We start from the raw sequence: 55754 nt of genomic DNA on the forward strand, positions 1-55754 counted from the left end.
GTGCGAGCCGGGAAGGTGGGGCTGCGGTGGGGCGGGGGCAGGGGGCGGGGGAGGTTTGGGAGGTGCGGGTGGGGGAGCCGCATTGGTTGGTGGCTTGGGGGAGGCGGTGGTATTTGGTTGCCTGGGACAACGGGCGGGAGGCGTGGCGGACGTTTCGGGTGGATCGGATGCGGTTGAAGACGCCGAACGGGCCGCGGTTCACGCCTCGGGAGTTGCCTGAGGGCGATGCGGCGGAGTTCGTACGGCGAGCTGTCGGTACGGCGTCGTGGCAGTACCGGGCTCGGGTGAAGGTGTTCGCGTCGGCGGAGTACGTCCAGAACCGGATGCCGATTCCGATCGAGCCTGAGGTGGTGGATGAGGCGGCGTGCATCGTGGAGATGGGGTCGGATGATCCGCATCAGTTGGCGTTGTGGCTGGGGTTGCTGGACGCGGAGTTCGAGGTGCTCGACGCGCCCGAGTTGGCGGCCGCGGTGAAAGAGGTCGGAGATCGATACCACCGGGCGGCAGGGAAGCTGAGTTGAGCACAGGGCGGGCCGTTCGACCCTCCCAATGCCCCACGGGGTCAGTTGTGGTGATGGTCGAGCTTCGACCCGGATCTCGCTCCGGAGAAGGCGTTGAAGTAAGTCGTGCCCCGGATCGCCTTCACGAAGTAGTCGAATCGTGCCGGCGGGGTGATTGCCCAGTTGGTGCAGAGGAACGGGCTGATGCCCGGGTGTCCTGCTCCATCCCCTCGGCCCGCGGTCGCGATCTTGGTGGTGCTGAGACTGCCAGCCCGATCGCACAGGCCGCCGCAGTGAGCACGGTTTTCTTGCTGCCGGAAGTGTGCGGGCGGCGGTCGGTTTAGATCGGGGTCAGGGCTCTCGACCGGGTGGAGCGTCGCGCCCTGAGCCGAGGCGTGGCCTTGGGGTGGGTTGACGTGGGTTGACGGCTCCGGACGGGTGCGCGACTCCGGAGGCTGCGGCGATGGCCTGACGGAGATCGTGTGGGAGGGGCTGGCGGATTGGGGCCGCGTCTGAGGTGGCAGCGATGGCGTGGAGGGTCTGGAGCCTCGCACCGCGGCTCCGACCGAGACGTGCTGCCGCGACTTCGAACGGTCGGTCGTTCTTGCGAGGCTCGAAGGCGACGACCTCCCGCCACGGCAGGCCGCCGTCGTCTGCCTCGAACTCGCGGTAGAGCAGGCGGTGTGACGGGCCGAGTTCGTTGTTGCCCCGAGCCTCCGGAATGACCTCGAGCTTGATTTCCGCACAGTCGCTCAGGTCATACTTCGTGCGGCCGAGTCGTTTGCGTCGAACAGCTCTTCCTGGCCGTGCGCGAGTGCACGAAGGCCGATCGTGAGGGCTTGAAGCTCGCGGCGGCGCAGGCCGCCAGGCGCCTGGGTCGCAGCAGCACGCTTGAGTGCGTCCAGTTGTTGTCGAACCTCCTGACGAACCAGGACGCGGTACTGCGTCATTGACGCTTTGGCAGGTCGGAGTCGTCGACCGGTTTGCTGAGGTCCAGGCCGAGCTCGTCGGCCACGTCCTCGAGAGGGACCGACGGCTGCGGGTTCGCGAGACGGTGGCGGAGGACCGAGTAGCTGGAGTCGAAGCCCTGTTCGTCGGTGGCTTCGGCTTCGAGGGCGCGCCAAACCTCGAACGGAATGACGACGCCCTCGGGCTGCCCGGCGTCGCCGAAGATGAGCGGCTCGGTTTCACCGGAGCGGAACAGCTTCAGCAAGTTGGTCAAATGCTTTGAGGCTTCTGCGGTGGTCAGCACCCAGACGCGCTCGCCGGTGGGGAGCAGGTGCTCGGTTTCGGGGTCCATGAGCAACAGCTTAGGAGCGACGAGCGATCGCGATCGGGAGTTATCCACAGGGGAGTCACTGTGATTTGGGGAGTTCGGAGTCGATTGGGTCGTCGAGGTTCCGGCCCAGGTCGCCGGCCTTGTTCGAGCGGGATCCAAGGTCGCGGGTCGGTCAGTTGCCGGCGGCGGTGGTATGTGCTTGGAGGCTTGGAGGTGGGGTACCCGGATGGCTTCGCCCTTGGGGGGTTTCGGGGTCCATGGGTCGAGGTTAGGAGTTGGCGTGTCGGTGCGTGGGGAGTTATCCACAGGGGTTGGCGTGAGTAGCCTGGGGGGATGGGTGAAGGGCGGTGGGTTGAGGTTCGGGTGGTGGGGGATGGGGTTGACCAGGGGAAGGTGCTGAAGGCTGTTCGGCAGTTGCGGAAGGAACTGGCTGAGCAGGAGTTCATGACTCAGGCGGGGATCGGGGACGAGCCGGCGACGGCGGTTGCGCTGACTGGGCGGGTTGAGGCGTTGGTCGCCGTACTGCGGGACTGGATTTGCCGGCGTCATGGGCCGGGGCGGGTGCGGCTGACGTTGGAGGACCAGTCGATCGAGGTGGACAAGCCGTCGTGCGACGAGCAGGCGCTGAAGGCTTTCCTCGACCGCAACCACTAGCTGGGAACGAGCCGGCGGTGCATGCGTTTCCCTCGACGACCGCCGACTAGGTGTTGCTGGCCAAGAGGTTGTTGACGTGTCAGGCGCCCATCGCCGGCGGCGCAGATTCGTATGAGCGTGGGTTGTTGGGTGCTACCGGGGCAGGTCAGCGGTAGCGTTTGGGCGAACGCCCTCCCGCTCGGCGGTCCTTCGGCCGAGGAGGGTGATCGCGTACTCGATGGAGCACCGGATGTCTCTTGGGTCGTGCCCCGCCCGGGCGCGAAGTCTCCACCCGAGCACCAGGGTGAAGAGGAGGTCGGTGAGCTCGTCGAGATCTGCCCCGACCGAGATCTCTCCGCTTTCGCGCATCCGGGTGAGTAGGTCTCGTAGCCCGGTTCGGGTGAGATTGAACGCAGTTTCGGTCCGTCGAGCGATTTCCGGGTCTGTGCCGCCCAGTTCTGCGGCGGTGTTGACAACGAAACACCCTGCTGGATCAGCCGTCTGGGCATCGCTCCCCAGCGCCACCGTTGCGACGGCGTCAGTCAACGCGTCCGTGGTCGGGTCGGCGTCTCGGAACCGCTGACATCCCTCGGCACTTTCCGTTGCCTGATAGTGATCGAGGGCGCGCAGGAAGAGTCGGCGCTTGTCACCGAAAGTGCGGTAGAGGCTGCTCGGGTTGAGTTCGAGCGCCTCACCCAGGTCGCGCGTGCTGGTGGCGTGGAAGCCCTTGCGCCAGAAGACATCGGTTGCCCGGTGGACGGCTGTCTCCTCGTCAAATCCGCGCGGCCTGGCCATTGATCCTCCCTGCATTGTGGAGCGGGTGCTCCCAATGCTAGCGTCTCGTTCGGGAGCGATCGCTCCCGAACGAGAGAGAGGGACACACAGTGGCTGGAGTGCACAGCGACGATGGCTTCGGCGGTGGCGTCGTAGCTGAGAGGCCGACCCAGAGCGCGCGAGGGAGCGGCGGCGAACGCTGGGGCGCGGCCTGGGCGGCGATGTTCGGCGTGTTTGTCCTGGTTGTCGCGGAGCAATTGCCGATCGGGCTGTTGATCCAGATCAGCCCTGACTTGGGTGTCACGGAAGGAACTGCCGGGCTGAGCGTCACCGTCCCCAGCATCGTCGCAGGTATCGCAGCGCTGCTGGTGCCGCTGGTGGTCGGGACGTTGGACCGCCGGGTCCTTCTGGTCGCGTTGATGGTCCTCATGACCGCCGCGAACGCGGCTTCGTGGTTGGCTCCGACGTTCGAGGTTCTCCTGATGTCGCGCGTCTTCGTCGGTGTCGCGATCGGCGGGTTCTGGGCGATCGCGGGCGGCATCGCCGTTCGCCTGGTGTCGGCGGCGAAAGTGCCCAAGGCGACCTCGATCATCTTCGCCGGCGTCGCCGCAGCCAACGTGCTCGGCGTCCCGCTCGGGACGATCCTGGGAACGAACCTCGGGTGGCGGTTGGCGTTCGCCGCGCTCGGGGCGGCCGCGCTCGTCGCTCTGGTGTGGTTGATCGTGTTGGTGCCTCCGTTGTCAGCGCAAGCCCCGGTCCGCCCACAGGTACTGGCCAGTCAGCTCAGGAACCAGGGCGTGGCACTCGGGCTCATCGCGACCTTGCTTTCCGTCACGGGACACTTTGCCGCGTTCACCTTCGTCGGTCCGATCCTTCGCGACATCGCGGGCCTGTCTGCTTCAGCGGTCGGTCCGATTCTCTTGGTCTACGGCCTCCTCGGCCTGGGAGGAAACTTCGCAGCCGGGGCACTGCTGGGGCGCGGCGTTCCTGCAGTGGTGCTTTCCATCCTCGCGGTGATCACCGTCGCACTGGGTCTCCTCCCAGCGGTCGGCCTCCAGCCGGCCTCAGGTGTGCTGCTGCTCCTCCTGTGGGGTCTGTTCTTCGGCGGGCTGTCGGTCAGCATGCAAACCTGGATGATCAAAGCAGCGCCCACAGCCGTCGAAGCCGCAACCTCGCTGTGGGTGGGAGTGTGGAACCTCTCAATTGGACTCGGCGCGCTGGTAGGTGGCGTCGCTATCCACAGATTCTCGTTGGAATCCACCGCCTGGATCGCTGCTGCCCTGGCGTTGGCCGCCGCGCTGTCGGTGGCGACAACCCGCTCGCTGAGGGAGAGCGTGCCGCCTGCAACCGGAGTAGGCGAGGATCTCAAGGCTCGATGACACACGCGAACGCTCCCCTCAGCCTCGAAGGCCGCCGACGACTCATTGTTCGATGTCGCACGCGCCCTATCGCCTATGTCGCAGCCGAGATGGGGACTGGTCCGCACCCGACATCGACCCCAGGCAGGAGGCCGGGCCGATCGCCAGGAGAGCGGGGCGCCCGAGGTGTTCTCGGCGGGGACCGTTGACCGGGGGCAGGTGCCGGAGGGGCCGTTAGCCGGGGACCGGGGTGTCCTCTGGGGATGGGGAGGGCGACGGGGTCGGGCGGGGTTGTTTTCGTTGGGTTAGGCGGGCTAGGGCGTGGCCTAGGGCTGTGGCGGTGGTGTCGAGGCGTTCGGCCAGGAGGGTGGCTGGGCGGGACAGGGTGAGCTGGATCTGGCGGCTGTGGGTTTCGGCCTTGTCGTCGAAGGAGCCGTGGGCGCCGTGGTCGCCGGGGACTGGTTCGTAGAGGTTGTCGGGGCGGTCGGGGCGCTGGTCGTCGAGTTGCTGGCTCTCGTACCCGGTCCGGCCGAGGAAGGCGTCCATGAGGGGGCCGGCCAGCCGGTCGCCGAGGATCGTGTACACGGTCGGGAAGCCGACCCAGACCTGCCGCCGCCGATGGTGGGCCGCGTGCCAGATCGCTTCGGCGGCCAGTTCGGGCTGGTAGATCGGTGGCACCGGTTGCGTCTCGCGACGCAACTTCGACCGCTGGATGCGGAACTGCGGCGTGTTCACCGCCGGCATCTGCACCTCGACCAGCCGGACGGCGCTCCGATCGTGCAGCAACTCGCAGCGGACCGAGTCGGTGAACCCCTGGATCGCGTGCTTGGCGCCGCAGTACGCCGACTGCAGCGGGATCCCGCGGTACGCCAGCGACGACCCGACCTGTACGACGACGCCGCGATCGCGCGGAGTCATCCGGTGCAACGCAGCCCGCGTGCCGTTCACGAACCCGAGGTAGGTCACCTCGGTCACCCGCTTGTACTCCTCGGGGGAGATGTCCAGGAAGGGCCCGTACACGGTCGCCATCGCATTGTTGACCCACACATCGATCGGCCCGAGCTCATCCTCGATCGACTGGGCGGCCTTCTCCAAGGCGTCCGCATCGCTCACATCGACCGGTACGGCGACGGCCCGCGCACCGGCCCGTTCCACGTCGGCAACAGCTCCCGCCAGCCCGTCGGCACCCCGCGCGATCAGGCCGACGTCGTACCCACGCTCCGCGAACAGCTGCGCACAAGCCCGTCCGATGCCGGCGCTGCCACCGGTAATCGCCACAACACTCATGCCCGGCCAGTGCCCAACCAGCGGTGCGCTGACACCCGCCGGGCATGCGCCGGCGCGCAACCGGGCACCGGAACATCAGGCGGTCGGCAGCGCTAGGAAGGTGGTTGCCAAGTGATCAGTACTCATGTGCTGGACGTTGTGACCGGCCGGCCCGCGGAGGGCGTGACCGTCATCCTCGAGGAGATCGATCCGTTCACCGTGCTCGGTTCCGGAAGCACCGACGCGGACGGCCGAGTCGGTGAACTCGGGCCGGCGCTCGGGCGGACCGGCGATCACCGGTTGGTCTTCGAGGCCGCGGCGTACTTCGCGAAGACCGGTCAGACGTGCTTCTTTCCACAGGTCATCATCGCCTTCACCGTGGTCGACCCGGCGGCGCGCCTGCACATCCCGCTGTTGCTCGGCCCGTTCGCCTACTCGACCTACCGCGGAAGCTGAGCGGGCACAACCGCTGAAAAAACGATTTGGCACACGGTCTTGACACCGGATGATGCGCGCGCGACAGTAGTCGCCACAGTTGGAAAAACGATTGGGCAAGACGATGTCGCAGCGCAAGGTCTCGATCAAGGATGTGGCGGCGCACGCGGGGGTGTCGGTCACCACGGTGTCGCACGTCCTGAACGAGGTGCCGGGCAAGCGCATCACCGAAGCGACCCGGGCGCGGGTGAAACAAGCCGCCGAGGAGCTCGGGTACGCGCCGAACAACGTGGCCCGCAACCTGCGCCTCCAGCGGTCGCAGATGCTGGCCCTGATCAGCGACGAGATCGCGACGACGCCGTACGCCGGCCGGATGATCCTCGGGGCACAGGAGGCGGCGTCGAAGGCCGGTTGGCTGTTGATGCTGGTCAACACCGGGTTGGACAGCGAGTTCGAGGCGGCTGAGATCCAGGCGCTGCGGCAGCGGCAGGTCGACGGGTTCTTGTACGCGACCATGTACCACCGTGAGGTCGTGCTGCCCGAGGCGATCGGCGGCATCCCCACGGTTCTGCTGGACGCGCGGTCGAACGACGCATCGGTGCCGTCCGTGGTCCCGGACGAGGTCGGCGGTGGACGTACGGCGACCGAGGAGCTGATCCGCCACGGGCACTCCCGGATCGGCTTCCTCAACAATGTCGACGACATTCCGGCGACGCGCGGCCGCCTGGAGGGTTACCGGGCCGCGTTGCACGACGCGGGCCTGGCCTTCGACCAGCGGTTGGTGGTCGAGGAACGGTCCGACACCGAGGGCGGGCTGCAGGCCGCCCGGAGGTTGCTGTCGGCAACCGACAGGCCGACCGCACTGTTCTGCTTCAACGACCGGATGGCCATGGGGGCGTACCACGCCGCGGCTGAGCTCGGTCTGCGGATCCCGGAGGATCTGTCGGTGGTCGGGTTCGACAACCAGGAACTCATCGCCGAAGGAGTCCGGCCCGGACTCACCACGGTCGCGCTGCCGCACTACGAGATGGGCGCGTGGGCCGTCGAGACACTGATCGCCCAGATCGAAGGACAAGCGCGCACGGACCACGCCGTACTGAGGTGCCCGCTGGTGCCCCGCAACTCGGTCGCCTGACCGCGACTCGCCCAACCCACAACTAGGTCGCCCGGCCGGCGACTACCCCACGACATCCCGCTGCACACCGCAGTACGGGCAGCCGGGCCATGCCCGAAAAGCCCAAGAACGAAGGGAAACTGACCATGTCAACCACACCGAAGCTGGTCGCCCTGCTGACCGCGGCGGCCGTCGCCTTGACCGGGTGCTCGTCGGGCTCCTCGGACAGCGGAGCGACAAACGAGGGTGGCGTCACCACCCTCGAGCTGTGGACCCACAACGGCGGCAACGCGACCGAGCTCGCCGTCAACAAGAAGGTGGTCGACGCCTTCAACGCGAGCCAGAACAAGTACAAGGTGAAGCTGCAGTCGTTCCCGCAGGCGTCGTACAACGACGCGGTCACGGCCGCGGCGTCGGCGAAGAAGTTGCCCTGTGTCATGGACATCGACGGCCCGAACGTCCCGAACTGGGCGTGGGCCGGCTATCTGCAACCGCTCGACATGCCCGCCGGGTTCTTCGACAAGCAGTTGCCGAGCACCTTGGGCAAGGTCGACGACAAGGTGTACTCGTTCGGCCACTACGACGTCGCCATGAGCATGATCGCGCGCAAGTCGGTCCTCACGCAGTACGGCATCCGCATCCCCACGCTCGACCAGCCGTGGACCGGTGACGAGTTCGACGCGGCCGTGGCGAAGATCAAGGCCGGCGGAAAGTTCGCCTACCCGCTCGACATGGGTACGGCGGGTACGGGCGAATGGATTCCGTACGCCTACTCGCCGCTGCTGCAGAGTTTCGGGGGAGACCTGGTGAACCGCGAGACCTACCAGAGCGCGACCGGCGTGCTGAACGGCCCGAAGGCGCTCGAGTGGGCGACCTGGTTCCGCGGTCTCATCACCAAGGGTTATGCCCAGCAGAAGTCGGGCAAGGACTCGACCGTCGACTTCGTGAACGGCAAGTCCGCGATCATGTGGAACGGCAGCTGGGCGGCCGACACGGTGACGAAGAAGTTCGGCGCCGACGTGGTCTTCCTGCCGCCGCCGGACTTCGGCAACGGTCCGAAGATCGGCGGCGCGTCCTGGCAGTGGGGGATGTCGTCGTCCTGCGCGGCCAAGGAGGGAGCGCTGGAGTACCTGAAGTTCTCGGCCAAGCCGGAGTACTACGTCGAGTACGCGAACGCGCTCGGCCTGATCCCGGCCAACACCGACGCCGCGGCCCAGGTGCCGAACTTCGCCCCCGGCGGCAAGTACCGGTTCTTCCTCGAGCTGTCGCAGAAGTACGCCGTCGTCCGCCCGGTGACTCCGGCGTACCCGTACATCTCGTCGACCTTCCAGAAGGCCACGTCGGACATCCTGGCCGGCGGCGACCCGCAGAAGATCCTCGACAAGGCGGCGGCCGACATCGACAACAACATCAAGTCCAACGGCAACTACGAGTTCTGACATGTACGCCACCGCAACCGGACAACTGGTCGCCCGGCGGGTACGGGCCCGTACGGCGCGATCGCGCGAAACGCTGATCGGCGTCGCGATGGCCTCGCCGGCCGTCGTCCTGCTGATCGTCTTCTTCCTCGTCCCCGTCGCCCTGGCGTTCGGGCTCGCCTTCACCAACGCACGGCTCATCTCGCCGCGGCCGGCCCGCTTCGTCGGCGCCGACAACTTCCTCACGCTGTTCGGCGACAGCCTCTTCTGGGCGTCGTTGCGGAACACGGCGTACTTCGCTGTCGTCGTGGTGCCCGTCCAGGCCGGGCTCGCGCTGATCCTGGCGTTGCTGGTCAACGCGAAGGTCCGTGGAACGAACTTCTTCCGCACCGTGTACTTCGCCCCGGTCGTCACCTCGATGGTCGTCATCTCACTGCTCTGGCGGTTCATCTACCAACCGGACGGACTGCTGAACCACCTCCTCTCGGCGGTCTCGTTCGGCCACTGGCAGGGGACCGACTGGCTGAACAACCCGGACACGGCCATGCCGGCGATCATGGTGATGTCGATCTGGCAGGCGGTCGGGTTCCACATGATCGTCTGGCTGGCGGGACTGCAGACGATCCCGCGAGACCTGTACGAGGCGGCGGCGCTGGACGGCGCGTCGGGGTGGAAGACCTTCGCCAACATCACCTGGCCGGGACTGCGGGCGACCCGGACCTTCATCCTGATCACCATCACGATCGCGGCGTTCAGCCTGTTCACGCAGATCAGCGTGATGACGCAGGGCGGACCACTGGACCGTACGACGACAGTCGTCTTCATGGCTGTGCGAACGGGCTACGAGCAACAGTCGACCGGTTACGCGGCGGCGGTCTCACTCGTCTTCTTCGTACTGGTGCTGGCGGTGTCCGGCGTACAGCGCTTCCTGACCCGGGAGAAGGACTGACATGAGGACATCGTTGTTGCAGGTGGGACGGGCACTGCTGGTCGTGGTGTTCGCGTTCCCGATCGTGTTCATGGTGATCTCGTCGTTAAAGCCCGACGCACAGATCTTCGCGGATCTGACCTCGCTGAAAGCGATCCTGCCGGTGGGTTCGCTGTCGCTGGACAACTATCGTGGCGTGTTCGAACGGGTGCCGGCCGGACGGTTCCTGATCAACTCGGTGCTGATCTCGCTGCTGACGGTCGCCCTGGGCATCCTGATCAACAGCATGGCCGCGTTCGCCTTGTCGAGAATGCGCTGGGCCGGGCGTCGCGTCGTACTGGCCGCCATCATCGCGACGTTGATCGTGCCGTTCGAGACCTTCGCGCTGCCGTTGGTGTGGTGGGTCAACAAGCTGCCGTGGCTGGAGCTGCACGGATTCCAGTTGCGGTTGACCGAGGGCTGGCTCGACACGTACCACGTGCAGATCCTGCCGTTCCTGGCCAACGCGTTCTCGATCTACCTGTTCTACCAGTACTTCACCAGCATCCCGGTCGAACTCGACGAGGCGGCCCGGATGGACGGCGCCGGCTGGTTCGGGATCTACCGGCGGGTGGTGATGCCGCTGTCCGGGCCGGCCGTCGCGACCGTCGCGATCCTGACCTTCCTGCCGGCCTGGAACTCCTATCTCTGGCCGTTGATGGTGGTGCAGAGCGAGGACCTGCGCCCGGTGATGGTCGGTATCCAGTACTTCTTCCAGCTCAACGTCTCGTGGGGACAGATCATGGCCTATGCCTCGATGATCACCGTGCCGGTGCTCGTCTTGTTCGTTGCGTTCCAGCGCGCCTTCATCGGCAGCATCGCGGCCTCGGGGGTGAAGGGCTGATGCTCGAACTGCCCGACTCGTGGGTGTGGGACTTCTGGCTGGCGCGCGACGGCGACGAGTACCACCTGTTCTTCCTGTACGCCTCGCGCGCACTGCACGACCCCGCGCGGCGCCACGGCCGCGCGTCGATCGGGCATGCGGTGTCGGACGATCTGCGGAACTGGACGCGACTGCCCGATGCGTTGGTGCGCGGCGAGGCCGGGGACTTCGACGAAACGGCCACCTGGACGGGTTCCGTCGTACGCGGGCCTGACGGCCGGTGGTACATGTTCTACACGGGGGCCAGCGACCAGATCCAGACGATCGGGCTGGCGACCTCCGACGACCTCGTCACCTGGCACAAGTACGACGGCAACCCGATCGTCGCGGCCGATCCGCGCTGGTACGAGAAGTACGACGGGACAACGTGGTTCGACGAGGCGTGGCGGGACCCCTGGGTGTATCCGGACCCGGACGGAGACGGCTGGCACATGCTGATCACCGCGCGGGCCGGCCACGGGCCCGCCGACGACCGCGGCGTGGTCGGTCATGCACGGTCTGCCGACCTGCTGCACTGGGAGGTGCAGCCGCCGCTGAGCGAGCCCGGGGCCGGCTTCGGTCAGCTCGAGGTCTTTCAGGTCGAGGAGATCGACGGCCAGGTCGTGCTGCTGTTCAACTGCCTCCGCGGTGAGCTGGCGTCGTGGCGAAGGGATTCCGCGGTCGGTGGCGGCATCTGGTCGGTCGCCGCGGACAGCCCGACCGGTCCGTTCGACATCAGCAAGGCGACGCCGCTCACCGACGACTCCCTGTACGTCGGCCGCCTGGTCCCGGACGTGGATGGCACCTGGGTGCTGCTCGCCTTTCACAACGAGAGCCCGGACGGCTTCGTGGGTGCCATCAGCGACCCTCTGCCGGTCCAGGTCACCCCCACCGGTCTCACCCTGACGTAGATAGGTCGTCAGCACGCTGTGTCCGAAACGCCGCCCGGGCCGCCGTGGCAGCCCGGGCTCTTCTCCGTTGGGGACCGCAAGGGTTACCTCGAGGTTGCGAAGAACGTGCGGAGGTCGGCGGTCAGGTCGTCCGGGCGTTCGAGGGAGGCGTAGTGACCGCCTTTGTCGAATGTCGACCAGTGGACGATGTTGGTGTTGTCGCGTTCGGCCAGCGGGCGGATCGTCTTGAAGTCGTCGGCGAAGACGGCGACACCCGTCGGGGCGTGGTTCTGCGCGGGCTCGGTGCCGGCGTGGGCTTCCTCGTAGTGGTAGCGGCCGGCCGCGGCGGAGCTGTTCGTGAACCAGTACAGCGACACCTCGGTGAGGATCTGGTCGCGGGTGACCAGGCTGGTGCCGTTGCCGAAGCTGTTGAACAGTTCGTTCCAGGCGAGTTGCCCGACCGGTGAGTCGGAGATGCCGACGGCAACTGTCTGCGGGCGGGTCGCGTTGATCTGGTTGTATCCGCCGACCGACTGGAACCACTGCAGGTGCTCCAGCGCCGCGTAGTCCGCCGGCGTGAACTTCTCGAACTCGGCCGGGTCGCCGGACGGGAACGAGAACAGTTGCAGCACGTGCAGCCCGAGGAACCCTTCGGGGTTCAGCAGGCCGAGTTCCCGGGAGATCATCGCGCCGGCGTCGGAGCCGTGAGCGCCGTACGACGTGTAGCCGAGCCGCCGCATCAACGTGTCGAACGTGCGGGCCACCCGGGCCATGGTCCAGCCGCGGTCGACCAGCGGCGTACTGAACCCGAAGCCGGGGATGGACGGTACGACGACCGAGAAGGCGTCCTCGGCGGAGCCGCCGTACGCGACCGGGTCGGTCAGCGGGCCGATCATGTCGAGGAAGTCGACGAACGACCCCGGGTAGGTGTGGATGAGCAGCAGCGGTGTCGCGTCCTCGACCGCCGACGGCACGTGGAGGAAGTGGACGGTCTGGCCGTCGATCTCGGTCAGGTAGTGCGGGAACTCGTTCATCCGCGCTTCCTGGGCCCGCCAGTCGAAGCCGTTCTGCCAGTGGTCGACCATCTCGCGGAGGTAGTGGTTCGGGGTGCCGTAGTCCCAGTCGTCGCCGGGAGCCGGCTCGGGCAGCCGCGTCCGCGCGAGGCGGGCGAGCAGATCGTCCAGGTCGGCCTGGGCGATGTCGACGGTGAAGGGCCGGATGCTCTCGTTCGTGGTCATGGCTTCACCGTAGAATCCGTATAGGAACATTAAATTCCTATTTAGGAGACGAATGTGCTGGAGACCTCGTCGCGGTTGCTGTCGTTGCTGGCGTTGCTGCAGACCAGGCCGGCCTGGACCGGCGCCGAGTTGGCCGAGCGGCTCGAGGTCACCACCCGGACCATCCGCAACGACATCGACCGGCTGCGCGAGCTCGGCTATCCGGTCGACGCGACGCGTGGGCCGGCCGGGCATTACCAGTTGGGGGTCGGTGCCAAGCTGCCGCCGCTGCTGCTGGACGACGAGGAGGCGGTTGCCGTCGCTGTCGGGCTGCGGACCGGTGCAGGCGTGGCCGGGATGGCGGAGAGCAGTGCGCGGGCATTGACGAAGCTGGAGCAGGTGCTGCCGCATCGGCTCCGGCGGCAGGTGAACGCGATCCACAGCACGATGGAGAAGGGCCCGGACAACACCGGTTCCAACGTGCAGGATCCGGAGATCGATCCCGCCGTACTGACCGCGATCGCGGCCTGTATCCGGGACGAGCACTACCTCCGGTTCGACTACGAGATCCCGACGGATGGGCCGATCCGAGGCCCGGGTTCGGGGACCGGATCGGACCTGCCGAACCTGGTGGAGCCGTACCGGTTGGTGAGCTGGCAGCGGTACTGGTACCTGGTCGCGCGGGACGAGTCCGGCGCCTGGCGCACCTATCGGGTCGACTGGATGTCGTTGCGGATGGCAACGGGCCGTCGCTACCGGCCGCGGCCGATGCCGGGTGACGACTACACGGACTTCGTACTGCGGGACGTCGCGACGACCGGCTGGAAGGTGCATGCCCGCATCACCGTGTTCGCGCCGGCGCAGGAGGTCCTGTCCCGGATCCACGCCGCCGTCGGCGTGGTCGAGTCCGTCGACGACACCACCAGCGTCCTCGTCACCGGCGCGGACTCCCTCGAGGTCGTCGCCGTCTACATCGGCATGCTAGGCCTCGACTTCCACGTCGACGCCCCACCCGAACTCGTCCAACACCTACAAACCCTCGGCAACCGCTACCTCCGCGCGATCACCTGACCGGCGGATGAATCGCCCGAGCCGATGACAGCGCGTCACGCGATAGGGCAGGGTGATATCTGTTGCTCAGGGGTGAGCTGGTGGGGAGTCGCGGACGATGAGCGTCGCCAAGGAATTCGACCGACGGATGCTGCAGATCTATGAGCGCGCCAAGTCTGAGGCCGGCTACAACGCGACCTACTTCTTACGCATGCTGAGCGAACACGGCGGGGTCGAGACGGCGCGTCGGCTGGTCGGAAGCAGGCAGCCTTCGGAGGGGTTCACCCAGCTGTATCTCAAGGGCCGACTCGATCTGACAGTGGAGAGTCTCGTGCTCGAGGAGAAGTTCAGGGAGCTCTTCACCGACGAACTCGTCGAGCACGCCCGCAGCAGACTTCGTGAGTATGGCGTCGAGGCGTAATCCAAGAGATCGGCTTCATCAGTACGCGATCGATCTACGTCTGAGTCGCTCAGGGGTGCTGGATCATCCGGGCTCGGGGTTGCCCAGGCCGGCGTTGCGGGCCTGGATTATGGCGGTGGAGCGGTCGGCGATGCCTAGTTTGGTGAAGATGGTGGAGACGTTGTTCGCGACGGTTTTGGCGGCGAGGTCGAGGCGGTTGGCGATGGCGGCGTTGGGGAGGCCGGCGGCGAGCAGGTCGAGGATTTCGCGTTCCCGGGTGGTGAGTTCGGGGAACGGGTCGGCCGCCCGCGGCGGCGCGGAGAAGAAGCTCAGCATGCGGCGGGCGACGCCGGGGCCGAAGATCGCCTCGCCGGCGGCGACCGCGCGGATGGCTCGGGCGATCTCGTCCTGCTCGGCGCCTTTGACCAAGTAGCCGCGAGCGCCGGCGCGCATCGCCGCGAACACCGAGTCGTCGTCCTCGAACATCGTCAGCACGAGTACGGCGACCTCCGGCGCGGACCGGGCCAGTTCGCGGGTCGCGGCGAACCCGTCGAGGTCCGGCATCTGCAGATCCAGTACGGCGACGTCGGGCCGCGTCGTGATCACTTCACGAACTGCCTCGCGCCCGGTCGCGGCGACCCCCACGACCTCGATACCTGGCAGCGACGCGAGCAGGGCCGACAATCCGGCGCGTACGACGGGATGATCATCGGCCAGCACCACCCGGATCATGTGCGCTCCAAGGGGAACCTCGCCCGTACGACGCCTCCACTCGCCGACGGCCCGGCCTCGAACCGGCCGCCCAGTTCCGCGGCCCGCTCGCGCATCGCGTGCAGCCCGACGCCGGGACGCCACTCGCCGTTCGGCGGTCCGTCGTCGGTCACCTCGATCTCCAGGTCGTCGCCACAGCGCAACGCGAGTACGGCGTTCGTCGCGTGCGAGTGTCTGACGATATTCGTGAGCGCCTCGGTCGCGATCCGGTACGCCGCGACCTCCAACGCCGCCGGCAGCGGCGGCAGCCCGTCCGCCGAGACGTCCACCTGAATCGAGGTCCCGTCCGCGCGGAACGACAGCTGGTCGGCTCGCTGCCGCAGCGCCCCGACCAGGCCGAGTTCGTCCAGTGCGGGCGGTCGCAGGTCGTCGACAAGACGTCGTACATCGGCAATCGCCATCCGGGTGTCGGTGCGGAGCGTGGTGAGGAGTTCGCGCGCTCGCTCGGCATCGGTGGCGATCAGGTTGGCGGCCGCGTCGGCCGTGAACGCAATACCGGTCAGCGTCGGACCGAGACCGTCGTGCATGTCGCGGCGGAGGCGCCGGCGTTCCTCCTCGCGGGTCGACACGAGCTTCTCCCGGGACGACTGCAGTTCGGCCGACAGGCGGGTCGCATGCACAGCGACGGCGAGCGGTACGGCGACCAGCCCGAGCACACCGCGATCCGCCGAAGCCAGCTCGGACTCGCCCGACCGTAGACCGATTCTCAGGGAGCCGACCACGGCACCGCCGTACTCGAGCTCCAGCGGTACGACGTTCGCCGGCGGCGTACCGTCCGAGGCGACGATCGTGTCGCCGACCGTGAGAGCGACGTACGGGAATCGCAGCGCCGAGCGGATGGAGGCGACGACACCGGGCAGACCGGCGGACAGCTGCTCGCCGACGCGCGAGGCGACCCGGGCCGGGTCACGGCGGTCGCCGTACAGGGCGCGGTCGACGAGTCGCTGCAGGCGCGGCAGGATCGGGGCGATGACCAGAGCCACCAGAACCGTGATCGCTGCGGAGCGGCCGACGCGGGACGAGATCACCGAACCCAGGATCGCCGCGAACACCGCATAGGTGCCGACGGCGACCAACGACAGCAGGGCCCAGGTCAGGGCGCGCGACACGACCAACCGGATGTCGAGGAGCTGATGGCGCACGATCGCCACTGCGACGGCGACCGGGATCAACGGAATCGCCAGTAGAACAAGGACCGGTGTGCCGGCGACGAACGACCACGGCGTCACGAACAGGATCACGATGACCGATGCCAGCAGCAACCAGAGCAGTTGCCGCCGGCCCATTTCGTCCGCTCGGCGGTACCTGATCGTCAGGCAGGTGATGGCCAGCAGCAAGGCGACCAGGTTGCGGAGTTCGGTGATCGTCCACAGCGGCTGCAGCGCGTCGTACGACGAAATGGCCAGGTAGCCCGGCGGAAGGTCCTCCCCGGGTGCCGTGCCTTCGCCGGTCATCTCCAGGACGAACAGGGGCGACGTGGCGATGATGCCGATCGCGGCCCAGCGCCAGCGCGGCGACAGCAACCGGCCGGTCGGGAACAGCAGGAGCGCGAGCGGGAGGAACAAGCCGATCGACCACGGCCAGGCGAACATGGCGAGCGTGACGACGAGGCGCTGAACGACCGTCGGAGCGTCTCCGTCGGCCAGCAGTTGGCTGATCGGCGTCGTCACCGCGGTGGTGGCGTGACCGATGCCGTCGGCGATGAACAGCCACCCGATCGGGTTGCCGGGGCGATGCCAGGCGATCACCGCGCCGCACAGGCCGAAGGTCAGGCCCATCAGCCCGTTCGTGAGCACGAACGCCTCGACCAGGATCTCCCAGTTCCAGCCCAGGGCCACGGACAGGACGACCGCCGTGATCACCTCCGCCGCGGCGAACCCGCCGAGCCCGCCCGCCAACCCGCGACGGGTGGGTCCGTGCTCGGCCACGGCTGAGGTCATACCGGAAGTGTGCGCCCGGAAGTGTCCCGGCGTCTCGGGATCGGGTTCCCGGACGGGTCGGGGAATCGCCTGGTCAGCGGGGAATTCACGCCCAGGTGCCGGACAGGACGACCGGCAGACAGTTGAGCCCTGAGAGAGGGGAGACAACATGTCTGGCAAGAACAAGGTGGGGCTGGTCGTCCTCGGCGTGCTGTCGGTGATGGATGTGCTGACGCCCGTGCTGACCGATGGGGAGCACCCGCCGATGGAGATCGCGGCCGGTGCCGCGGTGGTTGGCCTGGTGAGCCTGGTGCTGATCGGGTTCGCGTGGCAGGGCAAGCGGTGGGCACTGGCTCCGCTCATCACGCTGAGACTCGCCTCGGCGTTGCTCGCAGTGCCCGCGTTCTTCGTCTCCGGCGTACCCGCGGCCGCTGTCGCAGCTGCCGGAGTCGGCGTAGCGGCGACCGTCTTCGGAGTCGTCGCGGTCCTGCTCCCGACCCGAGAGCCGGCCGAAGCCGCCTCGGCAGCAGTTCGGGGAGGTGCGCGATGACACAGGTGGTGAGCAGTACGACGCGTGCCGATGTCCGACCGGTGTCGCGATGGTTCGCGGCGCTCGTCCTGCCGATCGGGCCGGCGGCGATCGCGTTGCTGCGGTACTTCCTCCCCTACGACACGGTCGACGACCCGGCGACCATCACCGGAAAGATCGTCGGCAATCTCGATCGGGGCTCGCTGGTGCTCTGGCTCGGATTCGTCGGGATCCTGACCCTCGTCCCCGGCGCGTACTTCGTCGGCCGGCTCACCCGCAGGCGGGCTCCATGGCTGACCGCGATCGCGCTGCTGCTCGTCGTACCCGGGTACCTCGCGCTCCCGTGGATGGCGTCCGCCGACATCTTCGTCTGGTCGGCGGGTACGGCGGGACTGGATCCGGCCGAGATCACCCGGGCCGCCGAGGTCACCCACGGGTCCATGGACATCGCCGGGTTCGTGTTCGTCGCCGGTCATGTGATCGGGACGATCCTGCTCGGTCTGGCGATGTGGCGGTCGCGCCTCGTCCCGCGGTGGGCGGCGGTCGCGACCGCGATCTCACAACCGATCCACGCGATCGCCGCGATCGTGCTGGTCAGTCACACGCTCGACCTCGTCGGCTGGGGTCTGCAGGCAGCCGGGTTCGCCGCGGTGGGGTGGGCGATCCTCCGGATGCGCGACAACGAGTGGGAGCCCTTGCCCTGATGGGCAACGCGGTCTCCCCGGAAACCGGGGTGGCGGCTCAGACGCCGTGCTGTTTGAGGAAGGCGACCGTACGGGCCATCGAGGTCGGCCAGGCGGGACCGAAGGCGTGCTCCTCGCCGGGGTAGCTGTACATCGTCGCGGTCTTGCCGGCTGCCTTGAGGGCGGCCAGGGCCTCCCGCGACCACGCGATCGGGCAGGTCGAATCGGACTCACCGTGGTGGATCAGCACCGGCTCGGTGACCCGGTCGAAGAAGTTGATCGCCGACACGTTGCGCCAGAACGTGGGGTTGCGGGCCGGTTCGCCGTACGTCCGCAGGATGGTCGCGGCGATCGGCCGGTCGTTGCGGATCCAGCGGTTGAAGTTGTCCACCGCATCGGCGCTGACCGGCGCGAACACGACCGCCGCCTTGACCAGCCCCGGTTGCGCGACCAGCGCGTTGTACGTGATCCCGCCGCCCATCGACCGGCCGAGCAGGGCGATCCGGTTCGGGTCGACGGACGGCGAGGTGCGCAGCGCGAGGACGGCGTTGATCACGTCCTCGGTGTACCCGAGTCGCAGGTTCAGGTCGGCGCGCGGGTCGTCGGAGGATTGGGCGTGTCCGCGGTAGTCGGTGTGCAGTACGACGTACCCGCGACGGGCGAGGTAGTCCTGCTCCCGCATCAGCCCGCGGCCGTTGGTGTAGATCGCCGGGTCGATGTAGCCGTGGCCGAGGACGACCGCGGGGTGCCGGCCAGGGGTGCGCGGGACGTTCATGATGCCGGAGATCGTGAGCGAGCCGCTCGAGTACGTCACGTAGTACCGGGTGTAGACGGAGTTGCGCGCGAGCACCCGGCCGAGCCGGAGGTTCCGGCCGTCGTACTTCTTCGCCATCATCGCCTGCAGCGAGACCGGGTGCGGTGCCGCTGATGGCGCCGCTGACGGGGTCGTGGCGCTCGGCGCCGGTGTCGAGGGCGCCGGCGTGGCCGGCGGAGCAGCGGATGACGTGGTGGGGGTCGAGGGGGTTGCGCTCGGAGTGGACGCAGGGGGTGCCGCGTCGTCCTCGGAGGTACAGGCGATCGCGGCCGTCATCACAAGCGCGGCGACTCCCGCCCACGTCATCCGCCGGTTCATACCTTCAAGTCTGCCGCCGCCTCCGCCGAAGCAGGCGAAAGTCCAGGCAACGATTGACGGCGCGGCCATTGCACGACCAGTACGGCGGCCAGCACCAGGGAGCCGCCGAGCCACTGGGTCACGCTGAGCGTCTCCCCGAACACAGCCGCCGCGGCGACCACCGTCACCACCGGCTCGAGGATGGACAGGATCGAGGCCACCGACGGGCCGACCCGGGCCATCCCGGCGAAGAACAGCAGGATCGCACCGACCGTGCTGACCAGGGCCAGCGCCGCGAGCCACAGCCATCCGATCGGCGCGAAGCCGAGGTCGGGGCCGCCGCGCAGGGAGCCGACGACCAGGAAGGTGCCGAAGGCTCCGGTACAGACGAGTGCGGTCAACGCGAGCGGGGGTACGTCGGCGGTGACTCGATCGCCGACCAGGATGTAGCCGGTGTAGGTGAGTGCGGCGCCGAGTGCCAGAAGTCCGCCGAGCCAGTCGAAGTGGCCCGTTGTCGCCCCGCTGAGCACGAGCACAATGCCGGTCAGCGCTATGCCGAGCGCCCAGACTCTGCGGCGTGACGCGCGCTCCCGGCCGAGCAGGATCGCGCCCGCCATGACCAGAACCGGGTAGAGGTAGAGGATCAGCGCGACCATCGATGCGTCGATCCTGGCCAGGGCGGAAAAGTACAGACCGGCCTGCGCGGCGTAGCCGAACACACCCAGACCCAACCCGGCCAGGACGGCACGGCGGGGGAGTCGGCGCAGTGCTCCTCGGGCCAGTGCGACGGCGATCAGCAGACCACCTGCCAGCCCGAAACGGACCAGCAGCAGCGCGTCCACGGACACACCGGCGTCGTACGCCAGCTTGCCGAACACAGCCATTGCACCGAATCCAGCGGCGGAAAGTAAGCAGAAGAGGCGTCCCACCCCATCGATGGTGAGGCCTACGACTGTTCAGGTCTATCACGGCTTCTTCGACAGCAACGTGTAGCTATGCTGAACGAATGCTGGATCTCCATCGACTGCGTCTGCTGCGTGAGGTGCACGGACGTGGCACTGTGCACGGCGCGGCGCGGGCGCTCGGCTACACGCCCAGCGCGATCTCACAGCAGTTGTCGGTGCTGGAGCGGGAGGCAGGTACGCCGCTGCTCGAGCGGGTCGGGCGAAACGTGCGGCTGACGGCCGCGGGACACGTGCTGGTGCGGCACGCCGCGGCTCTGCTTGAAGGGGTGGAGGCGGCTGAGGCGGAGTTGGCCACGATCGTCGCCGGGCGGGCAGCGGGCGTGGTCCGGGTCGCGGCGTTTCAGTCGGCGTTCCTGCGGATCGTGGCTCCGGCGGTGCGGGCACTGACCGTGAGTCATCCCGACATCCGGATCGAGGCGGCCGAGGTCGAGGTGGAGGAGGCCGCGCCGGCCTTGCGGTTGCAGCAACTGGATGTGGTGGTCGGGGACGAGTACGACGGGCAGCCGCGGGCTGTGCACGCGGACCTGCATCGCGAACGGTTGTTGCGTGAGCGCATCCACGTCGTGTTGCCCGCCGACCATCCCGAGGCGGCCGTCGACCGGGTGCCGATCGGGCGGTTGGCCGACGTACCGTGGGCCGCTTGCCAGCCGGGGACCGGGCATCGCGAGATGCAGGTGCGGGTCTGCCGGGAGCTCGGCGGGTTCGAGCCGGATCTGCGGTACAGCTCCGACGACTTCCTGATCCTGCTGGAGTTGGTCCGCACCACGGGAGCCGGGGCGCTGCTGCCCGACCTGGTCCTCGGGTACGGCGCTCCTGGGGTCGCGGTCCGCCGGCCGGCCGAGGGGGACGTCGGCCGCGAAGTCTTCCTGCTCACCCGCCGAAGCCGCACACCGGCCGTCGCCGCGGTCGCCGCCGCCTTGCGTGCCGCCGCGGATCCGCGCCCCGGGGGATTGACGAATCGAGGCCGGCGGGGGAAGGTTCGGGAAGAAACGGGTGGTCTGGGGGAGGTCCGGCCGCACGTCGGGGGTTGACGGTCTCTGGGGTGGGTTCTCGCGCTGCTCGACGGCGACGGCAGGTCTGTGGGTGGCGCCGGTTGTCCGGCGCCCGTCTTGACGCGACGGCCGTGGAGGGGTCATGGGCACGATCGAGGACTTGAGGGAACGCACCAGGGGACCGGTCTTTACCGAGGGCGACGAGGGGTACGACGAGGCACGCCGGGTGAACAACGCCATGCACGACAAGCGTCCGCGCGTCGTGGTGAGGTGCGAGAACGCCGGCGACGTGATGGCCGCGGTGGACTTTGCGCAAACGAACGAACTGGATCTCGCGGTCCGCGGGGGAGGACACAGCGTGCCCGGGTTCGGCACGGTGGACGACGGCGTGGTCGTCGACCTGAGCGGGATGCGTGGCGTCCGGGTGGACCCGGTGAACCGGACCGCGCGGGCCGGTGGCGGGGCGACCTGGGGCGACTTCAATGCGGCGACGCACGCCTTCGGGCTGGCGACGACCGGCGGCATCATCTCGACCACCGGCGTCGGCGGCCTGACGCTGGGCGGAGGTATCGGCTACCTCGCCCGTGGGCTCGGGCTGTCCTGCGACAACCTGATCTCGGCGGATGTGGTGACCGCGGACGGGCGGTTCCTGATCGCGAGCGAGAAGGAGAACGAAGACCTGTTCTGGGCGCTGCGCGGCGGCGGCGGCAACTTCGGAGTGGTGACCGCGCTGGAGTACCGACTGGCGCCGGTGTCGACGATCTACGGCGGCCCGATGCTGTTCGAGATGGCGGACGCGAACGCCGTACTCGCGGGGTTCCGGGACATGATCGGGGACGCGCCCGAGCAACTCGGCGGGTTCCCGGCGTTCCAGATCGCGCCGCCGCTGCCGTTCATCCCGGAGGACCGGCACGGCGAGGTGTTCACGCTGATCGTCGCGTGCTGGGCCGGCGATCCGGATCGCGGCGAGACGGAGGTCTCCCGGTTCCGCGAGTTCGCGCCGGTGGTCGCCGAGCACGTCGGCCCCATGCCCTACCCGGCCCTGAACAGTGCGTTCGACGCACTTGTCCCACCCGGGCTGCAGCACTACTGGAAGGCGAACTTCGTCACCGAGTTGACCGACGACGCCATCCAGGCGCACCTTCGGCACGCGCCCGGGCTGCCCTCGGTGAACGCGACCGTGCACATCTACCCGATCGACGGCGCGGTGCAGCGGGTCACGCCGGACGCGACCGCGTTCGCCTACCGGGACGCGAAGTTCGCCACCGTGGTCGCCGGCATGTGGCCGGACCCGGCCGAGAACGAGGCGAACATCCAGTGGGTCAGGTCGTACTATGACGACCTCGCGCCGCTGTCCGAGTCAGGCGGCTACATCAACTTCATGGCCGACGACGACCAGGGGCGGATCCGGGACAACTACAAGCACAACTACGACCGGCTGGTCGAGGTCAAGCGCAAGTACGACCCGGGGAACCTGTTCCACCTCAACCAGAACATCGTGCCGTAGGCAACAGGATGGTCGGGCCCGTACCTACGGGCCCGACTGTTGCGTTATCGGCCGGCTCACATGGCCAGGAGGCGCTGGAAGAACGCTCGGTACTTCTGCAGTGCGGAGCGGAGGTCCTCGGTCGACGGTTCGCCGTCGGACCACTGGTGCTCCAGGGCCTGGTGCTGCCGGTCGAAGCTCTCCGAGAGGCGCTGGAGCAGGTCGTCGACGAGCTTGTCGGCCTCACTGACCGCCCGGCGCGGATCGTCGACGAACCCTTGCTGGATGACTTCCCAACGGGTCCTGAAGTCGACGGTCACATCGTCCGCGAGCAACGGCTCAACGCCCGCGTCAGTCCGGTCGGCCGAGCTTCCCACCGCCGTCCCACTTGGTCCTCCGCCCGCCGTTCCGGCTGACTCGCTGCCGGGCAATCCGGCCGACTCTCCGCCGGCCGTTCCGGCTGACTGTCCGCCGGCCGTTCCGGCTGACTGTCCGCCGGCCGTTCCGGCTGACGTTTCGGCTGCTGCTCCGGTCGCGGGTCCGGTTGTGGCTCCGGTCGCCGGGCCGGCTGACCAGTCGGTTCCGCCCTCGCCCAGGTCGCCGTCCCCCTGAGTCATCCGGCTGCCTTCTCCGAGGCCCGCCGTACGGTCGGCTTCGCCGAGCCCTGTCGTACGGTCGGCTTCGCCGAGCCCTGTCGTACGGTCGGCTTCGCCGAGCCCCGTCGTACGGTCGGCTTCGCCGAGCCCCGTCGTACGGTCGGCTTCGCCGAGCCCCGTCGTACGGTCGGCTTCGCCGAGCCCCGTCGTACGGTCAGCTTCGCCGAGCCCCGTCGTACGGTCGGCTTCGCCGAGGCCCGCCGTACGGTCGGTATCGCCGACCCCGGTCGTACGGGCGGCGTCGGCGAGGTCGGAGGTGTCGCCGCCGCGGAGGTCCGTGCGGCCGCGGTCGCCGAGGGCCGACGTGTGGTCCTGGTCGAGGGCGTCGCGGTCCGCGTCGGTCATGCGGCGGTCTTCGTCCGTCTCGCTGAACGGGCGGTCGTCCGGCGTGGTCATGGGGCCTCCCGGCCTGGACTGAGGAGCGGAGGGAGCGAAGCGACTGGAGCGACTGGAGCGGCGAGGGAAGGCCGGGAGCAATAGCCCCATGACCTGCCGCGCCGGAGGCGCGGCATCAGTACGGTCATGTCTGTTCCTTGGTCGGGGAGCGGTGCTTTCCGTTTGGGTCGCCGCTGTCGGCCAGGAGCGCGTCGACCAGGCGGCGGTAGGCGGTGACGGCCTGCCGGAGTTCCTCGGTGTCGGCCTCGCCCCGGGTCTGGGCGACCGCGACTCGGTGCGCATCGCGGTAGTGCTCGGCGACCTCCGGGTGGTCCACCGAGATGTCGTTGACCCGCTGGTCGAACTCGTCCACCGGGTAGCCGGCCTCGCGCATCATCCGCACGACGAGCTGGTCGGCGTCGGCGACGGCGGCCGCCGGTTGGTCGACGAAGCTCAGCTGCACCCGCGCCCACTCGGCTCGGTAGTACTCGGCGGACTCCCTGCTCAACGGCGTGATCTCGAGTTCCGCCACGCGGCGCTCACGTTCCCGCAGCTCGCGTTCGGCGCTGCGCCGGTCGCCCGACTCCTCGAGGGTGTGCTCGTACTCCGGGCCGAACCGCTGCCGCAGTTCGCCCGAGCGCTTGCGCTGGTACAGGAACAACAGCGCGGCCGCCGCGAGCACGAGAACGACGGCGATCACGACTGTCAGGACGGTATCCATCAGACCTCCAGTCCGATTCACTCTGCAGACCTGCGATCCGACCCCTCCGATCGCGAGGACCTTCGGCAGGCGGTCCCCAGCGCCGCCTCACATCCCCAAGACCGAACCGGTACCCAGCGCGCGCGGCGGACAAGCGTCCAGCCGGCCACCCGTGACTTCGGTGGCCGGCTGGACCTGGCTGGTGCGGTACGGATGACTCAGGCCTTCGGGCCGAGCTTGTGTACGACGATGCCGGACTTGAACGTGGTGGTGCCCAGCAGCTCGAGGTGGGTGATGTCGATGTCGATGCCGTCGAACAACTTCGCCCCAGTGGCCAGCACCGGAAAGATCCAGAAGTGGTACTCGTCGACCAGTTTGTGCTCGAGCAGCGTCTTCGAGAACTCACCTGTCCCGTACTTGATCAGATCGCCGCCGTCCTCCTGCTTGAGCCGCTTGACCGCCTCGGCGGCGTCGCCCTCGAGCAGCTGTGCGTTCCACGTCGTCTCGGTCAGCGTGCGCGAGGCGACGTACTTCGGCATCGCGTTGAAGTTGTCGGTGAACGGGTCGCCGCCGCGCTGCGACCAGGCCTCGGCGAAGCCCTCGTAGGTGACCCGGCCGAGCACCTGCGCCTCGACGTTCTCCATCAGGGCCTGGGAGTAGGCGGTGTGCTCGTCGTCCCAGTACGGGCCGGACCAGTTCTGCGGGTTGTCGATGACGCCGTTGATGGTCATGAGCGTGGACTCGATCAGCTTCCTCATGGCTCTTCCTTCTCTCATTGTTGGTAAGGACGTTGCCTGCGTGCGTCCAGGAGCGCTTGAGCCCACCAGACCAGCTGGTCGAGCATGAGCTTGGCCTGGGCCTCGTAGCCGGCGGCCGGCCGTGGCCAGTCGCCCGCGGCGGTGAACTGCTGCCAGTAGCAGGGCAGTGCGACCGTGTTGCGGATGGGGACGGCCTGGAGCTCGGTGAAGACCTGCCGCAGCTGTGCTGTGGCGTACAGTCCACCGGTCTCCCGGCCGTAGCTGACGATCGCGACCGGCTTGGCGTGCCACTCCTCGTAGAACCAGTCCAGTGCGGTCTTCAGCGGTGCCGGGAAGCTGTTGTTGTACTCCGGCGTCACCACTGCGAACGCGTCGGCGGTGGCGAGTCTCGGAGCCAGTACGGCGACCTCGGCGGGTGTCTCGTCGTCGGTGTCGGGCAATGTCGTCGGCAGGTTCGCGGTGGCCAGGTCGATGAGGTCCACCTCGAACTGCTTGGCGGCCTGCCCGGCGAGCCAGTGCGCCACGGTCGGTCCGAACCGCCCGTTGCGGGTGCTGCCGATGATCACTGCCAGTCGCATCTGCCTGCCTCCTTTCTGATGTCCCTGACTGTGCCGGAACCCGTTTACGGTTTCTTTCCGGTCCGCAGGGGTGGCGGCGTAAGCCTGGTGGGCGGTTAGGGTGCGGCCATGCGTTTCGGGGTGCTGGGACCGGTCACGGCCTGGACTGACGCGGGGGAGCCCGTCATTGTCCAGGGCCTGAAGGTGCGCGCCTTGCTGGCCGACCTCCTGGTCCACGAGGGTCGCCCGGTCTCCGCCGATCGCCTCATCCACGACCTCTGGGGCGACGATCTGCCCGGCAACCCGTCCGGCACGCTGTCCGCCAAGGTCTCGCAGCTCCGGCGGGCCTTCGAGGACGCGGAGCCCGGTAGCCGGACACTGGTGAAGTCAGGCCCGGCCGGCTACTCACTGACGGTCGATAGCTCGTCGTACGACGCTCTGACCTTTGCCGACCGCGTAGCCGCCGGACAGCTCGGTGAGGCCCTCGCGCTCTGGCGCGGCCCGGCGTACGCGGACTTTGCCGACGCGGCGTTCGTGGAAGCTGCAGTGGCCCGGCTGAACGAGCAGCGGCTCGCTGCACTGGAGAAGTACTACGAGGAGCGCTCGGACAATCCAGTGAGTGAGCTGGCCGCGCTGGTCGCTGAGCACCCGCTGCGTGAACGCCTGCGAGCGAGTCACATGAGGGCGCTGTACCGGAGTGGGCGGCAGAGCGAGGCACTGGAGAGTTACGAGGAGCTGCGGCGGCTCCTGGCCGACGAGCTAGGTCTTGATCCCAGTCCGGAGCTGGCAGCTCTCCACCAGTCGATCCTCACGCAGGAGCTGCCGAGTCGCCGCTCCAACCTTCCCACCCAACTCACGGAGCTCATCGGACGCGACGAGGCGCTGGCCGACGTGGATTCGTGTCTCGCGTCGTCCCGACTCGTCACGCTGACTGGACCCGGGGGAGTAGGCAAGACCCGGCTGGCCCTGGCCGCCGCGGCCGAAGTGGCCGACCGGTTCTCTGACGGTGTCGTGCTCGTCGAGTTGGCTGCCGTCTCGCCTGCTGCTCTGTCGGTGAGTAGCTCACTCACGGATGCTGTGCAGGCTGCGTTGGACGTGCGGGAGCTCGCTGGGCCGGCTGATACCGTGGTGGAGCGTTTGGCGGCTGTGATGGGCTCACGGCTGCTGGTACTCGACAACTGCGAGCACGTGGTCTCGGAGGTCGCTGACCTGGTGGACCGACTGCTGGCTGCCGCTCCGGGCTTGCGCGTCCTTGCAACGAGCCGCGAGCCGCTGGGCCTGGCCGGCGAGGTCGTGTGGGCCGTGCCGACACTCGATGTGCCGGGTCGTGACGATGGTCTCGATGCCTTGGGTGAGTGCAGTGCGGTGCAGTTGTTCGTTGCGCGGGCGTCGGCTGCTTCTCGAGACTTCCGGCTGACGGCTGACACGGCGGCCGACGTATCAGTGCTCTGCCGACGGCTCGACGGGATCCCACTCGCGCTGGAGCTTGCGGCGACCCGAGTACGTGCCCTGGGAGTCCGTGGACTCGTGGCACGGTTGGACGATCGCTTCCGCTTGCTGGCGACCGGACACCGCGGTGCTGCGCCGCGTCAGCAGACTCTGCTCGCCATGATCGACTGGAGTTGGGAGCTGCTCGGCCCGGACGAACAGACTGTCTTGCGGCGTCTCGCCGTACATGCGGATGGTTGTACGCCGGAGGCCGCGTCCGCGGTGTGTGCAGAGCCAGGGGTCGACGTCCTGGATGTGCTGGTACGGCTGGTGGACCGGTCGCTCGTCGTACCGGTGCAGGGATCGGAGGGGCCGCGATACCGGCTGCTGGAATCCGTGGCGGCGTACTGCTTGGAGAAGCTGCGTCTTGAGGATCGCCCTGAGGTTGTGCAGCAGCGGCACCTCGAGTACTACATGTCCTTCGCGGAGGAGGCTCGGCCGCACCTGTACGGCGGCGAGCAGAGCAGGTGGTTGCAGCTACTCGACGAGGATGCTGCCAACCTGCGGTCCGCCCTGGACCGAGCTGTTGCAACCGACCAGCTCGATGTGGCTGAGCGGCTGGTGGATGCGCTCGCCTGGTACTGGTACCTGCGTGGACGGACTGCTGAGGCGCTGAGGTCGTTGGAGGCTGTGCCAGGCTCTGCCAAGGCCCGTGCTTGGCGTGTCGGTTTCATGTACGTGCAGGGCGACAGCGAGGCAGTGCTCGAGCGGGACCGGGGGCTGGAGGTTGCCGACGCACGTGCGCAGTGGTGGATTGCCTTTGCCGGTAGTGACGTCGGCGACCTCGTCACGTGTCAGGCGCTGCTGGAGGCCGCGCTGAAGACGTTCGAGGCGGAAGGCGATCGGTGGGGTGTTGCAGCGGTGTTGGCAGCGCGTTCCAAGCATGCACACGTGCGGTCTGACGTCGCGGCCCTGTACGCCGATGCGTCGGAGAGTGCTCGCATCTTCCGCTCATTGGGTGACCGGTGGGGCGTGCTGCAAGCGACCAGCTGGCTCAGTGCCCACGCGGAGCTGACCGGTGACTTCGAGCGGGCTGCCGAGCTGCAGCTGGAGGGCGTGCGGCTGGCTGAGGAGCTGGGACTCTGGCCAGAGCTCTGCGGTTCACTGGGAATGCTTGGCTGGACTGAGATCAGACAGGGCAACTATGAGGCCGCTCGGACCCACGGAGAGCGTGCTCTAAGACTGGCTACGGAGCAGGACCAGCGTTCGACTCAGGCCCTGGCGGAGATCGTGCTGGCGTTCGCGGCACGCCGTACCGGGGCTCTGGATGAGGCGGAGACGCGCCTGCGCGCACTGGTGGATGCCGCGCGTCGGCAGAGAGACCCCGTGCTGTACCTCTCGTTGGTCCTGACGGAGCTCGGGTACGTGGCGGAGCTGCGGGGGGATTCGGCGACCGCTCTCGAACTCCACTCGGAGGCCTTCCGCATCTCGGGGGAGTACGAGTCGGTGCGCGGCATGTGCTGGTCGTTGGAGGGCATCGCGGCGTGCCTGCCCGACAAGACGGTCGCCGCGCAGCTCCTCGGTGCCGCTGACGCAACCCGCGCGGCGGAGGGATATCTGGTCACCGCGGCCGAGTCCGGGGACCACACCCGAGCTGAGGAGGCCGCTCGTGCGGTGCTCGGCGATGCCGATTACGAGGTCGCCTGGGCCACCGGTACGACGCTGACGCCGGAACGAGCGTTTCAACTGCTGTAAAGTCGGCGGTGTAGCAGATGTTCTGTACTTGAGATTATTAATCCAGCGAAGTAGTTTCGTGGTGACGCAGACGTCGAAAGGTGAACCATGGACTACGGCCACGAACTGGTCTTCGGCACATTCCTGACCCCGGCCATCGACAACCCCGACCGGGTGATCGCACTGGCGCAGCTGACCGAGCAGGTCGGGCTGGATCTGGTGACCTTCCAGGACCACCCGTACCAACCCCGTCTGATGGACGCCTGGACCCTCGTGTCCGTCGTCGCGGCCCAGACCCAGCGCATCAAGGTGGCGACCAACGTCGCCAATCTCCCACTGCGCCACCCGGTGGTCCTCGCCCGCAGCGTCGCCACCCTCGACCTGATCAGCGGTGGTCGGGTGGAGCTGGGCCTGGGAGCCGGTGGGTTCCTGGACGCCGTCGCCGCGAACGCCGGTCCTCGCCTGACCACGGGCCAGAGCATCACCGCGCTGGAAGAGGCGATCGCGATCATGCGCGAGGTGTGGACGCCAGAGGGCGGTGGCATCCGGCTGCCCGGCAAGCACTACGCCATGGCCGGCGCCAAGCGTGGTCCGAAGCCTGCACACGACGTGGAGATCTGGCTGGGGGCCTACAAGCCGCGGATGCTTGCGGTCACCGGACGCCTTGCCGACGGCTGGCTGCCGAGCAGTGCGTACGCCGGACCGGACCAGCTCGCAGCGATGAACAAGATCATCGACGAGGCTGCCGTCGAGGCCGGACGCGATCCGGCGTCGGTGCGCCGGCTCTACAACCTGTCAGGGCGGTTCAGCGGCCGGGGAGGGTTCCTGCAGGGGCCGGAGGAGTTGTGGATCGACCAACTGGCCGAGCTGACCCTGGGCGAGGGGATGAGCACCTACGTCCTGGGCTCCGACGATCCGGACGACATCCGGCGCTTCGCTGAGGTCGCAGCTGGTGTTCGGGAGGCTGTGGAGGCGGCCCGCTCAGGTGCCGAGGTCGTCTCGAAACCTGCGGCGACTGAGAGCCGTGGTGGCTTCACCGTCGTACCGACTCCACCTCCTGCTGTACGACGGAGCGCCGTACAGCTGCTGGACGAGACGGACCGCCCCACTGGGCCGGTGCTGGACCCGGAGCGGACGTACACGCCGTACCAACTGCAGTCCGGTCAGCATCTGATCGACGTACATGACCATCTGCGTGCCGAGCTCGAGCAGATCCACGACCTGGTGGAACAGGTGGCTGCCGGTTCGATCGGTGTCGGGCAGGCGCGCTCCCACATCAACACCATGACCATGCGGCAGAACAACTGGACGCTGGGGACGTACTGCGAGTCGTACTGCCGGCTCGTGACGACTCACCACTCGCTGGAGGACGCCTCACTGTTCCCACACCTGCGACGGGCCGACCCGGCGCTGGTACCGGTGGTCGACCGGCTGGAGGAGGAGCACCACATAATCCACGACGTACTGGAACGTGTGGACAAGGCTCTGGTCGCGCTCGTCGACGGCTCCGGGGACATCGACGGACTGCGCGCGGCGGTCGACCTGCTGGACGACACGCTGCTCTCCCACCTGTCGTACGAGGAGCGTGAACTGGTGGAGCCGCTGGCACGGCTCGGGGTCGTGTAGCGGCTCGGGCTACTTGGCGGCTCGGGTTACTTGGCCTCGCCCAGCAGTGAGGCGAGGATGTCGAGCAAGCGGAGCGTGGGGACCTCGCCCAGGAGCCGCGCGGCCGATGTGGGCGGCTCGGCGATCAGGCGCACCTGCAACAACTTGAAGTCGCGGACGTTGGCCGGGTTGACCAGATCGTTGTGCACCGCGGTCAGGAACTCGGCACCGGCCGACGCCGAGCCGTAGGTCATCCGGATGAAGCTGTCGGTCACCGGGTAGAGGTACGGGCGCTTCAGGTGCAGCAGCTTCGACTTCTTCGCGTGCCCGAAACCGCGGTGCCCGGTGAACTTCTCGTCCAGCGCCATCGCCGCCTCGAACAGCCCGCTGCCCGGCGGCGCGTCCTCCAGCCGCGCGTCGACCGGGATGGCGGCGAGCTCCTTCTCCGCGTCCACCTCCAGCAGCCACGGGATGTCCATCGCCCGCAGGTCGGAGCCGATCACCATCGTCCGGGCCAGATCCTCCAGCGTGATCCGGTTCGGGTCGGAACCCCCGACGCAGGTCATCCCCGGCAGACCGTCGTAGTAGCGCAGCACGGCTCCGTTCGTTTCCGCGTACAGCCGCAACTGCGCTATCGCCTCGTCGACGACGATCTTCCGAGTACCGATGTTCATGAGCCACACCCTCACACTCTTGGTGGCAGACCCGCCAGCAGGCGGACCATCATCCGAACGATTCCCTCATCCGTTTCCGCAGATCGTAGGCGACTCCCCGCTCACCCACACCCCAGGGTCACCTCCGACTATCCACAGCCCGTAATCGTCGCCTCGCAAAACCCGCAAACCTCCATAGACTCTGGGTAACCACAACGAAACTGAGCGGAGGCGCCCATGACCCTCCCCCGGCGACTAAGTCCGTGAGCGGTTGGAAGCTAAGTTCCGTTCAACTGGCAAATGTTCTTCAGCACGGAGGTCTTGGTGGCGGCTGATGAGATCTCGGTCGACCTGTCCCGTGATCAGGCACTTGTCCTTTTCGACTGGTTGGCGAGGACCAGCGAAGCCGGCGAGCCGGTGGGGTTCGTCGACCAGGCGGAGCAGCGCGCTCTCTGGGACCTCGAAGCGTGCCTCGAGGCGCTACTTCCGGAGGTCCTGGCAGCTGATTACCAAGTCCGCTTGAGGCTGGCCCGCGACAAGGTTCGAGACAGTGACGCTTGATGTGCTGCGGCGGCACGGCTTGGCGCGGTGCGGGGTCGAGTCGGAGGTTCTGACGCCGGAGGGTGCGGGGCATCAGGTGCCACCGCCGGAATGGGTTCAGTGGGATGAGCGAGGCGTGCTCGAGTTGCCTGAGGAAATAGCTCTCGACTGATGGGGACAGGTATGTCCGCCGGTGGTCGACACTGCGGGTGAGACCGACTACGGGCATATGGACTCGATGGCTTGGGAAGGATCGCCGAGCTCGCTGGTGACTTGGAGCTCGATGCGGTTGAACGCTGGGTGGGGCGGGTTCACATTGCTTGGACTGGATGGTGCGTCAGAGCCCGGTGCGTCGTGAAGGGACGTTGAGGGCTGCGGTCGTACGGCGGGTGGGGCGTTCGCCGGTCGCGTCGGTGTTGGTGCCGCCGGATGCCGACCTCTTGGGGCGTCCGTCGTACGAGTTGTCCTGGGTGCGGGTTCGACATGGTCACTGGGGTCCCAAGTCGGTCTCGTCCGGGTCTGTGGTGGGCGGCGGTTGCGTGGGGGTAGGTGGTGGCGTACCAGGGCCTTGAGGCTGGGGCGGTTCTGCGGGTGGGGATGCGGTGGTTTTGGGGCTACTGGGGATGGGCGGGCCGGCTCGGCCTGGGGTGCACATGGGGGTCCTGTCGGGGCTCGGCGCGTGTGGTCAGCGGGGAGTGAGGCGGATGATGGGGTATTGGCGGGTGGACTTGGCCTGGTATTTGGCTAGGCGGGGTTGGGCGGTGGTGATGCGGCGCCAGGCTTCGTCGCGGGTGGGGCCTTCGAGGGTTTCGGGGGTGACGGGGAGGGGGTCGCTGCCGGGGAAGGAGATGGAGGCGCTGTTGGGGTTCGCCATCAGGTTGGCGTACCAGTCGGGGTGCTGGCTTCCGCCGCCGGAGGCGACGATGAGCCAGGCGTTCTCGCCGTCGGGGAACCAGGCCAGTGGGGTTTCGCGGCGTTCACCACTGCGGCGGCCAAGGGTGTTGAGGACGAGTACGTCCATGCCCATGAGTTTGTCGCGGCCGGCGTGGATCTTGCGGCTGGTACGGGCGTTCATCGTCCGCTGGATCCAGCGCGAGAACGGGCCGGGCGTGCCGGGCTTGCGCTTGGTCGCCTGCTGGCTCTGAGCCATGGTTACCTCCAGAGTTGGGTTCCTGTGCCTGCTCTGGTGGTAACGCTAGGTTTCGGCTGCCACCGGCTGCTTCTTGATTCCTGACCGATCGACTGGAGTTGCCGGTGGTCTCGCCGCTGGCGGCTCTCTGCGAGTGGCCAAATGGCCGGCGTCGACGGTGGCTGCGTTGGCGGTGAGCACCCTGGCGGGGTGGGAGCGCGCTGGCATGCGTCCCGGCTGCTGTTGCTCGACTGCGGTGCGGGTGGGCGGCGTGGTTGCCGTCGAGCGGGCGCGGCTGGGTCGTCGGCTGTGGGGTGGTCGGAGCACGCTGGTCTTGCTTACCCGAGGTGATGAAGTGTCGAGGCCGCGAGCGTGTCTGGCGGGAAGTGGTGGTGGCGCGACGTAGTGGTGGCGGGACGGGGTGGCTGGTGGAGTCGGGAGTCGCTCGACATGGTGTCGGCTTGGGCGGCTGGAATGGTGAGGTGACTACGAAGCCCCACCACGTAACCGATCTCTCCACCCGCCAACGCCCACTGCGGTGCGCGACGGCGGGCGGTTTGACGTGTGGGTTGTCGCTGCACCGGGGGTTGTTGTGGGGGGCAACGGGTTATTGGGTTGCCGGGTTTTGTTGTGGCGGTTGATGATGCGGGTATGGATACGACCTATGGAGTGATGTTGCTGAGCCGGGCTGCCGTTGAGGCGGGGCTTGGGCAGCAGCAGGTGGGTCGTTGGGGGAGGTCGATGCTCCGGCAGCCGTGACCGGGGCGCTGGTCGCCGGGTTGCTGGCTGGGTATGGGATTGCCATGCCGGTCGGGCCCGTGGGGACCTATCTGGTTGCGTTGACTGCTCGGAGTTCGTTGCGGGTCGGAATCTGTGCGGCGATGGGAATCGCGTCGGCCGACGGGATCTACGCGTTGGTGGCCGCCGTTGCCGGGTCGGCGCTGGCGCCGTTGCTGGCGCCGATCGTCGTACCGCTGCGATGGGTTTCCGTCGTCGTACTGCTTGCCCTCGCGGTCAGTGGTGCGGTGAAGGCGGTACGGCGGTATCGGGCGCATCGCCTGGCCGGCATCAATCAGGAGCTGCCGGTCGGGGCGTTGAAGGCGTACGTCGGCATGCTGGGGATGACCCTGCTCAGCCCGATGACGATGATCTACTTCGCGGCATTGGTGCTGGGCGGATCGAACACGATGTCCGCCGGGGAGCGGGCAGTGTTCGTGGTCGCCGCTTTCGTGGCGTCGGCCAGTTGGCAACTCCTGCTCGCCGTAGGCGGCGCGTTGCTCGGGCGAGCACTCACCGGCCACCTCGGACGGCTGCTGACAGCGCTCGCCTCGAGCGTCGTGATCAGCGTGCTGGCCATACGGCTGATTGCCTAGGCCCTGTCTGCTATCCCGCCTACTGCGCGGCACTCGGCACGGCAGCTCGCCGCACCGGCCCGAGGCCACGATGCGCGAGCATCGCGACCTCCGGTTCCAGCACCGCCGAGCTTCCGCACTGAGCACCTGCTCGCGACGGCGCGGGGTCAGCAGACAGGACCTAGAGCGGACGTTCCACTGCGCCTGACGGGTTCAGGAAGAGCAGCACCGGCGGTCCGGCGTTGGGCAGCGTGGTCGCGTAGGCCTGAAGTTGAGGCGCGTAGTACGCGACCCTGCTGTCCAACGCGGCAGCGGGTACGGCGTCCGTCTTGTAGTCGACGATCACGAGACGGCCGTCGTCCTCGCGGTAGATGAGGTCGACGAAGCCCTCGAGGACGGTGCCGTCCGGCTGCACGCTGCCGACGTACGACTCGCGCCAGTGCTCGCGGGTCGCCGCCCGCTGCACCACGTTGGACGCCAGTGCGGAACGCGCCAGCGCGGCGACGACATCGGCGTACTCGAGCACGCCCTCGGCCAAACACTGCGTAGACACGGCGGACTCCAGGCCGGCGCCGCTCCCGAGGTCGACGACCTGCATGACGCCGTGAACCGCGCGGCCGATCGCCGTGCCGTAGCGCCCTTTGGACCACGGTGGAAGCTCGAGATCGCGGGCGGCCTTGGCGGTACCGGGATCGACATCCGTCAGGACGACCTCTGGGCCGGTCCCCTCCAGTCCGGAGGCGCTTTGAGCGGAGCGCCGGCGACTCGCCGAGCGAGCGGCGGCGATCCGGTTTTCCCAGTCGGTACGGGCGATCGGCGGCGTGACGTCGGCCGACGACCGGGGCTCGCGCTCGACCGGAGGCGGGCTGGCGAACAGCGTCACGTGAGGAGCCTCGGCAGCTCCCGCGGTGGCGAGCAGCTCGGCGTTGCTGGAGTGACGCTTATTGCCGGACCGGTGCAGCGACACCACCAGGTGGTCGCGCGCCCGGGTGGCGGCGACGTACAGGAGGCGACGGCGTTCGTAGTCGTCCATCTGCTCGTCGACCGGCTGGACGAGGTCGAAGTCCTCGGTCTGTACCGACGACTTGAGCTTGACCGCATAGCCGCCGTCCGGCGGCCACAGCACCTGGACGCCGCGCTGACGGTTCGGCGAAGCGGTCATGCCGGAGAGGATGACGATCGGGAACTCGAGACCCTTCGCGGCATGGATGGTCATCACGCGTACGGCGTCCGCGTCGGTCTCGGGCAGCACCGCTTCGGCGACCCGTGACGCCTCCTCGCCTTGATGCGCGGCCCAGGCGAGGTACGAACGCAGACCGCCGTGCTCGACCTCCGACCAGGCTCGCGCCTGATCGACCACGAACCGGACCCGCCGCCACGCATCCCGCGCCCGCGGCCCGATCGCGGCGACCTCGAGCATGCGGCGGTCGGCGACGATCTTCGCCAGCACCTCGCTCGGGGTCATCCAGCGCGCGGCATAGTGCGTACGACGGAGCCACTCCATGGCCTCGCCGACCGGATGCGTCAACAGTCCGTCGGGGACAGGCGCGGTGAGGTTGAACGAACCGCCGGAGCGCTTCCAGACGTAGAGGTCGTCGTCGCCGCAGCCGAACAGCGGCGAGCGGAGCGCGGTCACGAGCGCAAGCTGATCGCTCGGGTCGCCGAGTGCACGGGCGCAGGCGAGGAGGTCGCGCACCTCGGCGGTCTGGTAGACGAGCGAGCTGGCCTCGGCGCGATACGGGATGTCCGCGCGATCCAGGGCGTCCTCGAGGAACGGCAACGACGTACGGGCGGGGACCAGTACGGCAATGTCGCCGGCTTCCGCGGGACGCCAACCGTGCGTGCGCTCGTCGTACACCAGCCAGCCGTCGCTCAACGCCTGCTCGATGATCGCGGCGACGTCGCTCGCCTCGCGTTCGCGGAGGACGGAGGCCTGCGCGCGGGGGAGGTCGTTGTGCGGCTCCGCACCCAGGATCGTGACGGCGGGACCGGAAAGCTCCTCGTCGTACTGGACAGGATCCGGCGCATCAGCGGCCGGCGTCTCGTCGGAGGCACGGCGGAAGGGCAGGACCGTCGCAAGGTCACCGACCTCGGCAGACGAGGCCGAGGCCGACGCACCGGAGGCGGGCGAGGCCGAGGCCGAGGCCGGCGAGGACGAGGCAGGTTCATCCTCGAGGTCGCCGAGAAGGGACAGCTGATCACCACTGACCTCTGTCGGCTGCGGCGCGGCGACCCGCAACGAGCGAGGGGCGTCCGGCGACGGACCAGTGCGATGCGGGGACAGCGACTGGTACGACGGCTGGGCCGCCTCCTGGGCCTGGATCAGCGACCCGAACACCGTGTTGATCCAATCCAGGATCGGCGGCACCGTCCGGAAGTTCGTCGTCAGCGCAACCGTCTCACCCAGCAGGTCCTGAGCCGTCAGGTACGTCGCGATGTTCGCCCGCCGGAACCGGTAGATCGACTGCTTCGGGTCCCCGACCACGAACAGCCGCCCCTCCGGCACCTCCACGTCACGCCAGTCCTCGGCCGACGCCTCGGCACCACCCGCGATCCGCACCGCCAGCTCGATCTGGATCGGGTCGGTGTCCTGGAACTCGTCCAGCAGCAACCGTTCGAACCGCTCCTGCAACGCCGACCGCACCGACGCGTCTCGCCGCAGCAGGTCCCGCGCCAGCACCAGCAGGTCGTGGAACTCGAGCCGCCCATCGGCCCGCCGCAGCTCGGCCGACTCGAGCACCCGCTCCGCGATCCAATGCGAAAGGTGCCGTAGGCAAGCATCCAGCAGCAGCTCGACCAGCGACCCGGCGACCTCGACGACCTCGGTACAGTCGCCGCGCACCTTGGTGATGTCCGGCCAGTTCTCCTTGCGCCCGATCCGGCCGACCTTGAGCCCGCGCAACGTCTGCAGGATCGCCAGCTGCGTCTCCTGGTCGGTCGCCGCCTCCAACATCACCCCGAGCTCCTGAATCTGCCGCACCCTCGGCAGCAACCGGTCCTCGGGATCCAGACACGACTCAGCCACTCCACCGATCTGCGCGGCCGCGGCCACCAGCCCGGCGAGATCCGGCATCGACACCAATTCGGGCGGATCGACCAGCACCCGCTCGGAGATCAGGTCCCAGTCGTTCCCGAACAGCCGCGCCAGCGACCGCAGATGCTTCAGCTCGACCCCGACCGCCATCGCGAGCAGCAGCGGCTCCGCGATCGAGTCGTCGTCCAGCAACTGCTGCTGCAGCTCGGCCCACCGCTCCTCGAAGGCGACGGACGACCCGACCTCGTCCAGTACGTCGATCAGCGGCGGGAGCCCGGCCTCGATCGGGTGCGCGAGCAGGATCTGCTGGGCGAAGGCATGCAACGTCCCGATCGATGCCGAGTCCAGGTCGTCCAGCGCCGCGTCCGCCAGCTTCCTGGCCGGTCCCTTCCGCGCCTTCTCGAACTCGACCCGCAACCGGTCCCGCAGCTCAGCGCCGGCCTTCTCGGTGAAGGTCACCGCGGCGATCGTGCGCAGCGGTACGCCGTCGCGCAGCACCAACGTGGTCACCCGGTCGACCAGCGCATGTGTCTTCCCCGACCCGGCACCCGCCTCGACGAACAGCGTCGCCGACGTGTCCGACTGGATCCGCTCACGAGCCTCGCTGTCCAGCAACTGCTCACTCATCGCCGGCCTCCTCGTAAGCGACCGGGTCGATCAGCCGGACCAACCGCTCCAGCGTCGGGTCGAGGCGCTTCTTGTCCCACCGCGCCCGCACCTCGCTGTGGCCGATCCCGTCCGGGTTGCAGTACGGGCACTGCACCCACAGGAAGTCCGGCACCTCGGGCGCCTTCGGCGGGAAATACCCGGCCGCGATCGACGACACGATGATGTCGAGCGTCTCGACGTACCGGGCCTCGACCTCGGGGGTCAGCGGCACCGGGATCCGTTTTCCGCCCTTGCGGACGAACCAGTACGACGCTTCGACCGGTGTGGACGGTTCACCGAGGCGGGCCCGGGCGGCGTACGCGTAGACGGGCAGTTGCAGCTTCGTCCCGCCCGCGACCGGATCGGACTCGATCGCCTCGTACCGCGAGAAGCCGCCGGTCTTCACGTCCGTGACGTAGATCGTCCCGTCCCGCGCGAGGTCCACCTTGTCCGCGCTGCCGCGCAGCAGTACGCGACCCGACGGCACCGGGATCTCCACCGGCGGCTCGCCGTCGTATCCGAACCGCAGCTCGCTCGCCACCACCGACGCGTCTCGCTCCGCCCGCCAGCGGTCGTCGTCGTCCAGCAGCACGATCAAGTCGCCCAGGATCCGCGCCCGCTCGCGCTGCCACAGCCGCGGATGCCCGGTCAGCCCTTCCGCCTCGAACTGGTCGGCCAGATCTGCGCCGATGGCCAGCAGCAAGGATCGCTGCTCGGCCGTCCACGGCTCGCCGTACGCCGGCAGCGAGCCGGCCAGCCGGCTCACGAACGCGTCCAGGCTGTTGTGGATCAGGTTCCCGATCTGCATCGGTGAGATGACCAGCAGATCCTCCGGAGCCTCCAGCGGCTCCACCTGAAGCACTCGCTGCACGAAGTATGCGTGCGGGCAGGTCGCGTACGCCTCCAAGGACGTCGGCGAGGCGATCCGGTCCTCGACCGCGTACTCCGGCAGACCCGACACACCGGACAGATCCCCGTCGAAGCGCGTGAACGCGTTGCTCGCCCGGCCACGCAGCAGCTCCCGGGCCCGGACCACGACCGCGTCGTCCAGCCACAGGCGCGCCGACACCGCCCGGACCTGCCACTCCTGCTCGGTCGCCGGCATGGTTGCCGTTGTCAACGATCCGGCGTACGACGCCGACGTCAGCAGCCGGCCGCCGTACTCGGCCCGATCCCACTCCGTCGCCGCGAGCGAATGGTCACCGGTCAGCGATCGCAGCGTCCCCAGCAACCATCGCGTCGGAAGCCGCCGCGACGACCGACGCAGGTCTCCGCGTGGGAACGACGCCACCACCTTCCGCGACCCGGCCGAGAACGCGACCAGCAGATGCCGTTGCTTCTCGTCGAGCCGATCCCGGAACGACGCCAGCTCGGGCGCAGCCGCCTCACGGACCCGATGGGGAAGCAGCGCGTCCTCATGCACCCGTCCGGGATACAGACCCTCCGACAGCCCCACGACGTACACGATGTCGACCGACAACCCGATGCTCGCCGACAACGGAGCGACCAGTACGCCGGTCCCGAACGTGCCGACCCGTGGGAGCGACTGTTGCAACTCCAGATCGAGTACGTCGCGCAGCACCGTCAGACTGGCCGGAGTGCCGAGCTCGTCCAGCGTCGACAGACCCTTCAACGAGCCCTCGACCGCGACCGCGGCGTACTGCTCCTCGATCGGCAGGGACGAGTAGTCGCCGAGCAGATCCCGGAAGAGCTGCAGGACGCCGCCGGCCAGCTCGGACCACGTCTCCAGTACGGCGATCGCGCTCAGCCGGCGGCGGAGCTCCGACGCAAACGCGTGCAGGCGCTCGGCGTTGACCGCGTTGTACTGCGCTCGTCGGATCGCCGCGGGTCGTGGATCCTCAGCCGCCTCTTCCTGGTTCGCAGTACGGCGCTCGGACTCGGCGTACCGCTTGAGCCGGGTGTCCCAGTCGTCGCCACGGACCACGCCGGCGGCGCGCGACATACGCTCCCACTGCGGCACCGGGATGCGCTCACCGGTGAAGTCGCGGGTCGGCGCGTTCGCCAGCGCCCGGAAGACGTCGGCGCGAGGCAGATCCTGGTCGACGAGCGCGAGCACCTCGAGCAGGGTCCGGGCGATCGCGCGTTCGTGCACCGGTCGGGTGCCCGGTCCGTTCACCTCGATCCGGGCGGCGGCGAGGTGCTCGTGCAGAAGCCGCGCGTACGGCGTCGCCGCCGAGTACAGGACCGCGATGCGATGGGCCGGAGTCTTCTCCAGTGACGCGACCACATCGCGGACGACGCAGCGCACCTCGTCATCGGCATCGGAAGCGTTCAGCACTTCGGTCGCCACGGGGTAGTTCTTCGAGATCGACGTCGGCAGGTCGATCCCGATCCTTTCCAGCGAACGACGGACCGCGCGGTCGGCACGCCGTACGTCGGTCAGACCCATGATCACGGTGAGATCGGCAGCCGCGCTGCCCAGCGCCTCGACGAAGGCAGCCTGGGTCTGGGTGAGCTCCTGCGGGAGATAGAGAACCAGGGCACCGAGCTCAGTCACGATCCCCGGGTCGGCTTCGACCCGCGACGCCGCGGTCCGGAGGAGGTCGGTTTCGTCGTACCACTCGGCGGCGAGATCCGAGGTGACGTGGCGGTGCAGCCGGACGAGATCCGGCCCGAGCACGGACGCGTCCTCAATCCTGTCGAGTGCGGAGTCGGTCAGGTCGCGCAGCTCGCGGTGAGCTGAGGCAAGCGCTTGGATGGTCGACGGATGCTCCGCGACCTCCTGGAAGATGCCCGGAGCCTTCGACAGCGCCGCACGCCAGGTCGCCGCCACGATCGGCCGGGTCGCCGGACGGCGCGGTGACAGGAGGCTTGCGGCCAACTGCTCGGCCAGCCGCTCCAGCGTGGCGAGATACAGCCCCGCGATGCCCGTCAAGGCCAGGTGGCGGCGGGCGACCACGCCGGCGAGGTTGTTGGGCAGCAGAAGGGTGACGGGCTTCATCGGATCATCGGCCTTCAGCCGCGCGACGACGGCCTGCAGGCGCTCCAGCGCGGCCGCGCCGTAGGCCGTCGTCTCGATCCGGGTCTCGCTCACCTCATCCCCCCTCCTCGTTCAGCGCCGCTCGACTGTCACCGCAGACGCTAGACCCTGCCACGGACAGAAATCGAAACCCCCCGCCAGGGCCCGCGAAACGCCAGGGTTTCTGCGACCGCGGCGATCCGCTCCGACAATGAAGGAATGACCAGGGAGACGTCGATCGCGCGGGTGCTGCTCGTGCTCGTCTTCGCGCCCGCCGGCGGTCTGTTCGGCAAGGCGGTGGCCGAGGCCGCCCAGGGCCGGCAGTGGTGGCCGTGGCTGCTCGCCGCGCTGGTCTGGCTGATGCTGTCCGGGCTGGTCTCGGTGGCGGTGACGAACCATCTCGACGAGCACAGATAATGCTCCGATGGTCGCCGCGGTGCATCACGTCGAGATCTGGGTCCCGGACCTGTCCCGGGCGCTGAACAGTTGGGGCTGGATCCTCAACCGGCTGGGCTGGAAGGACGGTGACGGCTGGCCCGGCGGGATGACCTGGACGGCGCCGGACGGAAGTTATGTCGTCCTGGAGCAGAGCCCGGTGATGACGTCGGACGAACATGACCGGCTCCGGCCCGGGATGAACCACCTGGCGCTGAACGCGGCCGGCCGGGCGGAGGTCGACGCGATCGTTGCGGAGGCAGCCAACCACGGCTGGACCTTGATGTTCGCCGACCGCCATCCCTACGCCGGCGGCCCCCGGCATTACGCCGCCTTCCTGCACAACGACGACGGCTACGAGCTCGAAATCGTCGCTCCGGACTGACAGATGAGACTGGTGATGCCTGGAGTGACGTCAGGGGCTGGTGGTGTGACATGGTTACTCCAGGCAATGGTGTCGCGGGGCAGAAGTGGAAGGACGGTGCTCGTGACGGAGAAGCCTGACGGGGGAAGTGCGCCCGGACCGGCTTCGCGCTCTGCGCGTTCGACAGAATCCGCACCGGAGCTCCTGGAAGCCCGGATCCGCGGGCTCCAGCACGCGCTCGGGCAGTTGCTCGAGAACGCCCGCCGATTGACGCACAGCGAGCATCAGCGGGCCGTGCAGCTGCATCGTCAACTGCAGGAGCAGACCGCGATCGCCCGGCGCGAGTCGCGGGCGTTGGTCGACGCCAAGACCGCCGAGGCGTTGTCCACCGCCGAGCCGGCCGCGCGTCTGCTCGCGGATCGGCTCGCGCCCGGTCTCGCCTCGATCCCGCCGAACGACGCGCGCTGGCGTTCGCGTCAACTGGTCGGCGCCGGCATCCCGGCGTACGTGCGGGTCGGCGAGCTCGAAGCCGGTACGCCGGTCGCCGTGCCGCTGCTGCGGACGAACGGCTGGAAGGTGACCGCCGACCGCAACGAGTCCGCCCGCAGGCTCCTGCAGAGCGTGGCGTTGCGACTGGTCGCGGCCGCCGAACCCTTCCGGCTCAGGATCGACGCGTTCGACCCGCGACTGACCGGCACGATGGGATTGCTGGGTCACCTGACCACGAAGTACCCGCAATTGGTGCCCAGGGCAACACACACCGCGGAGCAGTTGCACGCGGTGCTGTCCGGGCTGGTCGACGTCTCGTCGTTGCGCGCCAGCCGGCAGGCGCAGCTCGGGCACAAGCGGTTCGAGGACCTGATCCGCGAGGTCGGTCGCGTCACCGACCCGTATCGACTGGTCATCCTGTTCGACTACCCGTCCGGCATCGACACCCTCGCCCAGCGCGACCTGCTCCGGCTGACGGCCACGGCCGGCGAACGCGGTATCTGCTTCCTGGTCCACCACGACCCGTCGATGACAGCCGAGACCGACGTCGACACCAAGCAGTTGCTCGACCTGCTCACCCCCGTTGCCATCACCAACGAAAAGGTCGAGGTCGCGCAACTCCCCGGCGTAGCGGCGAAACTCGACCCGCCGTTCGACGCGAATGTTGCCGCCGGCATCTGTGACGTGGTGGCCGAGTTCGCCGAGATCGCCGTACTGCCGACGATCGACTTCGACCGCACCCTGCCGGACCGCTCGACCTGGTGGCAGCCGGTCAAGGACGAACTCAGCACGGTGATCGGGTACGACGACCGCACGCCGGCGCTGGTGCGGTTGCGCAGCGGAAATCCCGCCCTGCCACACGTGCTGGTCGGTGGTGCGGTCGGTCAGGGCAAGTCCAACCTGCTGCTCGTGATGATCCACGGTCTCGCCGCGCGGTACGCACCGGCCGACCTGGAGATGTACCTGCTCGACTTCAAGCACGGTGTCGAGTTCTCCGCGCTCGGTCCGGCGCCGGGACGGGAGCATTGGCTGCCGCACGTCCGCGTCCTCGGCATCCACAGCGACCGCGCCTTCGGTCTCGCCGTACTGCGTCACCTGTCGGACGAGCTGGCGCGTCGCAGCGAGATCTTCAAGTCGCACGGCAACGTCGCGGACATCGCGGAGCTTGCCCCGGGCCCCGATCGGCCGCCGCGCATCCTCGTCGTCCTGGACGAGTTCCAGGTACTGCTCGAGGACGACGACGAACTCGCCGACGAGGCGGCCAAGTTGCTGGAGCGGCTGGTCCGGCTGGGACGTGCGTACGGCGTCCACGTCGTCCTCGCGACGCAGACGATCGAAGGCGTCAAACGACTGTCGACCAAGCGGGACTCGATCTTCGGGCAAGTGCCCTACCGGATCGCGTTGAAGACGACGCCGGCCGACTCCCAGGCGATCCTGAGGAACGGGAACACCGCGGCGTCGGAGCTGCAGTTCCGCGGCGAGGCGGTGCTGAACGCCAACTTCGGCTCACCGGACGACAACCAGCACGTCCTGGTCAGCTTCGCCGACAAGCCGGTCCTGGACGAGCTGCGCCGCGAGCTGTGGACGCGGGCCGGTGACGCGGTGCATCCGCCGCGGGTGTTCCACCTGGCCGAGCCGGCCCGGTTGGCGGACACCGCGGCCGCGGTGACTCCGGAGCTGGGCCGTCCGTGGACGGGATTGCCGATCGCGGTGACGGAGGCACCGGTTGCGGTCGAAGTACGACCCGAGCCGGGTGCCGGCGTACTCGTGCTCGGTGACGGGCCGGCCGACGCGCTCGGCGTACTGAGCGGTCTCGCGCTGTCGACGGCGGCCGCAGCGGTCAAGCCTCCGCGGTTCGTGTTCATGGACGGCACGAACTCCTCGCCGGAGGTTGCCGATGGCAAGGGTGCGTTGATCCAGGCCCTCCGGCACCTCGGATGTGAGGTCGAGACGGTCGACAAGCACGACGACATCGCGCCACGGTTGTTCTCGCTGCGGGACGCCGTACGGAACGGGAATGTCGGTGGGGAGACCTACCTGCTGGGCTTCGGGTTCCATGGGGTGCCGAGGATGCAACTGCACGCCGAGGGGTTCTTCGAGAGCCCGGCGAACGCGTTGCAGGACATCGTCCGGGACGGGCCTGCTCAGGGTTTGATCACGTTCGGTTGGTGGAATCGGCTGCACGTGTGCACGGAGCAGCTCGGGTACGGGCGTGCCAACGTCGCGACCCACCTCTTCCTCAGGCACCCGCAGGACGGCGTACGTGCGGTGTGCGGACCGCTGGTGCGGTGGGCCTCCGAGCCACATCGCGCGCTCCTGTGGGACGGACTGCATCCTGAGGCGCAGGTCGTCGTACCGTTTGCGGCACTGCGGTCGGACGAGGTGGATCGCGCGGTGGAGTTGGTACGGCGATGAAGACGGAAGAGCAGGCGTGGTCGGAGTACGCCCGGGCGCTGCGGACGATCGCAGGAGCCCGTGCGGACGCTCAGCAAGCGCAGGACCGGTTGACGGCGCACAAGTCGAAGGCGGAGGCCACGGCACTCGCTGAGGCCGACGCGCTGGCCGAGCGCGGCCGGCAGGTCGAGGCCCGCCTGAACGCGCTGGCCGAGGAGGCGGCGGCCAGTCTGCAACGCGCCGGCCTGCCCGCCGAGGGCAAGCGGATCAACGTCGCCTTCCCCGAGATCCGCGCGCTGCCCGACCTTGAGGTGGCTGCGGCCAGGATCACCAAGCAACTGGGGGAGGCAGTCGACCAACTGGAGCAGGTCCGTGCCGAGGCACGGGCACTCCAGGAACGACGGAAGCGCCGTACCATCAGCGCGGCCCTCACGCTGGTCGGGTTCGTGGCGGTGTGGGTGGTCACGCGGTCGTTCCTGGCCGGGCTCGAGGCCGCCGCCATCGCCGCGGTCACGATGCTCGCCGCATCGCGAGTGCTCGGGCTGCCCCGGCTGCCCGGCGCCCGGTGGTGGGGCTGGGGAGGCGCGGTCGCGGTCGTCGCGGTGATGGCGGCCGGGCTGCCCTGGTGGCTGGCGATCCTGGTGCCCGTGATCGTGTCCGGTACGGCGATCGTGCTGCCGAAGAAGCGTCGTTGAGGGAAGAGGGACAAGGTGTCTGACGTACAGCGGCTCAAGGAACAGCTGCACCAGGTGTCGATGGAGGCCAAGCAGGCAGCCGGCGGCCTGGCCGGGTTCAAACTCCGCTTCACCCAGCACAGCCAGCAGGTGGAGAGCCTGATCGCCGGTACGGCGACCGGTGTCGACCGGGACATCTCGGAGATCCTGGACGCGGCCGGCAAGGCGGTCGAACAAGCCGCCGAGGCGCTCGAGATCGCCTCGGCCGGATGCAAGAGCTACGCCGACCAGATCTAGCCTTTTCGATGCCTTCCGACCTGCAGCGGGTCGCGCGGGGTCTCGTCGACTGCCTCGACGAGGTGCCGCAGGTGGTCCTGCACCTGCAGCGCACCGCCGACCGCTGCCGCGAGAACGCTCAGGTCGCCCTGATGGCGTCCCACGGCCGCGCCACGGTCGCCGCCCAGCAACTCGATGCGGCCGCCCGCGCCTGCGAGGCCGCCGCCCACTACCTGTCCATGGCGCCCCCGAAGGCCCGCGCTTGGGCCGACCGTCTGATCGGCGACACCCGTACGACGAACCGCCCCTCCAGCGACTCCGCGGACCGCAACAAGGCGACCGGGGGAGTGGGCGACCTGGTGGAGCGCGACTCGAACGGACGCACCAAGCGCCTCACCGCCACCTTCGATGACCTGGAACTCGATGGCGACAACGAACCACCTCTGATCACGGTCGCCCGCAAGGCCTTCGAGAAGTTCCGCAAGCAACGCGAGAAGGACGAGGAACAGCGCGGGCAGCCCGAGGACCCGCTGGAGGTCGAGATCACCGTCGCCGAAACCGGCGAACTCATCATCGAGGAACGCGACGAAAAGGAAGACGAGAAGCGAGCAGAACGCCTGCTCGACGACTTCGACATCGCCGTAGACCTCACCGAACCGATCAAGAACCTCCTGGCCGCCATGGCCGAGTCGGCAGACCAACCCTGGAACCACGCCACCCTCACAATCACCCCCGACCACCTCGAAGCGACCTTCGACTACCCCCAAACCCACCCGACCCCGATCGCCGTCGACATCGACCTCCCCGCCCTCCCGAAACCCGCCGCCCTCAGGAACCCCGGAGACAGAGGCACCCTCGACTTCGACCCCGCTGTCGACCTGCGGCCTCTCGGAGACGACTTCGCGCCCGGCGTCCACGACCCACACTCGCGATTCGTCCCCAAGGAGCGCCGCATCGCCGACCGCCTCGAGATCGAGGGCTGGCGTATCGACGCGCGCCCGGAGAACCACACGGTCCAGGGTCTCAAGAACCCGGACGCGACACTGCGCAGGAACGGGACCGACGGGGGAGTGGTTGTGGAGTTCAAGACCCTGGACAGGGCCTCGCTGTCGGCGGTGAAACGAAACATCCAGGCAGCGACCGAGCAGGCCGGAGCGCGTGGCGAGATCTTCATCGACGGACGGAACGTCGGGCTGACCGAATCCATGGCACATCGTGGGTTTCGGATGGCCCTGGGTCAGCCTGGCAAAACGGTCGATTCGGTGGTTCATGTCATCCTCGGTGACGGGCGTTTGGTCACCTTCACGAAGGAGCGGTGATGTCGACGAGCGACAACGTGTTTCTGGCTTCGGACGAACCTGTTGAGCAGGTCGCGGAGTGGCTCGGAACCGTGCTCGAGCTGGAGCCGGTCGCGGATGCTGGTTTGAAGGAGAACGAACGCCTGTTCCGCGGTTCGGCCGGCGCCGACCAGCGGGAGATCGGCCTGCGGCTTCGTCCGAACACCTTCGCCGAGATCGACCCGGAACCTGATGAGGTCCAGGCACTGGACAAGTACCCGATCGACCTCGACATCTGGCTGATCGGGCCGAAGGACGAGGAGCTTCAGCTCCGTGCGACCAGAAAAGTCTTCGACAAGCTGGTCATGGGACGAGGCGACGTACCGCTGCTCCTGGTCCACAACCTCGACACTCTCGTAGCCGCGCATCTCCCAGGGGTGGGCACGCACACCTTCGAGGAGCCGATCACCCCGGACGCCCCAGACGTCGACACCTGGCGGCCGTGGGTCGTTGGTTGAGGAGTGCGCTCGGTGGCCGACGGGGGTGGGGTCAGCGGGAGGGTGGGGGTGTGGTGGTGGTTCGGATGGTTACGGAGGTCCAGGTGAGGACGGTGCCGGCGGGGAGGTCAGGGAGACGGGAGGTGGAGGGTTTGGCGGTGGTCGGGTTGGTGAGGACTTGGCGGCGGCCGAGGAAGCGGCCGGTGGTGGGGTCGATGATGAGTTCGGTGCGGACGCCGTCTTTCTCTAGGCTGATCGCGTGGCCGGTGGTGCCGTCGAGGGTGACGGCGCCGTCGACGAGGGTGACGCCGGGGATGTCGCGAGCGGCCTGGTAGAGGGCGACGCGCAGGTCGCGCGGTGCGATGCCCGAAGACAGCACCGCGGCTAGGCGCTCGAAAGCGGTCTCGGCCGGATCCGGTCCGACGATTCCCGCCGTGGTCAACTGGTTCAACAGCTTCGCCGGATCACGCGACAGACCGGACAGAAACTCAGCGGACGGGATGTGCCAGTCGACCTTGCAGCCGGCCTTCGGGTCAGCGGGCACCATCGCGGATCCACTGTCCAGGACCGCACAGGCGCTGGGTACGACGCGCCGGAACGTCTCGAACGCCTTCGGGTAGTTCTCCCGCGCCCACTCCTCGTCGGCCTTGTCGAGGTACTCCCGCTGGAGGTTCCACGCGATGACAGCGGTGTACGGCGGCCTCTCCGCCGACGGGACCCACCACTCGACCTGCCCGACGCTACGCACCCTGACCTGATGGTCGTCCGGCCCGACGAGTCCCATGGTCGAGGTCCGTGTCCGCACCACGCGGTAGCCGCCGGCGGGAATCGGTTCGTCCGGGTTGGTCGCCGTACGTTCGGCAACCGCCGTCAGGAAGGTCCTCGCGTCTGCGACCGCGCTAGGGCTACCGCCACGCGGCATGACGTCACTGACCAGGATGCCGGTAGTCAGAGTGGCCGCCAGAGCCGCGGCGGCGAAGGTACGGCGTACGGCGGGACGCCGGGGGGATTGTGGCGCTCGCATCGCCAGCCGGGCACGTGCGAGAACCACTGGATCAGGTTCGGCCACCTGTGGGCGCAGCCGGCGGAGCAGGTCGATGTCGTTCACAGTTCGGACTCCTCGAAGTCAGGGCCGAGTGCGGAGCGGAGTGCTCGACGCGCTCGGTGCAGGCGGGATCGGACGGTGCCGATCGGGATGTCCAGGGCCTGGGCGATCTCGGGGTAGCTGAGCCCCTCCCAGGCGTACAGCAGCAGTACGTCGCGCTCCGCGGCCCGCAAGCCGGCCAGTACGCCCGAGAGCACCCGGCCGACCGTCGCGGCGTCCAGACGGGCGGCCAGGTCGTTGTCGAAGCTGTTCTGGTCGCGGTCGACGCCGGTCCGCGAGTAGGCGCGGTACTGGCGGATCTCGTCCCGGCGCCGCCGCCGGATCAGGTTGGTGGCGATGCCGTAGAGCCAGGGCAGGGCGCCGGCCCGCGTACCGTCGTACCGATCCCGGGTCTCGAACGCGAGCAGAAACGTCTGTCCGAGCAGGTCGTCGGCCTCGGTGGGGCCGAGCCGGCGCGCGAGGTAGCGGTGGATCGCAACGGCGTGCCGGTCGAACACCAGGGCGAACTCGTCGGGTGAGTCCCGCGAGGCCGCAATGAGTTCGGCGTCGGTACGGCGGCTCTCGCCCGGCTGCAGGTCAGGCGCGGAAGCCGTCGGTAATTCGGTCACACCGGACATTGCCCGTTGCGCGCCCACCGGTTCCCAACCCCATGTGACGAAGCGTGCCACCAGCCAGGGCCGGCAGGTGGCGGAAAAGTTCTGCGGGAATCGCGTCATGAAGTGGTGTGGGGCTCGTCACTACCAGTGAACCCATCCCCACAGGGAAGTGGAAGTGATCGATGTGGACCGCAGTTCTTCGATGTCGCTGATGGGAACGCCCCGGCCGGTCAGGCGGGTGCATTGAGATGTCCGATCCCGTTCCTCAACGCCGCCGCGTACGAGTGTGGTTCGGGGACCACGTCGTCGCGGACTACTGGGCCGAGGCCGAGCTGGCCGAGCGTTACGCAGCAGCCATGGCCCGCCGGTTCGCCGGCCTGCGCGTGACCAGTGATCCGATCCCCGACGCTGACCCGGGCCCGGACCGTGTGCTCCCGGGCGAACGGCTCTGGGAGGTAGCCCCGAAATGACGGCCCGTCGCTTCCGGCTGATCCGCCATCATGACGTCTCCGGTGTCAGCGGCACCGGGCCTGTCGCCGAGGGCGTCCAGTTCACCGACGGGGCGGTCGCGCTGCGTTGGTACGGCGACTATCCGACCACCACGGTCTGGGACGGCATCGAGTCCGTCGTCGCCATCCACGGACACGGCGGCGCCACCGAGGTCGAATGGCTCGACCCCGAGCAAGGCCCCGATCCCGACCTGAAACTGCCACCCCCCGAAGCCCTGCCGCCGAGACCGTGGCCGGATCTGCACTCCGCCCCCGAGCCACAGGACCCCGATCCCCTGCACAGCGAACGCGACAGCGGGTCGTACGGCGGTGCGCCGCCGGCCGGCTGGGCGTCGTACCGGGTGTTCCGATGAGCGGGACCGGGTCCGGCGCCGCGGACCCGGTCTGATCAAGTCGCCGGTGCCGAGCCCTTCCGGGACCGGCCGGCCCGATGCACAGGGCAGTACGACGTGACTCGGGCCCAGCCGGACTCGCGGTGGCGGCTGGGCCCGAGGGTTCACGGGTCAGCGGAACTCGATGGACTGTTCGAGGTCCAGGTTGTAGAACTTGGCCGGACCGTCGCACAACTCCGTCATCCGCTCGGCGAACTCGTTCGTCTCCGGGCGGTTGTTGTTCTCCATCGCCTCCTCGTACGACGCGAACTCGGCGATGGTGAAGTAGCGCCCGGACTCGTCCCGGTCCGCGCAGACGGTCACCCGGGTCGGTGCCGGCCCGTCGCCACCTTGGCTCTTGCTCCGGAAGTCCTCGCTGAGCCGGGCGACCTCCTCCGGCTTCGACGTCCGGTACTCGATGATCTGAACGAAACCAGCCATGTGTCCCCCTTGCCCAGGGCACCATTTCGGTGCCGCCTGTCTCGACATTGCGCCTGGATCGGCGTCACCGCAAGGGTTCGGCGGGGCTGGTGACGGCATGCCCGCGCGGCATCACGAAGCGTTCGTTCTGCCGTCAGCAGAGGTGGCTGGGTTTTGTCGGTGGGCCCTGATTGGCTTGCGGGCGTGGAGATTCTGATACTCGGCGGGACCGCCTGGCTGGGTCGTGAGATCGCGACCCAGGCGCTGGCGCGTGGGCATTCGGTCACCTGTGTGGCGCGTGGCGAGAGCGGGGCGGTGGCCGCGGGGGCGACGCTGGTCGCGGCCGATCGCAGTCGTCCGGACGCGTACGACGCCGTGCCCGATCGTGAGTGGGACGCGGTGTTCGAGGTGTCGTGGCAGCCCGGGTTCGTGCGTGGGGCCTTGGCCGCCTTCGGGGCGAAGGCCAAGCACTGGACATATGTCTCGTCGATCAACGTCTACGAGAAGTACGACACGCCCGGCGCCGACGAGTCCGCCGTACTGCGGGCGCCGACGGAGCTGGACGTGGCCGACCGGGAGTTGTACGGCGAGGCGAAGGTCGCATGTGAGCTGGCCTCGGTCGAGGCGGTCGGGGACCGGCTGGTCATCGCGCGGGCCGGGCTGATCGGTGGGCCGGGGGACAGGAGCGATCGCGCCGGAGCGTGGGTGGCCAGGGCGGCCCGGGCTCCGGAAGAGCCGATGCTGGTGCCTGACACTCCGGAGCTGTCCACCGCGGTGGTCGACGTACGGGATCTCGCTTCCTGGTTGCTGGACTGCGCCACCGAGGGCAAGACGGGGACCTTCGACACGCACGGGCCGGTGGTGCCGTTCGGGGAGTGGATCGAGTTGGCGCGCGAAGTCGGCGGCCACACCGGGCCGGTCGTGCTCGCGCCGCGGGAGTGGTTGGAGGAGCGGAAGGTCGAGCAGTACATGGGGCCGGATTCGCTCGCCATGTGGTTGACCGAGCCTGGGTACGAGGGCTGGTCGAGTCGCAGCGGTGCGGCGGCTCGCGCGGCCGGGCTCACGCACCGGTCGCGGCGGGAGTTCCTGGAGGACACGCTGGCCTGGGAGCGCGAGCTCGGGCTGGATCGCGAGCGCAAGGCCGGGCTGAGCCCTGCGAAGGAGAAGGAGTTGATCGATGCGCTGAGGACGTAGAGAGTGGGCGCATGCGGTTGGTGCTGATCTCGGACACTCATCTGCCGGTACGGGCGAAGAAGCTGCCCGAGCCGGTGTGGGACGCGATCGACGAGGCGGACGTGGTGATCCACGCCGGCGACTGGGTAAGCGTTGCGCTGTTGGACGAGTTGGAGGCTCGCGCTGCCCGGTTGATCGGGTGCTGGGGCAACAACGACGGGCCGGAACTGCGGTCACGGCTGCCTGAGGTCGCCCGGGCGACGCTCGACGGCGTGTCCCTCGCGGTGGTGCACGAGACCGGCCCGTCCAAGGGGCGCGAGGAGCGCTGCGAGAAGGCGTACCCGGGAGTGGATGTGCTGGTGTTCGGTCACAGTCACATCCCGTGGGACACGACGACTCCGGGCGGGTTGCGGTTGCTGAATCCTGGATCGCCGACGGACCGGCGGCGGCAGCCGTACTGCACCTATCAGACGGCGACGATCAGGTCCGGCCGCCTGGAGGAAGTTGCTCTCCACAACCTTTGAGGTCTTGTTGCCGTCGACAACGGCTTTCGACGTGACTGCGGTCGGACGTGACTCAGTGACCGCCGTACCACCGAGTTACGGCGTACCGGTCACGCCCGACCTCGTCGTACCGGGTCTAGGCGTTGGCTGCTTCTCTGACCCGGGTCTTGAGGCGGTCGCGTACCTCTTCCGGCGTGTACGCGCGGCGTTTCCGCTCGCCCCGCGCGATCACCACGCCCGTTGCGGCCACGCCGACGAGCCCCGCAAGTCCTACGACCTTCCATACCTTCATGGCGACTAACCTAGCGACGTGGAGAACCGGATTTCGCTGGATGACGCTACGGAACTGACACGAACAGGTGACATTTGGCTGTTCCGCGGCGGGAGTGCCGCCGACCGGGCCATCCAGCTGACCACCAACAGCCCGGTCAACCACGTCGGAATGGCGATCGTCATCGAGGATCTGCCGCCGCTGATGTGGCACGCCGAGCTGGGCCGGTCGTTGCCCGACGTCTGGACCGGTACACATCACCGCGGTGTCCAACTGCACGACCTGCGTGACGCGGTGCTGGTGTGGACGCGGAAGTACGGTCAGCGCGCGTGGCTGCGCCAGCTCGATCACCCGGTGACGCGGGAGATGGAGGACGCCGTACTGCGGACTGTCGCGCGATTGGACGGTACGCCGTTCCCGTCGACGGCCCGCCTCGCGTCGCGGTGGGTGCGCGGGCGGATCCCGGCGTTCCGGCGCGGAAAGCGTGAGCTCGAGCTCGAATCGGCGTACTGCGCCGAGGTCGTGGCGGTGACGTACGAGGAGATGGGGCTCCTGCAGGGGCGCTCGCCGAACTGGTACGACCCGGGGCGGTTCTGGAGCGGTGACGACCTCCAACTGTCGCACGGCGCCCGGCTGGGTGCGGAGATCGCGGTCGAGATCCCGGCGGAGTGACCGAGCGCGAAAAACTGTCGGCGGCGTGTGATTGGCTTGTTCCGGGTCGGTAACCGAGCCGGAGGAGGGCGCCGCGGATGTATGCCGTCATCGACACCGAGACGACCGGCCTGCTGCCGGGCTACCGGCATCGGGTGATCGAGGTCGCCGTCGTCCTGCTGGACGCGCGGGGTCGGGTGCAGCACGAGTGGGTGACGTTGTTGAATCCCCAACGTGACATGGGTCCTCAGCACATCCACGGGATCCTGACCGCCGATGTGCTGTCCGCGCCGGAGTTCCGCGATGTGGCGCGGGAGCTCGGTGGGTTGCTCGCGGGCCGGATGGTTGTCGGGCACAACGTCGAGTTCGACCTGGCGTTCCTGCGGGCTGAGTTCGGCCGGCTCGGGTACGCCGTACCGCTGATCACCGAGCGGTCGATGTGCACGATGGCGCTGGCCGGCTATCTCTATCCCGGGGCGAAGCGGACGCTCGCTGCGTGTTGTGCGGCGGCCGGGATCTCGATCCAAGGCTGGCACTCGGCGTTGGCGGACACCCGGGCGACGGCGCAGCTGTTTGCCCATTATTTACAGGCGTTTCCATCGCCGCCGCCGTGGCAATGGGCTTATGAGGAAGTCCGACGGTTGCCGTGGCCGGCGTTGCCGGGCTCTGATTTCACGCCGACGGTTCGGCCCGTGCACGCGGGTGGTCGGCATGGGTGGATGAGCCGGATCGTCGACCAGTTGCCGCGTGTCCCTGAGCCGCCGCAGGCCGACTCCTACCTTGCCTTGCTCGACGGGATCCTTGCGAACCGCGAAATCACCGCGGCCGACGCCGACCAGTTGGTCCAGGTGGCGACCGACCTGGGCCTGACGCGGTCGCAGGTGAAGGAGCTGCATCGGTACTACGTGTCCGCGCTGGCCGAGGCGTCGTGGGGTGGTGGCGAGATCACCGCGGAGCAGCGCAGCGATCTCGACCGTGTCGCGGTGATGCTCGGGCATCGGGCATCTGATGTCGACGACGCGTTGTTCCGGGCGAGTTCCGGGCGGTACGTCGTACCGGCTCGTCCTGGAGCCCACGGCTTCCCGCCGGGAAGCACCCTGGTGTTCACCGGCGACATGGTGGAGCCGCGTGAGGTGTGGTGGGATCGCGCGGTCGCGGCCGGGTTCGTGCCTCAGGAGGCGGTCCGGCCGGACACCACGTTCCTCGTCGCCGCCGACGTGGACAGCCTCTCCGTCAAGGCCCGAGCGGCCCGCGAATACAACATCCCCATCATCTCAACCGAAGACTTCCGCCGCCTGCTCCCCACCCCCACGCCCCAACCCCCCGCGCCACCCACCCTCCGCCCTGACCCAGCCGCCACCCCGACCGACCCGGTCGCACGACGCGAACCAAGCTGGTGACGTCCACCCCGGAGGCCTGCGCGTTGGCGGCGGCGCGTGATGCCCGAGCAGGAGCGCGCGTGCAGCATGCGAGTGCTACTGTAGGACATGACGGATCATGATAGTGCTACTGGCCTGATTGAAGAACCGCTACTGAACGTCGCGACCGTGCGAGCGGACACGCCGGGAGTACGGAGCACCATCCATTTCAACAACGCAGGAGCCGGCCTGCTGACGCGGCAGACGCTGAAGGCGATGCGCGACCACATCGAGCTCGAGGCCCAGATCGGCGGCTACGAGGCTGCGGCACTCCGCGAGGAGGCGACCCAGGATTTCTACCGGGTCACCGCCGAGCTGCTCCGATGCGCACCAGGCAACATCGCATTCACCAGTAGTGCTACCCACGCTTACTCGACGGCTCTGTCGTCCATTCCGTTCGCGGCGGGCGACCTGATCCTGACCACCCGGAACGACTTCATCTCCAACCAGATTGCCTTCTTGTCGTTGCGGAAGCGCTTCGGCGTCCGGATCATGCATGCACCTGACGCCCCGGAGGGTGGTGTCGACGTCGAGGCAATGGCCGACCTGATGCGGCGGCACCGTCCTCGGTTGGTTGCCGTGACGCACGTCCCGACCAATTCGGGGCTGATCCAGCCGGTCGCCGAGATCGGCAAGGTTGCCCGCGAGCTCGACCTGCTGTACGTGGTCGACGCCTGCCAGTCGGCAGGACAACTTCCCCTCGACGTCGAACACATCGGTTGCGACTTTCTCACGTCCACACCCCGGAAGTTCCTCCGTGGTCCGCGCGGGTCGGGTTTTCTCTACGTCTCGGATCGCGTCCTGCACGGTGATTACGAGCCGCTGTTCATCGACATGTACGGTGCGCGCTGGACCGGCACGAAGGAATACCAGGCCATGCCCTCGGCCGCGCGGTTCGAGGACTGGGAGTTCTCGTACTCCACGGTCCTCGGTTGTGCCGCTGCGATCCGCTACGCGAACGAGGTCGGGGTCGAGACCGGCGGTCGACGGGCCATCGAGCTGGCCGCTCGATTGCGCGCAGGCCTGTCCACGGTACCCGGTGTGCGAGTGCTCGATCACGGCCGGCAGCTCGGTGCGCTGGTGACGTTCGCCATCGACGGATGGCAGCCGGAACCGTTCAAGGCGTCACTCGACCGGCTGTCGATCAACTCGGCCCTCAGCTTTCGGCACTTCGCGCAGTACGACTTCGCCGACAAGGACGTCGAGTGGGGCTTGCGGCTGTCTCCGCATTACTACAACACCGAGGACGAGGTGGCGCAGGTGCTCGCGGCGATCGAACAGCTCGCACGATGACGACCCTGTGGCGCAACACCGACTTCCTGAAATTCTGGTTCGGGGAAAGCCTGTCGTTACTGGGCAGCCAGGTCACAACACTCGCCCTGCCGCTGACCGCCATCTACGCTTTCAACGCCACGGATTCGCAGGTCGGGGTCTTGCGATTCCTCCAGTTGGCGCCGTACTTGGGGCTTGCTCTGCTTTTCGGTGTCTGGGTCGATCGAGTCCGCCGACGACAGGTGATGCTGTGGACCAACCTGGTTCGCATGCTTCTGCTGGGACTCATTC

At 68.3% G+C, this 55754-nt stretch carries 55 protein-coding genes (1 of these 55 running past the window's edge); 34 read left to right on the forward strand and 21 right to left on the reverse strand.

The window, feature by feature from the left end; genetic code table 11:
* The first annotated feature begins 167 nt into the window (after positions 1–167).
* The gene (locus tag ACYVOK_RS11780) at positions 168–521 is read left to right on the forward strand and encodes a WCX domain-containing protein (RefSeq protein WP_460663065.1); all 354 of its coding nucleotides are present in this window, start codon (positions 168–170) and stop codon (positions 519–521) included.
* Positions 522–1252: 731 nt separating this feature from the next.
* Here the strand turns inward: ACYVOK_RS11780 and ACYVOK_RS11785 are convergent.
* Complete coding sequence (locus tag ACYVOK_RS11785; protein ID WP_460662374.1) at positions 1253–1450, reverse strand: hypothetical protein; 198 nt, start codon at positions 1448–1450, stop codon at positions 1253–1255.
* On the reverse strand, positions 1447–1800 hold the full coding sequence (locus ACYVOK_RS11790) for a hypothetical protein (protein WP_460662375.1): 354 nt from the start codon (positions 1798–1800) through the stop codon (positions 1447–1449). Before ACYVOK_RS11790 ends, ACYVOK_RS11785 begins: the two co-directional genes overlap by 4 nt.
* Before the next feature lie 345 nt (positions 1801–2145).
* On the opposite strand from ACYVOK_RS11790, the gene ACYVOK_RS11795 reads away from it, so the two are divergent.
* Complete coding sequence (locus ACYVOK_RS11795) at positions 2146–2433, forward strand: hypothetical protein (RefSeq protein ID WP_460662376.1); 288 nt, start codon at positions 2146–2148, stop codon at positions 2431–2433.
* Between the two features lie 132 nt (positions 2434–2565).
* Here ACYVOK_RS11795 and ACYVOK_RS11800 read toward each other — a convergent pair whose 3' ends face one another.
* The gene (locus ACYVOK_RS11800; RefSeq protein WP_460662377.1) at positions 2566–3207 is read right to left on the reverse strand and encodes a TetR/AcrR family transcriptional regulator; all 642 of its coding nucleotides are present in this window, start codon (positions 3205–3207) and stop codon (positions 2566–2568) included.
* A gap of 98 nt (positions 3208–3305) precedes the next feature.
* Here ACYVOK_RS11800 and ACYVOK_RS11805 point away from each other — a divergent pair, with 98 nt between their 5' ends.
* On the forward strand, positions 3306–4565 hold the full coding sequence (locus ACYVOK_RS11805) for an MFS transporter (protein WP_460662378.1): 1260 nt from the start codon (positions 3306–3308) through the stop codon (positions 4563–4565).
* A gap of 213 nt (positions 4566–4778) precedes the next feature.
* On the opposite strand, the gene ACYVOK_RS11810 is transcribed toward ACYVOK_RS11805, so the two are convergent.
* Entirely contained in the window at positions 4779–5831 is a 1053-nt protein-coding gene (locus ACYVOK_RS11810; RefSeq protein WP_460662379.1) for an SDR family oxidoreductase, read from the reverse strand.
* A 111-nt stretch (positions 5832–5942) separates the two neighbouring features.
* Between ACYVOK_RS11810 and uraH the strand changes: the two genes are divergently transcribed.
* From uraH to ACYVOK_RS11840, 6 genes are all read left to right on the forward strand, one after another.
* Complete coding sequence (uraH, locus tag ACYVOK_RS11815) at positions 5943–6266, forward strand: hydroxyisourate hydrolase (protein ID WP_460662380.1); 324 nt, start codon at positions 5943–5945, stop codon at positions 6264–6266.
* Positions 6267–6345: 79 nt separating this feature from the next.
* The gene (locus ACYVOK_RS11820) at positions 6346–7380 is read left to right on the forward strand and encodes a LacI family DNA-binding transcriptional regulator (protein ID WP_460662381.1); all 1035 of its coding nucleotides are present in this window, start codon (positions 6346–6348) and stop codon (positions 7378–7380) included.
* Positions 7381–7505: 125 nt separating this feature from the next.
* A complete protein-coding gene (locus ACYVOK_RS11825) occupies positions 7506–8798 on the forward strand; it encodes an ABC transporter substrate-binding protein (RefSeq protein WP_460662382.1) in 1293 nt (430 codons plus the stop codon).
* A 1-nt stretch (position 8799) separates the two neighbouring features.
* Positions 8800–9726 (forward strand): carbohydrate ABC transporter permease, encoded by a 927-nt coding sequence (locus ACYVOK_RS11830; protein ID WP_460662383.1) that lies wholly within the window; start codon positions 8800–8802, stop codon positions 9724–9726.
* 1 nt (position 9727) lies between these two features.
* Positions 9728–10588 carry a carbohydrate ABC transporter permease gene (locus tag ACYVOK_RS11835; protein WP_460662384.1) on the forward strand — a complete coding sequence of 287 codons (861 nt, stop codon included), beginning with the start codon at positions 9728–9730 and terminating at the stop codon, positions 10586–10588.
* Positions 10588–11517, forward strand: coding sequence for a hypothetical protein (locus tag ACYVOK_RS11840; RefSeq protein ID WP_460662385.1), 930 nt, complete (start codon positions 10588–10590; stop codon positions 11515–11517). The genes ACYVOK_RS11835 and ACYVOK_RS11840 overlap by 1 nt, the downstream gene beginning before the upstream one ends.
* Positions 11518–11600: 83 nt before the next feature.
* On the opposite strand, the gene ACYVOK_RS11845 is transcribed toward ACYVOK_RS11840, so the two are convergent.
* Positions 11601–12734 (reverse strand): epoxide hydrolase family protein, encoded by a 1134-nt coding sequence (locus ACYVOK_RS11845; RefSeq protein WP_460662386.1) that lies wholly within the window; start codon positions 12732–12734, stop codon positions 11601–11603.
* Between the two features lie 54 nt (positions 12735–12788).
* On the opposite strand from ACYVOK_RS11845, the gene ACYVOK_RS11850 reads away from it, so the two are divergent.
* Positions 12789–13784 (forward strand): helix-turn-helix transcriptional regulator, encoded by a 996-nt coding sequence (locus tag ACYVOK_RS11850; RefSeq protein WP_460662387.1) that lies wholly within the window; start codon positions 12789–12791, stop codon positions 13782–13784.
* A 97-nt stretch (positions 13785–13881) separates the two neighbouring features.
* Positions 13882–14184, forward strand: a complete 303-nt coding sequence (locus ACYVOK_RS11855; RefSeq protein ID WP_460662388.1) for a hypothetical protein — start codon at positions 13882–13884, stop codon at positions 14182–14184.
* Positions 14185–14247: 63 nt separating this feature from the next.
* On the opposite strand, the gene ACYVOK_RS11860 is transcribed toward ACYVOK_RS11855, so the two are convergent.
* A complete protein-coding gene (locus ACYVOK_RS11860; RefSeq protein WP_460662389.1) occupies positions 14248–14895 on the reverse strand; it encodes a response regulator in 648 nt (215 codons plus the stop codon).
* Positions 14892–16874, reverse strand: a complete 1983-nt coding sequence (locus ACYVOK_RS11865) for a sensor histidine kinase (RefSeq protein WP_460662390.1) — start codon at positions 16872–16874, stop codon at positions 14892–14894. Before ACYVOK_RS11865 ends, ACYVOK_RS11860 begins: the two co-directional genes overlap by 4 nt.
* Before the next feature lie 148 nt (positions 16875–17022).
* On the opposite strand from ACYVOK_RS11865, the gene ACYVOK_RS11870 reads away from it, so the two are divergent.
* Together ACYVOK_RS11870 and ACYVOK_RS11875 are read left to right on the forward strand one after the other, a co-directional pair.
* Positions 17023–17403 (forward strand): hypothetical protein, encoded by a 381-nt coding sequence (locus ACYVOK_RS11870; protein WP_460662391.1) that lies wholly within the window; start codon positions 17023–17025, stop codon positions 17401–17403.
* Positions 17400–18086, forward strand: coding sequence for a hypothetical protein (locus ACYVOK_RS11875; protein ID WP_460662392.1), 687 nt, complete (start codon positions 17400–17402; stop codon positions 18084–18086). Before ACYVOK_RS11870 ends, ACYVOK_RS11875 begins: the two co-directional genes overlap by 4 nt.
* A 37-nt stretch (positions 18087–18123) precedes the next feature.
* Here the strand turns inward: ACYVOK_RS11875 and ACYVOK_RS11880 are convergent, their stop codons facing one another.
* Both ACYVOK_RS11880 and ACYVOK_RS11885 read right to left on the reverse strand, forming a co-directional pair.
* Positions 18124–19197 carry an alpha/beta hydrolase family protein gene (locus ACYVOK_RS11880; RefSeq protein ID WP_460662393.1) on the reverse strand — a complete coding sequence of 358 codons (1074 nt, stop codon included), beginning with the start codon at positions 19195–19197 and terminating at the stop codon, positions 18124–18126.
* Complete coding sequence (locus ACYVOK_RS11885) at positions 19194–20105, reverse strand: DMT family transporter (protein WP_460662394.1); 912 nt, start codon at positions 20103–20105, stop codon at positions 19194–19196. Before ACYVOK_RS11885 ends, ACYVOK_RS11880 begins: the two co-directional genes overlap by 4 nt.
* Positions 20106–20182: 77 nt before the next feature.
* Here ACYVOK_RS11885 and ACYVOK_RS11890 point away from each other — a divergent pair, with 77 nt between their 5' ends.
* Positions 20183–21172: a LysR family transcriptional regulator gene (locus ACYVOK_RS11890; protein ID WP_460662395.1), complete on the forward strand. Its 990-nt coding sequence runs from the start codon at positions 20183–20185 to the stop codon at positions 21170–21172.
* A gap of 103 nt (positions 21173–21275) precedes the next feature.
* On the forward strand, positions 21276–22640 hold the full coding sequence (locus ACYVOK_RS11895) for an FAD-binding oxidoreductase (protein ID WP_460662396.1): 1365 nt from the start codon (positions 21276–21278) through the stop codon (positions 22638–22640).
* Between the two features lie 56 nt (positions 22641–22696).
* Here ACYVOK_RS11895 and ACYVOK_RS11900 read toward each other — a convergent pair whose 3' ends face one another.
* From ACYVOK_RS11900 to ACYVOK_RS11915, 4 genes are all read right to left on the reverse strand, one after another.
* A complete protein-coding gene (locus ACYVOK_RS11900; protein WP_460662397.1) occupies positions 22697–23671 on the reverse strand; it encodes a hypothetical protein in 975 nt (324 codons plus the stop codon).
* A 124-nt stretch (positions 23672–23795) separates the two neighbouring features.
* Complete coding sequence (locus ACYVOK_RS11905) at positions 23796–24371, reverse strand: hypothetical protein (RefSeq protein WP_460662398.1); 576 nt, start codon at positions 24369–24371, stop codon at positions 23796–23798.
* A 197-nt stretch (positions 24372–24568) separates the two neighbouring features.
* Positions 24569–25108: a dihydrofolate reductase family protein gene (locus ACYVOK_RS11910; RefSeq protein ID WP_460662399.1), complete on the reverse strand. Its 540-nt coding sequence runs from the start codon at positions 25106–25108 to the stop codon at positions 24569–24571.
* A 14-nt stretch (positions 25109–25122) separates the two neighbouring features.
* The gene (locus ACYVOK_RS11915; protein WP_460662400.1) at positions 25123–25686 is read right to left on the reverse strand and encodes an NADPH-dependent FMN reductase; all 564 of its coding nucleotides are present in this window, start codon (positions 25684–25686) and stop codon (positions 25123–25125) included.
* A gap of 108 nt (positions 25687–25794) precedes the next feature.
* On the opposite strand from ACYVOK_RS11915, the gene ACYVOK_RS11920 reads away from it, so the two are divergent.
* Positions 25795–28848: a BTAD domain-containing putative transcriptional regulator gene (locus ACYVOK_RS11920; RefSeq protein ID WP_460662401.1), complete on the forward strand. Its 3054-nt coding sequence runs from the start codon at positions 25795–25797 to the stop codon at positions 28846–28848.
* An 87-nt stretch (positions 28849–28935) separates the two neighbouring features.
* Positions 28936–30453: an LLM class flavin-dependent oxidoreductase gene (locus ACYVOK_RS11925; RefSeq protein ID WP_460662402.1), complete on the forward strand. Its 1518-nt coding sequence runs from the start codon at positions 28936–28938 to the stop codon at positions 30451–30453.
* Between the two features lie 26 nt (positions 30454–30479).
* Here the strand turns inward: ACYVOK_RS11925 and ACYVOK_RS11930 are convergent, their stop codons facing one another.
* The gene (locus ACYVOK_RS11930) at positions 30480–31106 is read right to left on the reverse strand and encodes a DUF6308 family protein (protein WP_460662403.1); all 627 of its coding nucleotides are present in this window, start codon (positions 31104–31106) and stop codon (positions 30480–30482) included.
* 279 nt (positions 31107–31385) lie between these two features.
* Between ACYVOK_RS11930 and ACYVOK_RS11935 the strand changes: the two genes are divergently transcribed.
* Positions 31386–31646, forward strand: coding sequence for a hypothetical protein (locus ACYVOK_RS11935; RefSeq protein ID WP_460662404.1), 261 nt, complete (start codon positions 31386–31388; stop codon positions 31644–31646).
* 664 nt (positions 31647–32310) lie between these two features.
* Here the strand turns inward: ACYVOK_RS11935 and ACYVOK_RS11940 are convergent.
* A complete protein-coding gene (locus tag ACYVOK_RS11940) occupies positions 32311–32775 on the reverse strand; it encodes a nitroreductase family deazaflavin-dependent oxidoreductase (protein ID WP_460662405.1) in 465 nt (154 codons plus the stop codon).
* 707 nt (positions 32776–33482) lie between these two features.
* Between ACYVOK_RS11940 and ACYVOK_RS11945 the strand changes: the two genes are divergently transcribed.
* On the forward strand, positions 33483–34127 hold the full coding sequence (locus tag ACYVOK_RS11945; RefSeq protein ID WP_460662406.1) for a LysE family transporter: 645 nt from the start codon (positions 33483–33485) through the stop codon (positions 34125–34127).
* Between the two features lie 160 nt (positions 34128–34287).
* On the opposite strand, the gene ACYVOK_RS11950 is transcribed toward ACYVOK_RS11945, so the two are convergent.
* On the reverse strand, positions 34288–37767 hold the full coding sequence (locus tag ACYVOK_RS11950; protein ID WP_460662407.1) for a UvrD-helicase domain-containing protein: 3480 nt from the start codon (positions 37765–37767) through the stop codon (positions 34288–34290).
* A complete protein-coding gene (locus tag ACYVOK_RS11955; protein ID WP_460662408.1) occupies positions 37760–40843 on the reverse strand; it encodes a PD-(D/E)XK nuclease family protein in 3084 nt (1027 codons plus the stop codon). Before ACYVOK_RS11955 ends, ACYVOK_RS11950 begins: the two co-directional genes overlap by 8 nt.
* 144 nt (positions 40844–40987) lie before the next feature.
* Between ACYVOK_RS11955 and ACYVOK_RS11960 the strand changes: the two genes are divergently transcribed.
* From ACYVOK_RS11960 to ACYVOK_RS11990, 7 genes are all read left to right on the forward strand, one after another.
* Entirely contained in the window at positions 40988–41185 is a 198-nt protein-coding gene (locus tag ACYVOK_RS11960) for a hypothetical protein (RefSeq protein WP_460662409.1), read from the forward strand.
* A 7-nt stretch (positions 41186–41192) separates the two neighbouring features.
* On the forward strand, positions 41193–41588 hold the full coding sequence (locus ACYVOK_RS11965; protein WP_460662410.1) for a VOC family protein: 396 nt from the start codon (positions 41193–41195) through the stop codon (positions 41586–41588).
* A 102-nt stretch (positions 41589–41690) separates the two neighbouring features.
* Positions 41691–44471: an FtsK/SpoIIIE domain-containing protein gene (locus ACYVOK_RS11970; protein WP_460662411.1), complete on the forward strand. Its 2781-nt coding sequence runs from the start codon at positions 41691–41693 to the stop codon at positions 44469–44471.
* Entirely contained in the window at positions 44468–45145 is a 678-nt protein-coding gene (locus tag ACYVOK_RS11975) for a hypothetical protein (protein ID WP_460662412.1), read from the forward strand. Before ACYVOK_RS11970 ends, ACYVOK_RS11975 begins: the two co-directional genes overlap by 4 nt.
* 15 nt (positions 45146–45160) lie before the next feature.
* Positions 45161–45421, forward strand: a complete 261-nt coding sequence (locus tag ACYVOK_RS11980; RefSeq protein WP_132209572.1) for a hypothetical protein — start codon at positions 45161–45163, stop codon at positions 45419–45421.
* Positions 45422–45429: 8 nt separating this feature from the next.
* On the forward strand, positions 45430–46719 hold the full coding sequence (locus ACYVOK_RS11985) for a hypothetical protein (protein WP_460662413.1): 1290 nt from the start codon (positions 45430–45432) through the stop codon (positions 46717–46719).
* On the forward strand, positions 46719–47195 hold the full coding sequence (locus ACYVOK_RS11990; protein ID WP_460662414.1) for a hypothetical protein: 477 nt from the start codon (positions 46719–46721) through the stop codon (positions 47193–47195). Before ACYVOK_RS11985 ends, ACYVOK_RS11990 begins: the two co-directional genes overlap by 1 nt.
* A 31-nt stretch (positions 47196–47226) precedes the next feature.
* On the opposite strand, the gene ACYVOK_RS11995 is transcribed toward ACYVOK_RS11990, so the two are convergent.
* Together ACYVOK_RS11995 and ACYVOK_RS12000 are read right to left on the reverse strand one after the other, a co-directional pair.
* On the reverse strand, positions 47227–48282 hold the full coding sequence (locus ACYVOK_RS11995) for a CU044_5270 family protein (RefSeq protein ID WP_460662415.1): 1056 nt from the start codon (positions 48280–48282) through the stop codon (positions 47227–47229).
* Positions 48279–48887: an RNA polymerase sigma factor gene (locus ACYVOK_RS12000; protein ID WP_460662416.1), complete on the reverse strand. Its 609-nt coding sequence runs from the start codon at positions 48885–48887 to the stop codon at positions 48279–48281. The genes ACYVOK_RS11995 and ACYVOK_RS12000 overlap by 4 nt, the downstream gene beginning before the upstream one ends.
* Positions 48888–49123: 236 nt before the next feature.
* On the opposite strand from ACYVOK_RS12000, the gene ACYVOK_RS12005 reads away from it, so the two are divergent.
* Both ACYVOK_RS12005 and ACYVOK_RS12010 read left to right on the forward strand, forming a co-directional pair.
* On the forward strand, positions 49124–49345 hold the full coding sequence (locus tag ACYVOK_RS12005) for a hypothetical protein (RefSeq protein ID WP_460662417.1): 222 nt from the start codon (positions 49124–49126) through the stop codon (positions 49343–49345).
* Positions 49342–49737, forward strand: a complete 396-nt coding sequence (locus tag ACYVOK_RS12010; RefSeq protein ID WP_460662418.1) for a hypothetical protein — start codon at positions 49342–49344, stop codon at positions 49735–49737. Before ACYVOK_RS12005 ends, ACYVOK_RS12010 begins: the two co-directional genes overlap by 4 nt.
* A 150-nt stretch (positions 49738–49887) precedes the next feature.
* Here the strand turns inward: ACYVOK_RS12010 and ACYVOK_RS12015 are convergent, their stop codons facing one another.
* Entirely contained in the window at positions 49888–50196 is a 309-nt protein-coding gene (locus ACYVOK_RS12015) for a hypothetical protein (RefSeq protein WP_460662419.1), read from the reverse strand.
* Positions 50197–50379: 183 nt separating this feature from the next.
* Between ACYVOK_RS12015 and ACYVOK_RS12020 the strand changes: the two genes are divergently transcribed.
* Both ACYVOK_RS12020 and ACYVOK_RS12025 read left to right on the forward strand, forming a co-directional pair.
* Positions 50380–51369 carry an NAD-dependent epimerase/dehydratase family protein gene (locus tag ACYVOK_RS12020; RefSeq protein WP_460662420.1) on the forward strand — a complete coding sequence of 330 codons (990 nt, stop codon included), beginning with the start codon at positions 50380–50382 and terminating at the stop codon, positions 51367–51369.
* A gap of 11 nt (positions 51370–51380) precedes the next feature.
* A complete protein-coding gene (locus ACYVOK_RS12025; protein WP_460662421.1) occupies positions 51381–51872 on the forward strand; it encodes a metallophosphoesterase family protein in 492 nt (163 codons plus the stop codon).
* Between the two features lie 115 nt (positions 51873–51987).
* Here the strand turns inward: ACYVOK_RS12025 and ACYVOK_RS12030 are convergent, their stop codons facing one another.
* Entirely contained in the window at positions 51988–52143 is a 156-nt protein-coding gene (locus tag ACYVOK_RS12030; RefSeq protein WP_460662422.1) for a hypothetical protein, read from the reverse strand.
* Between the two features lie 18 nt (positions 52144–52161).
* On the opposite strand from ACYVOK_RS12030, the gene ACYVOK_RS12035 reads away from it, so the two are divergent.
* The 4 genes from ACYVOK_RS12035 to ACYVOK_RS12050 all read left to right on the forward strand — a co-directional run.
* The gene (locus tag ACYVOK_RS12035) at positions 52162–52794 is read left to right on the forward strand and encodes a hypothetical protein (protein WP_460662423.1); all 633 of its coding nucleotides are present in this window, start codon (positions 52162–52164) and stop codon (positions 52792–52794) included.
* 77 nt (positions 52795–52871) lie between these two features.
* Positions 52872–54173 carry an exonuclease domain-containing protein gene (locus tag ACYVOK_RS12040; RefSeq protein ID WP_460662424.1) on the forward strand — a complete coding sequence of 434 codons (1302 nt, stop codon included), beginning with the start codon at positions 52872–52874 and terminating at the stop codon, positions 54171–54173.
* 147 nt (positions 54174–54320) lie between these two features.
* A complete protein-coding gene (locus tag ACYVOK_RS12045; RefSeq protein WP_460662425.1) occupies positions 54321–55484 on the forward strand; it encodes an aminotransferase class V-fold PLP-dependent enzyme in 1164 nt (387 codons plus the stop codon).
* A protein-coding gene (locus ACYVOK_RS12050; protein ID WP_460662426.1) for an MFS transporter crosses the window boundary here: on the forward strand, positions 55481–55754 show its start. The gene runs 1031 nt beyond the window's last position; 274 of the gene's 1305 nt are visible here — the first part of the coding sequence; its start codon is at positions 55481–55483; its stop codon lies off the right edge, out of view. Before ACYVOK_RS12045 ends, ACYVOK_RS12050 begins: the two co-directional genes overlap by 4 nt.

The organism is Kribbella swartbergensis (assembly GCF_054784135.1).

Coding starts and splice junctions, on each gene's coding strand:
- ACYVOK_RS11780 (WP_460663065.1), top strand. CDS start 168: ATGCGGTTGAAGACGCCGAACGGGCCGCGGTTCACGCCTCGGGAGTTG.
- ACYVOK_RS11785 (WP_460662374.1), bottom strand. CDS start 1,450: ATGACGCAGTACCGCGTCCTGGTTCGTCAGGAGGTTCGACAACAACTG.
- ACYVOK_RS11790 (WP_460662375.1), bottom strand. CDS start 1,800: ATGGACCCCGAAACCGAGCACCTGCTCCCCACCGGCGAGCGCGTCTGG.
- ACYVOK_RS11800 (WP_460662377.1), bottom strand. CDS start 3,207: ATGGCCAGGCCGCGCGGATTTGACGAGGAGACAGCCGTCCACCGGGCA.
- ACYVOK_RS11810 (WP_460662379.1), bottom strand. CDS start 5,831: ATGAGTGTTGTGGCGATTACCGGTGGCAGCGCCGGCATCGGACGGGCT.
- ACYVOK_RS11825 (WP_460662382.1), top strand. CDS start 7,506: ATGTCAACCACACCGAAGCTGGTCGCCCTGCTGACCGCGGCGGCCGTC.
- ACYVOK_RS11830 (WP_460662383.1), top strand. CDS start 8,800: ATGTACGCCACCGCAACCGGACAACTGGTCGCCCGGCGGGTACGGGCC.
- ACYVOK_RS11835 (WP_460662384.1), top strand. CDS start 9,728: ATGAGGACATCGTTGTTGCAGGTGGGACGGGCACTGCTGGTCGTGGTG.
- ACYVOK_RS11840 (WP_460662385.1), top strand. CDS start 10,588: ATGCTCGAACTGCCCGACTCGTGGGTGTGGGACTTCTGGCTGGCGCGC.
- ACYVOK_RS11845 (WP_460662386.1), bottom strand. CDS start 12,734: ATGACCACGAACGAGAGCATCCGGCCCTTCACCGTCGACATCGCCCAG.
- ACYVOK_RS11855 (WP_460662388.1), top strand. CDS start 13,882: ATGAGCGTCGCCAAGGAATTCGACCGACGGATGCTGCAGATCTATGAG.
- ACYVOK_RS11860 (WP_460662389.1), bottom strand. CDS start 14,895: ATGATCCGGGTGGTGCTGGCCGATGATCATCCCGTCGTACGCGCCGGA.
- ACYVOK_RS11865 (WP_460662390.1), bottom strand. CDS start 16,874: ATGACCTCAGCCGTGGCCGAGCACGGACCCACCCGTCGCGGGTTGGCG.
- ACYVOK_RS11870 (WP_460662391.1), top strand. CDS start 17,023: ATGTCTGGCAAGAACAAGGTGGGGCTGGTCGTCCTCGGCGTGCTGTCG.
- ACYVOK_RS11875 (WP_460662392.1), top strand. CDS start 17,400: ATGACACAGGTGGTGAGCAGTACGACGCGTGCCGATGTCCGACCGGTG.
- ACYVOK_RS11880 (WP_460662393.1), bottom strand. CDS start 19,197: ATGAACCGGCGGATGACGTGGGCGGGAGTCGCCGCGCTTGTGATGACG.
- ACYVOK_RS11890 (WP_460662395.1), top strand. CDS start 20,183: ATGCTGGATCTCCATCGACTGCGTCTGCTGCGTGAGGTGCACGGACGT.
- ACYVOK_RS11895 (WP_460662396.1), top strand. CDS start 21,276: ATGGGCACGATCGAGGACTTGAGGGAACGCACCAGGGGACCGGTCTTT.
- ACYVOK_RS11900 (WP_460662397.1), bottom strand. CDS start 23,671: ATGACCACGCCGGACGACCGCCCGTTCAGCGAGACGGACGAAGACCGC.
- ACYVOK_RS11905 (WP_460662398.1), bottom strand. CDS start 24,371: ATGGATACCGTCCTGACAGTCGTGATCGCCGTCGTTCTCGTGCTCGCG.
- ACYVOK_RS11910 (WP_460662399.1), bottom strand. CDS start 25,108: ATGAGGAAGCTGATCGAGTCCACGCTCATGACCATCAACGGCGTCATC.
- ACYVOK_RS11915 (WP_460662400.1), bottom strand. CDS start 25,686: ATGCGACTGGCAGTGATCATCGGCAGCACCCGCAACGGGCGGTTCGGA.
- ACYVOK_RS11920 (WP_460662401.1), top strand. CDS start 25,795: ATGCGTTTCGGGGTGCTGGGACCGGTCACGGCCTGGACTGACGCGGGG.
- ACYVOK_RS11925 (WP_460662402.1), top strand. CDS start 28,936: ATGGACTACGGCCACGAACTGGTCTTCGGCACATTCCTGACCCCGGCC.
- ACYVOK_RS11930 (WP_460662403.1), bottom strand. CDS start 31,106: ATGAACATCGGTACTCGGAAGATCGTCGTCGACGAGGCGATAGCGCAG.
- ACYVOK_RS11935 (WP_460662404.1), top strand. CDS start 31,386: ATGTTCTTCAGCACGGAGGTCTTGGTGGCGGCTGATGAGATCTCGGTC.
- ACYVOK_RS11940 (WP_460662405.1), bottom strand. CDS start 32,775: ATGGCTCAGAGCCAGCAGGCGACCAAGCGCAAGCCCGGCACGCCCGGC.
- ACYVOK_RS11950 (WP_460662407.1), bottom strand. CDS start 37,767: ATGAGTGAGCAGTTGCTGGACAGCGAGGCTCGTGAGCGGATCCAGTCG.
- ACYVOK_RS11960 (WP_460662409.1), top strand. CDS start 40,988: ATGACCAGGGAGACGTCGATCGCGCGGGTGCTGCTCGTGCTCGTCTTC.
- ACYVOK_RS11965 (WP_460662410.1), top strand. CDS start 41,193: ATGGTCGCCGCGGTGCATCACGTCGAGATCTGGGTCCCGGACCTGTCC.
- ACYVOK_RS11975 (WP_460662412.1), top strand. CDS start 44,468: ATGAAGACGGAAGAGCAGGCGTGGTCGGAGTACGCCCGGGCGCTGCGG.
- ACYVOK_RS11985 (WP_460662413.1), top strand. CDS start 45,430: ATGCCTTCCGACCTGCAGCGGGTCGCGCGGGGTCTCGTCGACTGCCTC.
- ACYVOK_RS11990 (WP_460662414.1), top strand. CDS start 46,719: ATGTCGACGAGCGACAACGTGTTTCTGGCTTCGGACGAACCTGTTGAG.
- ACYVOK_RS12005 (WP_460662417.1), top strand. CDS start 49,124: ATGTCCGATCCCGTTCCTCAACGCCGCCGCGTACGAGTGTGGTTCGGG.
- ACYVOK_RS12010 (WP_460662418.1), top strand. CDS start 49,342: ATGACGGCCCGTCGCTTCCGGCTGATCCGCCATCATGACGTCTCCGGT.
- ACYVOK_RS12015 (WP_460662419.1), bottom strand. CDS start 50,196: ATGGCTGGTTTCGTTCAGATCATCGAGTACCGGACGTCGAAGCCGGAG.
- ACYVOK_RS12025 (WP_460662421.1), top strand. CDS start 51,381: ATGCGGTTGGTGCTGATCTCGGACACTCATCTGCCGGTACGGGCGAAG.
- ACYVOK_RS12030 (WP_460662422.1), bottom strand. CDS start 52,143: ATGAAGGTATGGAAGGTCGTAGGACTTGCGGGGCTCGTCGGCGTGGCC.
- ACYVOK_RS12040 (WP_460662424.1), top strand. CDS start 52,872: ATGTATGCCGTCATCGACACCGAGACGACCGGCCTGCTGCCGGGCTAC.